The organism is Ruegeria sp. AM4, from assembly GCF_056540665.1.
Window position 1 is genome coordinate 344,234 of sequence record NZ_JBQFXD010000002.1, and the last position, 56,621, is coordinate 400,854.

Below are 56,621 nucleotides of genomic sequence, written 5' to 3' on the forward strand. Positions count from 1 at the left end.
GGATCCCGTTCGAGATCGAGGATTTACCGTTGCCCGGCGGTCCATACATCAGGATCGACCGTCCTGCGCTGACCGCAGGGCCAAGGTGGTCCAGCAAACTGTCAGGCAGGACCAGATGGCCCATGGCGCCGGTCAACTGCTCGCGAGTGACCTGAATGTTGCGGATCGACTGGCGTTTGACCTGCTCGCGATAGACATCAAGCGGCACCGGCATCGCGCCGAAATATTCCGACTGGCTGAGCGCATCCAGCGCGCGGGCCTTTCCGGCGTCGGTCAGCTGGTAGCCCATTTCATTGCCCGAGTTGGCGTTCAGCGTGCCCGTCGCCTCAAGCAACTTTTGCTCGCGCGCGATATCAATCAATTCCTGCGTCACCGAACCCGGGAGACATACCGCTTCGGCGACTTCGCTTACGGTATCCGCGTTCTTGCGGAAGATCGTCTTGAGCAGAATGTCCCGCATCATCACCAGCGGGAGCCTCATTTCAGCCAGGCCTTTGGGGGCAGGGGGGGCCATCACGGAACTGTTTTGCATATTCATGAGCGTTGCTCGTCTATCCACTTGTCACGCCAAACGCCCGAAACCGGGCCACTTGCGGAAAATCTGGCCCGGCTTTGTGGCAGTACCAAGGCACGGGCGTGGCGGAGCGATGATTGTTTACGAGCCGTAAATAATACCGAGGATCAAATACATGCAAAGACACCCGGCAAGTGTAAGCCCCATCGGGAATTTTTTGCCGCGATCCCAGCTTTTCCAATGGGGCGCGATCTGACGCAGCGCAGTGTGTTTGGCCAGACGATGCGCCGCAACCGAGCCCAGCGTCGAGGCCATCAAGATCATCATCAGAACCATGAAGTCCCCGGCCCAGATAAAGGCCGAGGCTGCGGCGCAGAACTTGGCATCGCCTGCCCCCATGGCACCTGCAGCGTTCATGACGATGCCGACAAACAAAACCACGGGAATATGCAGCAATTGCCAGGCATAGGTCGGCAGGGAAAATGACAGCGGCCCCAGGCTGCCGGGCACCCATGGTCCCGACCAGGGCGGCAAGGCGATGAGGCCGACCAGAACAAACACGAACACAAGGGCTTTGACCGCATAGTTCTTGATCCGCATTTCACGCATATCGGTGAATGCGACGTAGAAACAGATCGGCAGCACGAATGGCAAAAACCACGCGGCCGCCGACGCTGGGATGGTCATGGGTCAGGCTTCCTCAAGCGCTCGCAGGGATCGGACCGCCTCGTCAAAATGCTGCGGATGGGTTGCGATGGCTTCGCGGAACAGGTTCTTGGCCGTGTTCAGGTCACCCTGTTTGACCGCAGAAATCCCCATCGTATTGAGCAGACGGGCGCGTTCAATCTGGGTCATCGGGATGACCGGCATACCATAATTGCCTTGCGCGCTGCGGGCCAGAACCAGGTTGTTCTTGGCGGTAAACAGGGACTTGTCCTGACGGATTGCCTCGGTGAACAGGCGTTCGGCCTCGGTATATTGACCGCGAGCCATCTTTGAATAACCCCAGTTGTTCATGACGCCTGCGGGTCGGGTGGTCAGGCCAACGGCGGTCTCATAGAAATGATCCGCGCGTTTCCAGTCTTTTCTGGAATCCGCAACCAGAGCTTCAAGACGGTAGCGCTTGAAGGTCTCATAGGTAGGTGGAATTTTGTCCAGCGTTGCCTTGGCTTTGCTCCATTCGCCCGCGCGCACCAGCGCATCGGCGTATTCGACCTTATCTGCATTGTTGGCGCCGCTCATTTCCGTCACGCGTTTCCACGCTGCCGAAGCCTCGGTGTTGCGGTTGGCGCGGGTCAGGCTGATGGCCAGCCCCCGGGTAAGGTCGATGCGATCAGGGTGTTTCTGGACTGCACCGTGGAAATAGGTCACCGCCTCATTCGGATCGGCAGCGGTCAAAAGCACTTCGTTCAGGTTGGTTTCGTCGATGACGTTGACTTCCTGAAAGGTGCGCTCGACCTTTTCTTCCTCGGTTTCTTTCGCACAAGCGGACAGGACTACCCCGCACGCGATGACAGTCGGAATCAAGAAGGGTTGGCGCATTTTTGCGTCCTTTACTGCTCTTAACCTCTGTTACTGGGTTTTGCGCAGTACGTATTCTCCGTCGCCGCGCCGTTCCAGCTCAAATTCTTGTTCTTGTGGGGTATTATTAACAGGATTTTCCATTTTTGCGAGAGCTAACCGCAGATTGTCCCGGATTGCGTCACTTTCGCCATTGTCCAGCGCATAGGCACGCTGAAACACCTGCGCAGCCTCGGAATACTGGCGGGTTTCGACCAGAAACACGCCCAGATTGTTCCAGGCCACAGGCCAATCGGGGTCTTCGTCGACCGCCCGGCGCAACAAGGGCTCAGCCTGTCCGATACGTTGCAGGCCAAGATTGGCTGTTCCAAGCGATGTCAGGATTTGCGGGGTCATGCCCTGTTCCAGCGCCGCACGGGTAAACGCCTCGAGCGCCAGTTCGTACTCACCCGCGCTCATCAACCGGTTGCCGACAGTCACTTGATCGACGTTGGGGCCGTCCAGATCCACGCCCGGCGCGAACGGATCCTCCGGCAGTGTCGGTTCCGAGCAAGAAGCCACCAAGGCAAGAACCGCGGTGGCTTTGAGGATTTTGCGCAGGGCGCGACCTGCTGATTTCATGCGTTTATCCGCCAACTCCCGGACCGGCTCCGTTGCCGAAATCCATGATACCTTTGGCCGATGGGCCGACCAGGATCAATAGAAGCGGGGGAACCGTCAGCATCATTGTCGCAAGTGTCATTTTGGTTGGCAACTTGTTTGCGGCCTCTTCGGCGCGCATAACGCGTTTGTCACGCATCTCGCCAGCGTAAACCCGCAGAGCCTCGGCAATGGATGTGCCGAAAGTCGCTGACTGGATCATCACGGTTACAAATGCGCTGACATCCTGCACACCGCAGCGCGTTGCAAAGTCGCGCAGAACCGAGTCCTTTTCCTTACCGGCCTTCATCTCGTAGGCGACGACCTCGAACTCGGTGGCGATATCGGGGTAAGAGGCTTTCATCTCTGACGCCACACGCACAATCGCCTGATCCAGAGATTGCCCGGCCTCGACGCAAACCAGCATCAGGTCAAGCGTGTCGGGGAAACCGGCGGTAATCGCCTCCTGCCGTTCCGCGACGCGGCGGGTGATCCAGTATTTCGGAATGAAATACCCGATGAACCCGGGCACCAGCAGACGAATTCCAATCTGGGTTGCGTCAAATTCCTGATCACCGGCAAATACCGTCAGAAGCAAGACACCGATCAGCAGACCAATAATGCCAAGCGCGAACTGGGAAAAATGAAAGAACCGCACCGCGTCCTTGGACTGGTACCCGGCCTGCCGCAGTTTGAGCTGGACGGCGGTGTATTCTTCTTTGTCCTTGGGTTCCAGGAACGTCGCAAATTTTTCAAGCTGCTCGTTCTGGCCGGATTGCCGCAGGCGTTCCTTTTTCTCTTTCTTGCCCTTCTTGGGTGATGAGTTCGAGCGCTGCAATTTTTTCAGCGGATCTTCCGGCTGGTTCAGCATCAGCGGGACGGTGACAAGGATCATGAACAATCCCAACACACCCACGACGATCAGGGGGCCGAATTCGCCGAGATGCTCGGTCAAGAATGCGTTGATAGACGAGAGGAATTCCATGGCAGCGCCCTCAGACCTTGATGTTTGTCAGGATTTTCATGACGATGATGTTCAATGTCAGCATGATCCCCACGAAGAAACAGGCCGGAATGAAGTAAGGTTCATTCATGACTTCGTCATAATAATTCGGGTCTTTGACCAGAATGAAAACTAGGCAGGCCAGGGGGAAGCCGGACAGGAACTTGCCGGACCATTGTGCCTCGGCGGTGATGGCTTTGACGCGGCGGAACAACCGGAAGCGGGCCCGGATCACCTTGGCCAGACCGGCCAAAATCTCGGCCAGGTTACCACCTGATTGTTGCTGGATCGAAACGGCAACGGCAAGAAAGCGCAAATCCTGCATGTCCAGACGCTCGGCCAGATCTTTGAGCGCCTCACCCACGTCGCGGCCATAGGCAACTTCGTCCGAAATCACGCCGAATTCCGTCGCCAGCGGGTCTTCGACCTCGGAGGCGACAATCTGAACAGACGAGACAAAGGGGTTACCGACCCGCAGCGACCGGACCATAAGCTCAACCGCGTCAGGCAGTTGTTCTTCGATCAGGCCCATGCGTTTCTTGGCTTTGTTGTTGACCCAGGCATAAACGGCTCCGATGCCGATGGCACCGGACAGGGCCGCGCGCAGCACGGTATCGGTCGCCGTTGCCATGCTTAGCGCCATAAACGCCAGGCCAGAAACCAGAACCATGACCATGATCAGCTGTTTCGGACTGAAAGCGATCGCCGCCTTTTGCGCCTTGTCGGCCAGCAGTGAATAGAGCGGAATGCTCTGGGTTTTCATGTGCTGCTGCATTTCCTTGCGCAGCTGTTCGAGAACCTCCTCGCGACCGACGCCCTTGTCGATCATGTCCAACCGGCGGTTGACGCGGCTGTTCAGGCTGATCGACTTTCCGAAAGCGACCAGATAGATACCTTCGACCAGAAACAGAACCGCAACGAAGATAACGACGTAGATTAGCGCCTCGACAGGCAGTGTCATAGCAAAAGTCTCCTACATCGCCGTTGGGTCGTAGATCGAAGAGGGCAGATCAAAGCCCCACAGACGGAATCGTTCGGAGAAGTGGCTCCGGACGCCGGTGGCAGTGAAGTGACCGATGATCTTGTTGTCGGGGGTCAGGCCAACGCGCTGGAACTTAAAGATTTCCTGCATCGAGATGACGTCACCTTCCATGCCCGTGATCTCGGTGATCGAGGTCATGCGGCGCGAACCGTCCTGAAGACGGCTGGCCTGTACGATCAGGTTCACAGCTGATGAAATCTGGCTGCGGACCGCCTTGATCGGCATCTCGATCCCGGCCATCGCAATCATGTTTTCCAGACGGGAAATACCATCCCGGGCCGAGTTGGCGTGGATTGTGGTCATCGATCCGTCGTGGCCGGTGTTCATGGCCTGGAGCATGTCGATCACCTCGGCGCCACGCGTTTCGCCGACTATGATGCGGTCGGGACGCATACGCAGAGCGTTTTTCAGACAGTCACGCGGGCTGACCTCGCCCTTGCCTTCGACGTTGGGCGGGCGGCTTTCCATCCGGCCCACATGGGTCTGTTGCAGCTGGAGTTCCGCCGTGTCCTCGATCGTCAGGATGCGCTCGGCATCGTCAATAAAGCTGGACAGAGCGTTGAGCGTGGTCGTCTTACCGGAACCCGTACCACCTGAAACGATGATATTCAGGCGGGTCGACACAGCGGCTTGCAAATAGGCGGCCATTTCTTCGGTGAAGGCACCGAAATTGACCAGATCGTCAATGCCCAGCTTGTCCTTCTTGAACTTACGAATCGAGACCAGCGAACCATCCACCGCAATCGGCGGCACCATCGCGTTGAAACGCGACCCGTCGGCCAGACGGGCGTCAACATAAGGGTTGGATTCGTCGACACGACGGCCCACAGCGGACACGATCTTGTCGATGATCCGCATCAGGTGCTTTTCGTCCTTGAACGTAATGTCGCTGAGTTCCAGCTTACCGGCGCGTTCCACGAAAATCTGTTGCGGACCGTTCACCAGAATATCGTTGACGGTGTCGTCCTGCAGCAGGGTCTCAAGCGGACCCAGGCCGGTGACTTCGTCATAAAGCTCTTTGTTGAGCTGGGTGCGGTCTTCCCGGTTCAGGACGATGCTGCGCGATTCCAGAATCTCGCTGGAAATGGCGCTGATTTCGGTCCGCAAATCGGATTCAGCAGCATTTTCTAGGGCCGCGAGGTTCAGGTTTTCAAGCAATTCGCGGTGGAGTTCCTGCTTGATTTCGCCCAAACGCTCTTTGCGTTTGCGTTCGCGGTCGTTACCGACAACTTCGGCAGCCTTTTTCTGCACCGGTTTGCGCGCCACAGCTGTGGTCGAGGCGGCCGGCTCTGGCGTCGCGGTCGGGGCTGCCGCAGGCGCTTCGGACTTGACCGGCTGAGCAGGTTCTTTTTTGTATCGTGAAAACACGGCAGCTCTCCCTCGTTTTACGCGGCCTCAGCGTTGCTGCTGCCAAGGCTGTGCAGCGACTGTGCCAATTTTGCGATTTCCCGACGCAGCGGGTTCTTGGCCGCCGAATTTGCCAGAGGCAAACCGTGATCGCCGCTTTGCATGACCTGTTTGCCGCCATCGGGCAGATGCAGATCGATCGAAATGCCAAGGCTCTCGCCCATGCGCTTGACGCGGCTTTTACCATTCAGATCGGTGAATTTCGGGGCGCGGTTCATGGCGAAACGGAGCTTGTTGAAGGGCAGTTCCTCGGCCTGCAATGCCCGCTTCAGGCGCAACGCGTTCTGAGCCGAGCGCATGTCCAATTCGATCAGCGCAAAATAGACGTGGGCAGCCTGAAGGACGGTTTCAGACCAATGCACCAGAGTTTTGGGCATGTCGACGACCACATAGTCGAAATGGTTGCGCGCTGTATTGATGACTTTTTGGATGTCGTCTGGCGTGATGATGTCCAGTGGGACCATATCTGACGGGGCGGTCAGAACCTGCAATTTTTCTTCATAGGTTTGCAGCGCCTGGCCAAAGGATTCTTCGTCCATCGAGGCGGTGTCTGACAACATCTCGAACACCGCTTCGTGCCGCGGCAAGTCCAGATAGGTCGATACGGTGCCGTACTGCATGTCCAGATCAATCAGGCAAACCGACGGGGCGTCCTTGTCCGACACTGTCGCCAGCTCCCACGCAAGGTTTACGGCCAGGGTTGTCGAGCCCACGCCGCCCGCAAGCCCGTGAACGACAAACAGGGCGCCTTCTTTTGATTCGCCCTGCGTCATTGCAACGTTCGCCTGCGGAGCCGCCACCGGGTCGGGCTTGTTCATGCGGTCGATTGCTTCCTGCAACTCGTTTTCCGGAAGCGGGTAGGGGACAAACTCGTCAGCCCCTTTACGCAACAGCTGGTGCAGAGAGGCCGGAGTCACATCTTCGGCAATCAGGACGACCTTGATGCCCTTTTCTTTGGCCTGGGTGATGATCTCACCCATCAGGGTCAGGTTGTCTTCGTCTTCGCCATCCAGCGCAAGTGCAACAAATTGCAGCGATTCCGCCTCGGGTTGGCTGAAGAATGCAAGCGCTTCGGCAAATCCCAAATCCCCCCAACGCTCACCCAAAGCGGTTTCCATGTCTTCGATCAGAAGGTCGAAATTCTGGACATCCCGGCTGATGGTGCAGGCCAGGATGGCGGTGTTTTCGTCTTGCGGCGTTGCGCTCGTCATTAACTCAATCCTCGTCGAGAGGGCTGAACAAACCGTACGAACGTGAAAGGAGCTGTTCTGATTTGCTGTCGCCCTGTGCGGTCAATTCTGGCCGCAGGTCACCCAATTGTTCGCAACGTCGCTTGGAAGTTGGGCAAGAATTGGGCGCAAAAGAACCAATTGTAGGGAAACGGGCGACGATGCCGCCCGATTTCGGTTTATTGTTCCGACTTATTCGTCGCCGCTGCTGGCGTCTTCGCGCTGGATATAGCTTTCGCGGGTCGCGCTTTCGACATACTCGCGATAGATCACCTCGGCGTACTTTCCGTCCAGGATATTGCGGTGGTTGTCCACAAATCCGGATACTTCAGTCACAGTGCGTCGATTGCGGCGATCCCTTTGCTGTGTCGCGACCAGAGGCTTGGTTTTGCCAAAGGAAACAACAGCTTCAAGCCGCGAGCGCGAGATGCCCTGCCGCGTCAGGAATGCAACGGCTGCGTTGGCGCGGCGCAATCCCAGAGCGTTGTTGTAGGCCTGCGAGCCGACAGCATCTGTGTGCCCGAAGACGCGGAACCGCGCTTCGGGGAACTGCTTGATCCAGGCGGCTTGCTGCAGCAGGATCCGCTGTGCCGATGCATCCAGCTGCGAGCTGTCAAAGGCAAAGTTGATCTGAGTCGGTACTTCGGCAGCGAATCGTTGCGCCAGGATCTGTCCGTAGCTCAGTTCACCGTTCATGACCTGCACGTTGTTCAGCGTCGCGTTGCCAAATGCGCCCTGGTCGATTTCGTAACCGGCCTCGCGTGTACATCCCACGACAGCGACCGAAAGACCCAGTGTTATAAACAACTTATACATTGGTTCCATCCTCTCCATCAATCCAGGACATAGCCGTAAGAACCGCCAAAGTCCTGTTTGGCCACTTCCGAGGCTGCGCCGCTGCCAGCCCGCTCAGTACGGGCCACATTGCCGTTGACGAACAGGTCAAATTCGCTGGGTGGTTTGACACGGTCCGTCGGCAAAGCCAGGGCTTCGCCGCGTGTCGGCGTCACAAGATGCACCGTCACGATGATGACAAGCTCGCTTTGCTGGCGCTGATACTGAGCGCTTCTGAACAGAGCGCCAAGGACCGGCACGTCGCCCAACCACGGCACCTGGTTGTTGAGATCTGCAAAGTCGTCCTGAATCAGACCGGCGATCGCAAAGCTCTCACCGTCGCGCAATTCGACAGACGTCTTGGTGTCGCGAACGATAAAGCTGGGAACCGCGTCGCCCTGAATTGTAAAGCTCTGCGATTGGTCGATGCTCGAAACCGATGCGGCCATCTCAAGGTTGATCAGGTCGCCGTCGACAACGCGCGGTGTAAACAGGAGATGAACGCCGAAGCTGCGGTATTCAATGGCAATCACACCTTCGTCCTGCGGAACCGGGATCGGTACCTGACCACCGGCCAGAAACTCAGCTTCCTGACCGGACAGGGCCGACAGGTTCGGTTCGGCCAGACTACGTGCTAAGCCTTTGGATTCCAAGGCTTCAATCAGCAGTCGAACCTGGGTTGAGCCCGCGCCAAAGCCAAACAAAATCGCGCCGGTATTGGTTTGTGCCAGCGGGATGTTGTTTGCGATTGCGTTGTTCAGCGCGCCCTGGTTGTTCAGAGAGCCGAAACCGGCAGTGACGTCACCGCCGCCAAAGCCCAATGACGCCGACAGGTTCTTGGCAACCGTCCGGTTCATCTCGGCGAACCGGACTTTCAGCATGACCTGTTGGACGCCACCAACACTCATCAGATTGGAAACCCGCTCGGGCGCATAGCGTTCGGCCAGTTCCAGAGCGCGTGCAAGACGAGCGCTGCTGGATACGGTGCCGGACAGGACAATGCCGTCATTTGCGGTGCGCACCTCGATCTGCTCGTTTGGCAGGATCTGGCGCAGCCTCTCTTTGAATTCTGAAACATCCGGTGCAACCCGCACCCGGACGTTTGTGATCAGATTGCCGGCACCGTCGAACATCGTCAGGGTCGTCAAACCCGGCGCGCGACCCAGGATATAGATCGTCCTGTCCGAAAGCGTTGAGATGTCCGCGATACCCGCGTTGGCGATACTGATATCTGCGAACGGTTGTTCGCTTTCCACCACAATCGCGCGGTTTATAGGCACATCCAGCGTTTCCGCCGTGCCCTTCTTAACCACGCGTAAATTTTCAGCCCAAGCGGCATCGCCGATTGGACCTACAACAAGCGTCAAACCCAGCAGGGTTGCGCTGATCCAGGAACGTATTGTCATGTGACCTGCCTCTCCGATCACCACTCGATTTTTTTGGGTCTTATGCCCTATGGTTCAGAACCCTGCGCCAATTCCGGATTTATTGCAATAATCAATGGTTTCCGGAATTTTCCTTATGTGGACAATGCGCAACATCAGAATCAAAAAGGTCGCGCATATAGCGCGACCCATAGCTGGTAACAGTCTGAATTTTCGTCAGTTTGTACAGGGTATTCTTGTTTCAACCTCTTCGCCGCCTCGGCGGGTCCGAATCGTGCAGACTTCTTCTGCTTGGACTTCCGGAGCGGGTGCCGTTTCCTGAATATTCAACAGTTTGCGCTGGTCCACCTCGACAACACTGGCCACTGTTGTCTCGTCTTGTGCACCAACCAGAGCCAGCGACAACCGACCAGTATTCTGACCCTGCGCAAGAATGGCGACCTGTTCACGGGTTGCCTTGACGGTGACAGTGCGCGCGATGGTCGTTCCCGTGACATCCGAGCCCGAGGTCTGGTCAACAGCGATAAGTTCGATATTTGTCTCGATCAGACGTGTGATCTCGCCCTGACCGCTACCAGTTCCGCGCAACGAGCCGGTCCAATACACGTCAATGACGTCTCCGGGCCGCAGAAAACCGGAAACACCGGACGCAACGTCAACGCTGATGGCAAAAGCGCGCATTCCCTGCCCAAGCTGCGATGTCAGTCCCGCCGGCTCACCGGGTTTGGTAAGCTTGACGGCCATCAAAGCCTCGTCCTTTTCCATCGCGCGCAACACGTAACGTTCGTTGTCACGGATGTCGGGGAAAAGTTCTTCCATCGCCAGGAAAGTTCCTTCGGGGATCGCATTTTCCGGCCACTGGACGACCTGAACGTCCTCGGCCGTCAGTTCTTCGCCGTATCTCAGGGCGCGGTTCGAGACCAAAACACTGACGGTTGGTACGAACTCCGCCCTGGCCTTGGCCAATGCCTCTTCGCGCAACTGGCGCTCCTGATCCAGCTTGGCCCGGTTTTCCGTGATGTATTCGCGCGCCAGGTAGACCGCTCCACCGGCCAGAGCGACCCCGATGATCAGCACAAGTCCAAAAACAGCTCGCATTCTTCCCTCATTCGGCTTTATTCAGATTCAAGACGGCACATAGCGCCGGTTCAGTATCCAGATTAAATTCGAATTGTGTCGAAAAAGGGGACAATGTCGGAACTTATTCTGGTGCGTTGGTCGGAAATCAAACTCTCAACTCTACTCGGGCAAACAGCGCTACCGAGGCGCGTGTTTGTCGGTCAGTCGAAGGTGATTTCTTGCACTTCGACGCCTGCCAGGGCCTGGCCGGTGGATTCGTCGATATTCTGAATCGGCTCTTGAAGATAGAAGTACATAAGGGCACCCAGCCCAACCACGCCTGCTGTCAAAACGACCCAGTCAACCGTGACCGCACCATCTTCGTCGCGCCAATAATCATGTAACCTGTTCAACATGGTACGCCACCAGATTCCAATTCCTGGATAAAACGAGGGCCATGCCTTCCTACAAAAGACATGGCCCCCATCAAATCTAACTTAAGCTAAAGCTTAGCTGCCGTTGCCCAGGTTGATCGAACCAACCGTTGCACCCTGCAGCGCGGTGTTCACGTCACCGGCCAGATCGCTGGCACCCTGACGAACCTGGTTGTAAGCAATTGCGGCCAGTGCAACAACGGCTGCGGTCAGAACGACCCAGTCTACAGTTACGGCGCCGTCTTCGTCTTTGCGGAAGTTCTTGAAGAACTTGATCATGTTACGTCCCTCCTAAAGGATCCAAAAGTAATCTAACCTCGGCGTCTTTCAGAGCTTTCTCTCTCAGTCCGCTCCCGATCGTCTCGGCATGGGAATATGTTTGCCTGTGGTGCGTGGCAGGAATTGGGCCAAACGCAGTTTTTTTTGCTCAAAGCTTAACTTTTTTTCCAGATATTTCGCAACCAACTGTATTTAAAGAGAAAATCATCTCATCTTTTTTTGTCGCCCGAGCAGGAGCGATGCAAATTTACGGCAAATGAGGCGAAATTGCCCCATTTCGCTTTGTTTTTCTGGTGTTGCAGGGGAATTCGGTGTTCAGAATAAACCAAAAGAAGAACTGAGGCAGGCAAAATGAATTTCCGGAATGCAGTGTCATGCGCCGGTGTTGCGGCGTTTCTGTTAACTTGTGTGGCACCCGTATCCGCGACCGAGCAGGTCCCGGAAGGTGCATTTAAGCGTATCAAGGCCCCGGCACCGGGGACACGCCCACGCGTCACCATCCAAATTACCCCCGAAGAGCACGCGAACGCGCCTTCGGCTCCCAGCACAGGTTCGACAATCGACGTGCCCGAGGTCATAGCGCGCGCGACGCCACCCGAGTCGGTACCATTGCGCATAGAAGGCGCGACCAAGCCTGTCGGATCCTACAAGGCGTTCTGGAACCGCGTCTCGCCAGAGATGTCGCAGGCAAGCTCGGGTCGTCTGCGGCAGGCCGTTCAGGCGGCATCGCAAGTCGGCGTTTCAGCACCGCGGTTGCAGACGCTACAGAACATCGCACGGCAACGCGGCGTGGACATATTGCGCTCGACCGTGGGGACGGATGTCTCGCCCGCCCTCGTTTTGGCGGTTATTTCGGTTGAATCGGCAGGACGTGAGGACGCGGTCAGTTCGGCGGGCGCGCAGGGTCTGATGCAATTGATGCCTGCAACAGCGGCGCGGTTCGGCGTTCAGGATAGCCTGAAGCCCGATCAGAACATCCGCGGCGGCGTGAAATATCTGGACTGGCTGATGGAAGAGTTTGGGAACGACCCGATTCTGGTTCTTGCCGGATATAATGCCGGGGAAGGGGCCGTCCGCAAACACAGTGGCGTACCGCCCTATGCGGAAACGCGCGATTATGTCCCAAAGGTGCTGGCTGCGTTTCAAGTCGCCAGCGCATTGTGCACCTCGCCACCCGTGTTCCTATCGGATGGCTGTGTCTTTCAGGGTCTGAACTAAGACGGGCCCACCCAGAGGCGAGCCCGTTTACCATCAGTTGACGAGTTGCGCCTCGGTGGCGGCGCGAATCTCGTCTTCAGTGACACCTTCGGCGAGCTCAACGATCTTAAGGCCGCCTTCGACAACATCCAAAACGCCAAGGTTGGTGATGATACGATTCACCACCTTTTTCCCGGTCAGAGGCAGGGTGCATTTTTTCAACAGCTTGGATTTGCCATGCTTGTTGGTATGATCCATCACTACGATCACCCGACCGACACCAGCCACAAGGTCCATCGCACCGCCCATGCCTTTGACCAGCACCCCGGGGATCATCCAGTTGGCCAGATCGCCTTCTTCATCGACTTCCATCGCACCAAGAACAGCTGCGGTAATCTTGCCGCCGCGGATCATCGCGAACGATGTTGCACTGTCGAAATACGACGTGCGGGACAGTTCGGTGATCGTCTGCTTGCCCGCGTTGATCAGGTCCGGGTCTTCTTCGCCTTCAAAAGGGAAAGGGCCCATGCCCAGCATGCCGTTTTCCGATTGCAGGGTGATGTCCTTGTCGCCCACATAGTTCGCCACCAGCGTCGGAATACCGATGCCGAGGTTCACATACATGCCGTCTTCCAGTTCCTGTGCCGCGCGCGCGGCCATTTGATTGCGGTCCCAGGGCATTATGCTTCCTCCTTCTTACGGGTGGTGCGCTGTTCAATGCGCTTTTCGTGGGTGCCCTGAATGATGCGGTGGACATAGATGCCTGGCAGGTGAATGGCGTCCGGATCCAGCGAGCCGCGTGGGACGATTTCCTCGACCTCGGCGATGCAGATCTTGCCGCAGGTCGCTGCGGGCACGTTGAAATTGCGAGCAGTCTTGCGGAAGATCAGGTTGCCGGTGTCATCGGCCTTCCAGGCCTTGACGATGGCAAGATCTGCAAAGATGCCTTCTTCCATGATGTAGGTTTCGCCGTTGAAGTCCTTGTGCTCCTTGTCTTCGGCGATCACGGTACCGACACCGGTTTTGGTATAGAAACCGGGAATGCCCGCACCACCGGCGCGCATGCGCTCGGCCAGCGTACCTTGCGGATTGAATTCCAGTTCAAGCTCACCCGAGAGGTATTGACGCATGAATTCCGCGTTCTCGCCGACATAGGAGCTGATCATCTTTTTGACCTGCTTGGTCTGCAACAGGATGCCGATACCGAAATCGTCGACGCCCGCATTGTTCGACGCGAAGGTCAGGTCCTTTGTGCCGGCGTTCTTGATAGCCTCAAGCAGCAATTCCGGTATACCGCACAGGCCAAACCCGCCCGCCGCGATCATCATGCCATCCTTCAGCACTCCGTCCAGTGCTTCGGTGGCATTGGCATAGATTTTCTTCATGGAAACTCCCCCAATGACATGGTGATGTGCAGGTTGTGCCGCCATGTCGTTGTGAAGTCAACAAAACCGAGGGGGTGGTGGTATTTCTACCTATCCCGCCGCCTTCTTGGTTGTCGCCTTTTTCTTGGGGGCAGCTTTCTTTTTGGTCCCTTTCTTGGCCGCGCGTTCGTTGACCAGTTCAATAGCCATTTCCTGCGTCACGTCCTCGGGCTTGATATCCTTGGGAATGGTGGCGTTGACCTTTTCCCATTTCACATATGGCCCATAGCGCCCGTCCAGAACCTGCATCACGCCGCCATCGGGGTGTTCGCCCAGTTCTTTCAACGGCTTGGCGGCGGCCCGTCGCCCGCGTCCCGGGTTGGCCCGCTTTTCAGCCAGCAGTTCGACCGCGCGGTTCATGCCGATCTCGAACACGTCGTTCGGGTCCTTGAGATTGGCATAAACCGGTTTTGCCTCATCCGGCAGTTGATGCATGATATATGGGCCAAACCGCCCGAAATTCGAACTGATCGAACCGCCTTCGGGGTGTTCACCAATCTGGCGGGGCAGGGACAGAAGCGTTAGCGCCTTGTCCAGGTCCATGTCATCCTTGCTCCAGCCGCGTGGCAGCGAAGCGCGCGGGGGTTTCTTGTTATCGGGCGTCGGTTCGCCGCGCTGAACATATGGGCCGAACCGTCCCGATTTCAGCCAGATCTCGTCACCAGCATCTTCGCCCAGCAGACGTTCCTCGCCCTCGGCCCCTTCACCTGCGATGGGCCGCGTATAGGTGCATTCGGGATAGTTGCCGCAACCTACAAAGCCGCCTGTGCGTGAGGTTTTCAGGTGCAGCTGACCGACACCGCATTTCGGACAGATGCGCGGGTCAGACCCATCCTCACGGGGCGGGTACAGCTGCGGGGCCAGCGCCTCGTCCAGCCTGTCCAGCACTTCCGAAATGCGCAGTTCCGACGTCTCACCAATCGCAGCCGAGAAATCGCGCCAGAATTTGCTCAGCAAATCTTTGTAGTCGCGGTCACCGGCGCTGACGTCATCCAGTTCTTCTTCCAGATTGGCGGTGAACTCGTAGCCCACATATTGCCGGAAGAAATTCAAAAGGAAGATCGTGACGATCCGGCCCTTTTCCTCGGGGATCAGTCGATTCTTGTCCTTGCGCACATATTCGCGGTCCTGGATCGTGGTCACGATCGACGCATAGGTCGATGGGCGCCCAATCCCCAGCTCTTCCATTCGTTTGACCAGAGTCGCCTCGGTATAGCGCGGCGGCGGTTGCGTGTGGTGTTGCAGGGCCAGAACGGCCTCGTTCTCGGATAGAATCGCCGCCTTGTCCGACTCGCTGGTCGCTTTGGCGAACTGGTCGCGCAATGAGGTCTTTGCGAAACGCGCTGGATCGCCCTGCATGATCTGCGGCAAACGTTTGTCATCGTCATCGACAACATCGTCGCGACCCTCTTCATAGACGCGCATGAACCCGTCGAACAGTACCACCTGGCCGGTGGCGCGAAGTCCGACCTGACCGTCATCGCTGCCGATCTCAACCGTGGTGCGTTCCAGCCGAGCGGCGGCCATCTGGCAGGCGATCGTACGTTTCCAGATCAGATCATAGAGTTTGCGCTGATCCTCGTCGGTAACCTTCAGCGCCTTGGCATCGCGCGCCATATCCGTCGGGCGAATGCACTCGTGGGCTTCCTGCGCGTTCTTGGCCTTGTTCTTATACATGCGCGGGCTGTCCGGCACGTATTCCGCGCCATAGCGATCCGTGATCGCGTCGCGCGCGGCGGCCACGGCCTCGGGTGCCATGTCAATGCCATCGGTTCGCATATAGGTAATGTATCCGGCCTCATAGAGACGCTGCGCCACTTGCATCGCGTGCCGTGCGCCCATTCCGAACTTGCGGCTGGCTTCCTGTTGCAGGGTCGAGGTCATGAATGGGGCAGAGGGGTTGCGCGCAGCAGGCTTGGCCTCAACTGAGGTCACGCTTAGGGCGCGGCTGGTGATCGCCTGAACCGCCAGTTCTGCCTGCGTGGCGTTTGCAAGATCGTGCTTGTCCAGCTTCTTGCCGGCCAGAGTGACCAGTCGTGCCTCGTACGTTTGTCCACGTGGCGTTTCAAACAGGGCGCGGACCGACCAGTATTCGACCGGCTTGAATGCCTCGATCTCCATCTCGCGTTCGACGATCAGACGCAGGCAGACGGATTGCACGCGGCCTGCGGACTTTGCGCCCGGCAGCTTGCGCCACAATACAGGAGACAGGTTGAAGCCCACCAGATAGTCAAGCGCGCGGCGGGCCAGATAGGCCTCAACCAAGGGCATATCGACTTCACGCGGGTTCTGCATTGCCTCGGTCACGGCATCTTTGGTGATCGCGTTGAAGGTCACGCGGCTGACCGGTGTGTCCTTTTTGATCGAGCGGCGCTTGGTCAGCGCCTCTTGAAGGTGCCAACTGATCGCCTCGCCCTCGCGATCGGGGTCGGTGGCCAGGATCAGCGCGTTGTCATCTTTCAGCGCGTCGGCGATGGCTTTGACATGCTTTCGGCTGTCGTTTCCAACCTCCCATGTCATTGCGAATTCATGGTCGGGATCGACCGATCCGTCCTTGGGGGGCAAGTCGCGAACATGCCCATACGAGGCCAAAACCGTGTAGTCGGGGCCGAGATATTTGTTGATTGTTTTTGCTTTGGCCGGAGATTCTACAACAACTACAGGCATTTAGGGGGAAACCTCGCTCGACGGATTTGGCGCCTCTTATGGTGTTGCAAAATGTGTGGGGCAAGGTGGAATTGTCAATGCGTTCCTTCAAATGTCCCAAAACCGATTTGAATTCAGTGCTGTAGAGGTGCCTGGTGTACGCTCGGACAACCGTGAACGGCAGCGATCTTGTCAACTCGCCAACGACAACAGGCCACCCGGCTGACGTTGGATTCGCCCCTCCAGCTCGAGATCCACCAATGCGGGGCCAAGCTGACCCGCCGAGGCTGCAATATCACGCAGCAATTGATCTTCGGCGATGGGCGAAGGGCCAAGACGATCCAGAATTTGCGCGTGCAGATCTTGAACCGGTACGTGTTCCGGCATGACCTCGGAAGTTGCGGGTCTCAAGGGCAACTGGTCCTGCGACGGCAGCGCCTCAAGGATATCCGATGCCGAACGGACGAGGATCGCGCCATCCCGGATCAACAGGTTGCAGCCCGCCGCCCGCGCGTCAAAGGGATGGCCGGGGACGGCCAGAACTTCGCGGCCCTGATCCAGGGCGTCGCGCGCCGTGATCAGGCTGCCGGACTTGGCGGCGGCTTCGACCACGACGACTGCGCGCGCAAGGCCCGAGATAATGCGGTTGCGACGCGGAAAGTGCCGGGCCTGTGGTGTCACACCCATCGGCTGTTCGGACACGCGCAGGCCTGCGGTTGCTATTTCACGCGCCAGATCCGTGTTGTCAGCCGGATAGATAACGTCGACGCCGCCTGCCATGACCGCGACCGTGCCTGTGTCCAAGGCCGCCAAATGCGCTGCGGTATCGATACCGCGCGCCAACCCCGAGACAATGACATGTCCCTTCTGCCCCAAATCGGTTGCGAGCCCTCGCGCCATGCGCGCGCCAAGCGACGAACAGTTCCGGGCACCGACCAGGGCAACTGCCGGAGATTGCAGCAGCGATACATCTCCAATGGCCCATAGCAGAGGCGGTGCGTCATTCAGATCATTCAGTGCTTGCGGGAAATCGGCGCCCCCAAGGCACAAAAGCCGCGCTTTGGCGGCTTTTGCGGCCTTGAGTTCCGCCTCGATCACGCCGGTGGGGCAGATTTCATACCCTTCTATTCCAGCGGCGCGCGCCATTTCCGGCAGCGCGGTCAGCGCATTCTGCGCCGAGCCATGTTCGCGCAGCAACCGACGAAACGTCGCCGGACCAACCTTGCGCGAGCGCAACAGACGAAGCCAGGAAAACCGGTCCTCTTCCGTGGTGGGTGGGAGTGGGGGGTGAATGGAAGAAAGCTGCTCTTCGGTCATCCGATGCTCCGCCTGATTGCAGAACTGGTTTACGGGCACCGGGGTTAACAGGCTGTGAATCGTAGAAAATTAGGTGAGAATTTTTACCGCTCAATTTGCGTAACAGAATTTAATAGCATGAAAACAAAAGAGAAAATTCGACAATGCCAAGTGCAAGTTTCATCCAATCCTTGTTGCGCCAAAGCCAATTCGCGGCGCAGCGTTAACGTTGCGCCACTGTCATTCATCCGATTCTGTCTCAGGCTGCGGATCCGCCCACAGTCAGCCCATCCATCAGAACAGTTGGCTGGCCGACACCGACGGGAACCCATTGCCCGTCTTTGCCGCAAGTGCCCATGCCGGGATCCAGCGCCATGTCATTGCCAAGCCCCCGAATGCGTTTCAGGGCCGAAGGCCCGTCACCGATCAGCGTCGCCCCTTTGACCGGAGCACCGATTTTGCCGTTTTCCACGCGATAGGCTTCGGTGCAGGAGAATACGAATTTGCCATTGGTAATGTCGACCTGCCCGCCACCGAATCCGACCGCCCAGATGCCATCCTTGATGTCTGCCACCAGTGAGGCCGGATCGGCATCCCCGCCCAGCATGATCGTGTTGGTCATACGGGGCATGGGTTTGTGGGCATAGCTTTGCCGTCGACCGTTGCCGGTGGGCGCGACACCCATAAGGCGTGCGTTCTGGCGGTCCTGCATATAGCCCGTCAGAACCCCATCCTCGATCAGCACGGTACGTGAACTGGGCGTACCTTCGTCATCGATGGTAATCGAACCGCGCCGATCCGCGATTGTGCCATCGTCCACCACGGTCACGCCTTTCGAGGCGATCTGCTGCCCCATCAACCCGGCAAAGGCCGAGCTGCCTTTGCGGTTGAAGTCACCTTCCAACCCATGGCCGATCGCTTCGTGCAGCAGAATGCCGGGCCAGCCGGGACCTAGCGCCACCTCCATCACGCCAGCCGGGGCAGGTACCGCGCCCAGATTGACCAGCGCGATGCGCAACGCCTCGCGCGCCTTGGCCTGCCAGTCGGTTGGGTCGATCAGACCGTTCAAACCGACGCGACCGCCACCCCCGGCAGAGCCACTTTCCCGTCGACCATTCTGTTCGACGATGACCGAGACGTTCAGGCGGGTCATGGGCCGTACATCACGGACCAGAATGCCGTCGGGGCGCAAAATCTCGATCTCTTGCACAGCGGCAGCGATGGTTGCGCTGACCTGCACGACACGAGGATCCAGGTCCCGGGAAAAGGCGTCGATCTCGCGCAGGGTCTCGATCTTAACCGGGAAGCCTGCGGTTTCGATCGGGTCTTCGTCCGTGTAAAGCCGCGTATTGGTGGCGCGCGGCGGGTCGGCCAATGTGCCCCCGCCTTCGCCCACAGCCAAACGGGCGGTTTCCGCCGCGCGTTTCAGCGCCGGGATCGACACGTCCGTCGAATGGGCGTAACCGGCAACGTCGCCCTGCACGGCGCGCAGGCCAAATCCTTCGGACGCGTCATAGGATGCGGTGCGCAGGCGCCCGTCATCAAAGACCAGAGATTCGGATTTGCGTCGTTCTACATAAAGCTCCCCATCCTCGGCACCGGCGGTTGCAGATTGCAGAACCGCAAGCGCCTCATCCTGCGGAAGAGCGCTTTCAAACGGGCGAAACGGGTCGTTCGACATCAGTTGGGACCTTTCGGGTTTGATCCAGATCAAAAATAGCGTCTGTTTGACGCAAGCATTTTGCTTTATCTACCCGACGGAATATGGTTTTTAACGCGGCCAAAGACAACGGGAGAGGTGCGACCGATTCACACCTTTTCGCCAGAGACGCAAAGATCAAACGATCAGGACAGAAAATGAAGAATGCTTTGATGCTTTCGGGGCTTGCAACTGCCCTCTCCAGCCTTCCCGCCATGGCTCAGGAGCTTGAGATTATTGGCAAGCCGGTTGCCGGCGGTGTTGGTTTCCAGCCTGCGACCACCAGCCTTGCCGAAGGGATTCAGCGTCTGGACAACATGATTCTGGTGATCATCACCGTGATCTGCCTGTTTGTCGCCGGTCTGCTGATCTACTGCATCGTGCGCTACAATCAGCGCGCCAATCCGACCCCTGCGCGATTCTCGCACTATACCCCGGTCGAGATTGCATGGACCTTGGGTCCGATCCTGATTCTGGTTTTCATCGGGGCATTCTCGCTTCCGGTTCTGTTCAAGCAGCAAGAGATTCCGGAAGGGGATGTCGTGATCAAGGTCGTGGGTAACCAGTGGTACTGGACCTACGAGTATGTTGACCACGACTTCGCGTTTGACAGCTATCTGCTGGGCCATCCCGCCACGCTCGACGAAGGCGCACGCCCCGCGGATGCCGACGTCACTCCGTTTGTTCTGGACGACGCGATGCGGGCCAAGCTGACCGATGCCGGTTACAGCGAAGACGAATGGCTGCTGGCCACAGATACCGCTGTGGTCGTGCCGGTTGGCAAAATCATCGTGATGCAGGTGACCGCATCGGACGTGATCCATGCGTGGACGATCCCGTCCTTTGGCGTAAAACAGGATGGCGTACCCGGTCGTCTGGCCGAGCTTTGGTTCCAGGCTGACAAGGAAGGCATCTATTTCGGTCAGTGTTCGGAACTGTGCGGCAAGGACCACGCCTATATGCCGATCACCGTCAAGGTTGTGAGCGAAGAGGCTTACGAGCAATGGCTGCAAGGCGCTCTGGAGGAATATGCGGGTGCCCCCGCAACTTACGAGGTTGCCTCGAACTAAGCCCTTTGCGGCCTGGTTAACACATGCAGGCTGCGCGGTGATCGCGCAGCTTTCGCCCTAGAAGGACCGGACATGAGCGACGCAAGCATCAATGCCAGCACCGTCTCTGCGCAGCACCGCGCGGACGAGGCCAGCTTTGGCGATTATTTCGCCTTGCTCAAGCCGCGCGTTATGTCGCTGGTCGTGTTTACCGCTTTGGTCGGTCTGCTGGCGGCTCCGGTCCCGGTGCATCCTTTTGTCGGCTTCTGCGCCATCCTGTTCATCGCCATCGGCGGCGGCGCGTCGGGTGCGCTGAACATGTGGTGGGATGCGGATATCGACAAGGTAATGAAGCGCACCAAGGGCCGCCCGATTCCATCCGGCAAGGTTGAAGAGGGCGAGGCGCTTGCACTAGGTCTGGCCCTGTCCGGCCTGTCCGTGATCATGCTTGGCCTTGCGACCAACTGGTTTGCAGGCGCGTTTCTGGCCTTCACCATCTTTTTCTATGTCGTGATCTATACGATGTGGCTGAAACGGTCGACGCCGCAGAACATCGTGATCGGCGGCGCAGCAGGGGCATTTCCACCGGTGATCGGCTGGGTCGCGGCGACAGGATCGATGACGCTGGAGCCCTGGTTGATGTTCGCCCTGACCTTTATGTGGACGCCGCCGCATTTCTGGGCGCTGGCGCTGTTCATGCGCTCGGACTACGACGATGCGGGCGTGCCGATGCTGACGGTCACCCATGGCCGCCGCGCCACCCGCTGGCATATTCTGGTCTATACCGCTCTGCTGGCGCTGCTGGCAGTTGGAACCGCCTTTTCGGGTATCGGTGGGCCGGTCTATCTGGCGGTCGCAATTGTGATGAATGCGCTGTTCCTGCGGGGGGCGTGGAAGATCTCGCGCCGGACCGAGGACGACGCGGAAGCCGACAATTTCAAGATCGAGCGCGGGTTCTTCAAACTCTCGCTGCTGTACCTGTTCCTGCATTTCGGAGCGATCCTGGCCGAAGCCCTGTTAAAGCCCTATGGGCTGGGAGGCTGGTCATGAGCCTGCGCAAAAGCCACGAATTGCATCAGCGTCGGTTCAGTCGCAACCTTGGGGTCGGGCTGACACTGGCGGCGTTTATCGTGATCATTTTCGGCCTGACGGTCGTCAAGGTATCCGGAACGGATTTCGGAATGGCCAGCGAAGAGGTGCAGAACTGATGGCGATGTCGGGACCTCAGAAAACGGTGGCCCAAACCGTGGGTGTGGTTGTCCTTATGGGCAGCCTCGCTTGGGCAGCGGTGCCGTTTTATGACTGGTTCTGCCGTGTGACCGGGTTCGGCGGCACCACCGGTGTCAGCGCGACCGCACCTGACGATATTCTGGATCGCACCGTTACCGTCCGTTTTGACGCCTCGAAAGCCAAGGATATGGCCTGGGAGTTCAAGCCGGTCGAACGTGAGATGGAAGTGCGTATCGGCGAAACCGGACTGGCCTTTTACGAGGCACATAATCCGACGGATCGTCCGATCGCGGGGCAGGCGTCCTATAACGTCGCGCCGTATTCCGCCGGAGGGTATTTTCAGAAAATCGCCTGTTTCTGCTTTGAAGAGCAGGTGCTGCAACCCGGCGAAACAGTGCAGATGCCGGTGACCTTTTTTGTCGACCCCGAAATGGTCGAAGATCTGGAAGCCAAATACGTGCATACGATAACGCTGTCGTATACATTCTACGAAATTGACCTGCCCGAGGGCTATGCCGCCCTCGATCCGCAGGCAGATACAAACACGAACTAACGCCTTTAGGTGAGGGACTCTGATGGCACACGCAAAAGACCATGATTATCACATTCTGAACCCGTCGATCTGGCCACTGATCGGCGCGGTATCCGGCTTTGTGATGCTTTTCGGAGCCGTTCTTTGGATGCATGGGATCACCCCGTGGATCTTCTGGATGGGCCTGATCGGTGTTCTCTACACCATGTTCGCCTGGTGGTCCGAGGTTGTGGTTGAAAGCCGTCAGGGCGATCACACGCCGGTCGTGCGCATTGGTCTGCGCTATGGATTCATCCTGTTTGTGATGTCCGAGGTGATGTTCTTCTTTGCCTGGTTCTGGTCGTTCTTCAAGCATCGCATGTATCCGATGTACGACTATGCCGGCACCGAATACATCCAGCCGGATATCCACGCAGTCGACCCGTTCCACCTGCCGCTGATCAACACTCTGGTCCTGCTGCTGTCAGGCTGTGCCATCACTTGGGCGCACCACGCGCTGGTGCATGACAACGACCGCAAAGCCCTGATCAACGGTCTGGCCATCGGTATCGTTCTGGGCATCGCGTTTACTGCGTTACAGGGTTTCGAATATTATGAACTGCTGGCGCATGAAGGCTGGAAGTTTGGCGACGATCAGTTCTATTCGAACTTCTTCATGGCAACCGGTTTCCACGGTTTCCACGTGATCATCGGAACGATCTTCCTGTCGGTCTGTCTGATCCGGGCGCTGCGCGGAGATTTCACGCCTGAGAAGCACGTCGGTTTTGAAGCGGCGGCCTGGTACTGGCACTTCGTGGACGTTGTCTGGCTGTTCCTGTTCTTTGCCGTCTACATCTGGGGTCAAGCCCCGCTGATGTAGCGCAGCCAGGATAATCCAATTGCAAAAGCCGCCCCTTGGGGCGGCTTTTTCGCTATTCCGGGCGCAAAATTGCGCCCGATACAATTGGGCGGTTGCAAATCGCGCAACTCGCCCCTTAACAAGACGCCGGTTCCTGCAAGAAGGTTTTGCCCCGCCATGCGCCGTACTTTGTTCCTGCTGATATTCGGTGTCGCCGGTCTGGGCGTGCTGCTGTGGCTGGGCATTTGGCAGGTGCAGCGGCTGGCCTGGAAGCAGGAGATTCTGAACGAGATCGAAACCCGCATCTCGGCAGACCCCATCGACCTGCCGTCGCAGGTTTCGGTCGCTGCGGACAAGTACCTTCCCGTGACCGTTTCCGGTGAGATGGAGCCTGGGGAGATACACGTTCTGGTCTCGGTCAAACAGGTCGGGGCGGGGTACCGGATCATCCAGTCCTTCAGTACTGAAGGGCGGACCATTCTGGTGGACCGTGGGTTTGTTCCGACGACCGCCAAGGATGCAGAGCGCCTTAACGGTTCGATGCAAATCACGGGCAATCTGCACTGGCCGGATGAGATCGACAGCTATACGCCCGAGCCCGACATAGAAGCCAACATCTGGTTCGCGCGTGACATACCCAATCTGGCCGCCGCGTTGGGCGCTGACCCCGTGCTGCTGATCGCAAGGTCCGAGACGGATCCGAACGTGACGCCGCTGCCGGTGGACACGGCGGGCATCCCGAACGATCACCTGCAATACGCAGTCACATGGTTTGGTCTGGCTCTGGTCTGGGCCGCAATGACCGGCTATTTCCTGTGGCGCAGCCGCACCCCTTCTGAGAGAGAAGAGCAATGAAATACATCTCGACCCGTGGCCAAGCGCCCGAACTGACGTTTGAAGAAGCGATGCTGACCGGGCTGGCCCGCGACGGCGGCCTGTATCTGCCCGCCGAGATCCCGGTGATGAACCATGATGAGATCGCTGCGCTGGCTGGCCTGCCCTATGAAGAGATCGCGTTCCGTGTGATGTGGCCCTTTGTCAGTGGCTCATTTGCCGAGGACGAGTTCAAGGCCATCATTGCGCGCGCCTATGAAGGCTTTGGTCACGACGCACGGGCGCCGCTAAAGCAGTTGAACGAGAACCATTTCCTGCTGGAACTGTTCCACGGGCCGACGCTGGCTTTCAAAGACTTTGCCATGCAGTTGATTGGTCAATTGTTCCAGGTTGCCCTGAAACGGCGAGGGGACCGTGTGACCATCGTGGGCGCGACCAGCGGCGATACCGGCTCGGCCGCGATCGAGGCGTTCCGGGGGCTGGACGCGGTGGATGTATTTATCCTGTTCCCCCATGGCCGCGTGTCCGAAGTGCAGCGTCGCCAGATGACGACGCCTGCGGACAGCAATGTGCATGCTTTGGCCGTGGACGGGGATTTTGATGATTGTCAGGCCGCGCTGAAGGACATGTTCAACGATTTCGACTTCCGCGACGGGGTGAAGCTTGCCGGCGTGAACTCGATCAACTTTGCCCGTGTGCTGGCGCAGATCGTCTATTACTTCTCGGTGGCGGTCAGCCTTGGTGCGCCGCATCGCAAGGTCAGCTTCACCGTACCGACGGGCAATTTCGGCGACATCTTCGCGGGCTATCTGGCCAAGCGCATGGGGCTGCCGATTGACCGGCTGGTGGTTGCGACCAACCAGAACGACATTCTGCATCGGTGCCTGTCGGGTGAGGGGTATTTCAAGGGCGAGACCATCCCCTCGATCAGCCCGTCGATGGATATTCAGGTCAGTTCGAACTTTGAACGGGCGCTGTATTATGCCTATGGCGAGGACGGCAGCGCTGTGGCGCAGTTGATGGATGAGCTCAAGACCGGCGGCTTCAACGTCAGCCAGGGCGCGATGGAAGCGCTGCACGAAAGTTTTGACTCGGGGCGCGTGTCCGAGGACGAAACGCTTGCAACGATCAAACACACGCTGGCCCATAGCGCGGAACTGGTCTGCCCGCACACGGCTGTTGGGATCAAGGTCGCCGAAGAACACCGTTCCCCGGACGTCCCTATGATCACTTTGGCCACCGCGCATCCGGCGAAATTCCCGGCGGCGGTCGAGAAGGCGAGCGGCGAACATCCGCCTCTTCCATCCCGCATGTCTGATCTGTATGAACGTCCGGAACGGGTGACCCGCATCGCCAATGATCTGGGTGCCCTTGAGGATCATATCAGAAGGCACATCGCTGAGTGACTGTCAGACAAGACCAACTGAAGAACGGCTTTCGTATCGTCAGTGAACATATGCCGGGGCTGCAATCTGCGGCCATCGGCATCTGGGTGACCGCCGGAGGGCGGCATGAGCGGATCGAGCAGAACGGTATCGCGCATTTCCTTGAACATATGGCATTCAAGGGAACCGAACGGCGCTCGGCTTTGCAGATTGCCGAAGCGATCGAGGATGTGGGCGGCTATATCAACGCCTATACCTCGCGCGAGGTGACGGCCTATTACGCGCGTGTTCTGAAAGACGATGTGGCATTGGCCATGGATGTGATCGGTGACATCGTTCTGAACCCGGTTTTCGACCCGCGCGAGATCGAGGTCGAACGCGGCGTGATCCTGCAGGAGATCGGCCAGGCCTACGACACGCCGGACGATGTGATCTTTGACTGGCTGCAGGAGCAGAGCTATCACGATCAGCCGCTGGGCCGGACCATTCTGGGCCCCTCGGAACGGGTTAGCGCGTTCTCGCGCGAGGACCTGTCGGGCTTTGTGGCGGAACATTACGGCCCGGACCAGATGATCCTTTCCGCCGCCGGTGCAGTGGACCATGACGAACTGATGAAAATGGCCGAGCAGATGTTCGGGCATCTGAAATCCCGCAAGGGTCTGGTTCCCGATCCAGCGCGCTTTACCGGTGGCGAAGCGCGGCAGCAAAAGGATCTGGAGCAGGCTCATTTTGCCCTGGCGTTGGAAAGTCCAGGCTACCGCGACGATGCGATCTATACCGCGCAGATATACTCGACCGCTTTGGGCGGGGGTATGTCGTCGCGGCTGTTCCAGGAAGTCCGCGAGTCGCGTGGCCTTTGCTATACGATTTTCGCGCAGACCGGGGCTTATGCCGACACTGGCACAACCACGATCTACGCCGGAACCTCTGCGGATCAGGTGGGTGAGTTGGCAACGATCACTGTCGACGAGATGAAGCGCGCCGCCGAAGACATGAGCGCCGAAGAGGTCGCCCGTGCCCGCGCACAGATGAAGGCGGGCATGCTGATGGGGCTGGAAAGCCCTTCGAACCGGGCGGAACGTCTGGCGCGGCTGGTTCAGATCTGGGGTGCCGTGCCGTCGCTGGAAGACACGATTGCCAAGATTAATGCGGTCAGCACCGAGGATGTGCGCGGATTTGCCGAAGAGATGGCCGTCCGCGCCCGCGCGGCGCTGGCGCTCTACGGGCCAGTCTCTGGCGCACCAACGCTGGCCGAGTTGCAGGAGAGGCGCGCGGCGTGATGCTACTGGGCCGACGCAAGCTGAAACTCGAAACCGAGCGCCTGAGCCTGCGCCCACCGGTGCATTCCGATTTCAACACCTGGGCGGCGCTGCGTCGTGCGTCCAAGGATTATCTCACCCCGTGGGAGCCGATCTGGGCCAAGGATCACCTGAGCCGCAAGTCCTTCACCAACCGAGTCTATTGGGCGCAGCGCTCGGTGGCCAGCGGAACCGCGATTCCGCTGTTTCTGTTTCGGCGCTCGGATGACGCTCTGTTGGGGGCGATCACGCTGGACAACGTGCGCCGTGGTCCGGCGCAGGCTGGTACGCTGGGTTACTGGACCGGGCAGGCCTTTGCCCGGCAGGGGTATATGCGCGAAGCGATCGGCGCGATTGTGCATCACGCCTTCACCCGTCTCGACCTAAGCCGGATCGAGGCCGCGTGCCTGCCCGAAAACAAGCCTTCGCGCGGGCTGCTGGAAAGCTCGGGGTTCAAATACGAAGGTGTGGCGCAGTCCTATTTGCAGATCAACGGGCGGTGGCGGACGCATGTGCTGTATGCCAGCCTGCGCTCGGACCGGCGCGGCAAAACCGACGCGGGATAAAGGGCGCCTGCGATGCGATTTTGGGGCGCTGCCCCGGGTGCGGCAGGCCGTGCCTCCCCCGGGATATTCTTGGCCAGGTGAACAAGGGGCATGACTTGGGGCCGTCTTGCGCTACACTCATGCCATGCGCTGGGTTGTAGCGGTATTGTTGATGATGATCTCGGGTGGTGCCGCAGCGCAGGAGCGGCGGCCGAGCCATTGTATTGCCATCGCCGATGCAGCGCCCGGTATCGCGTATATCCACAAGGCAGCCTGGCAGGATCCGGTACCTGAGTTTTCTGTTCGGATCAGTTACGTCGCCCATGCGTCGTTTCTGATTCAGACGCAGGGCGGATTGAACGTAGTGACGGATTTCACCGGCTTTGTCGGGGGTGCCGATCTGATCCCGGATGTGGTTACCATGAACCACGCGCACAGCACCCATTGGACAGCGCATCCTGACCCGGCAATTCCGCATGTGCTGCCGGGTTGGGGCGAGTTCGGGCAAGGGATCGAACACCATTTGGATCTTGGCGAGATGTTGGTGCGCAACGTGTCGACGGACATCCGATCAGTCTATGGCGGGGTGGAAGAGCGGGGCAATTCCATCTTCGTGTTCGAGGTTGCGGGCCTGTGTGTCGGCCATCTGGGGCACTTGCATCATGTTCCGACGGATGAGCAGTTTGCGGCGCTCGGGCGGTTGGATGTGGTGATGGCGGCCGTGGACGGAGGGACAACCATGCCGTTACCCGAGATGATCTCGGTTTTGAAGCGCCTAAAAAGCTCGGTCATTATTCCGATGCACTGGTTTTCTGATTTTTCGCTGAATCGGTTTCTGGTCGATATCCGCGGAGAGTTTCCGGTCGTCCGGGACGGGGTGTCCGAGATTGTGGTCTCGTTGCGTACCTTGCCGGATCGGCCCACCGTTGTGGTGCTGGAACCCCAATACCTGATCGACCTGGAATAGGTCTTGCCGCAGTCGCCCACCTCGGGCACTTAGGGTGTATGACCCTGAACCCCGCAGACGATATTCTGGCCACTGCAATCCGCGAGCGATTGGGCGTGGATGTGCTACGCCCCCCAAGTCCGCGCCATCTGGAGGAACCGCGTCGCACGTTTTCCGGACAAGGCGGTCTGCTGGCCCTGCCGCGGAGCGTCGATGAGGTTGCCGTATTGGTGCAATTGGCATCTGATGCGCGTGTCGCTGTGGTGCCCTATGGCGGTGGCACCGGCCTGGTCGGTGGTCAGGTCATGCCGGATGGCCCCGCGCCGCTGTTGGTCTCGACAGAACGACTGACGGCGATCCGGGCAATCTATCCGACCGAGAATCTGTTGATCGCCGAAGCTGGTGCAGTTCTGGCCGATATTCAGACAGCGGCCGAAAACGCCGACCGGCTGTTCCCGCTGTCATTGGCTGCGCAGGGGTCTTGCAGTATCGGTGGCAATCTGGCGACCAATGCCGGAGGGGTGAATGTACTGCGCTATGGCAACGCGCGTGATCTGTGTCTGGGTCTTGAGGCGGTATTGCCCAATGGCAAGGTGTGGAACGGCCTTGGACGGTTGCGCAAGGACAATACCGGCTACGATCTGCGCAATTTGCTGATCGGTGCCGAAGGGACGCTTGGGATCATTACGGCGGCGACGCTGAAGCTGTTTCCAAGGCCGGCATCTGTTGGGACCGCGATGCTGCATGTAGCGTCGCCCGAGGCCGCAATCCGCTTGTTGTCTTTGGCGCGGAACCAGGTCGGCGACCAGGTCAGCACTTTTGAGCTGATCCATCGTCAGGGTTTGCAATTCCTGTCAGAGGTTTTGCCGGACATGCGTCAGCCATTTCAATCTCAACCCGAGTGGAGTGTGTTGATTGAGGTTGGCCTAACCGCCGCGCAAAACCCATCTGACATGCTGGAAGCTTTGTTTGCCGCAGCTGAGGCCGAAGAGCTTGTCAGTGATGGCGTCATCGCCCAGACCGAGGCGCAGCGCATCGAACTGTGGGCGTTGCGCGAAAACATCCCCGAGGCCAACCGGCTGATCGGGTCGATCTCGAGCCACGATATCTCGGTGCCGATATCCGAGATCCCCGACTTTGTCCGGAAGGGGCACGAGGTGATTTCAGCGTTGGGCGCGTTCCGTATCAATTGCTTTGGGCATCTTGGCGACGGGAACCTGCATTACAACGTCTTTCCGCCCGTTGGCCAAGATCGAGCGGCCTATGAAAACATGCGTTTGACCGTGAAGACAGCGGTTCACGACCTTGTCCACGCCTTTGGCGGCTCGGTCAGTGCGGAACACGGGGTAGGGCGACTGAAGGTGGACGATCTTGAACGCTATGGCGACCCGACCAAGTTGCAAGCGATGCGGGCAATAAAAACCGCGCTGGACCCAAAGGGGATTATGAACCCCGGGGCGGTTCTGCGGGTTTGACTGCGGCCCGGACAAGCCGGGCCGCGACAACCAAGGCGTCAGGAGCCTGGCAGAATAACCTTGTCGATGACGTGGATCACGCCGTTTTCGGCTTCGATGTCGGCCTGAATAACGTTGGCGTCGTTGACCATTACGCCGTTATCCAGATCAATTGTAATGTTACCGCCCTGAACGGTTGCTGCCGTCATATCGTCCGACAGGTCGCCGGACATCACTTTGCCCGAAACAACGTGGTATGTCAGAACCGCAACCAATTGATCCTTGTTTTCGGGCTTTAGCAGATCTTCCACCGTGCCTTCCGGCAGGGCGGCAAAGGCATCATCGGTTGGGGCAAAAACGGTGAACGGGCCCTCGCCCTTCAGGGTTTCAACCAATTCGGCGGCCTGCACAGCGGCCACCAGAGTGCTGAAACTGCCTGCGCCCACTGCAGTATCCACGATATCTTTAGCGTGGCCGTCCGCGAGGGCGGAAGTTGTCAACAGAACACTTGCTACGCTGGTCACAGCGAATTTGCGAAACATGGCATGAATTCCCTTTTGTGAAATGCCTCAACTGGCATCATCTTGGGTACGGCCCATGGTCGCAAAGGGATCACCGGAACGATTGTCCGAAAAGGTGTTGAAAAGCGGTCAAGGTGCGCTAAGCCGCGCACCTGCCAAATTTCCAGTCACGGTTTTGTGAAGCGCGAGGGTCTACAGCCCCTCGAACTCGCACAGAACGTGCACGTCCATGCCCATCTCTTCCAGAGCCTTCCGGCCACCAAGCTCGGGCAGGTCGATGATGAACGAGCAAGAGATGATTTCGCCACCCAACCGCTCGATCAGCTTTATACCGGCAGCGGCCGTGCCACCTGTGGCCAACAGATCGTCGACTACCAGAATTTTCTCACCCGGTTGAATTGCGTCGTCGTGGATTTCGACAATCGCCTCGCCGTATTCCAGCTTGTAATCTTGGCTTATTGTTGTGCCAGGCAGCTTGCCTTTTTTTCGGATCGGTACGAATCCGACGCTTAGCTGATGGGCTATGGCGCCGCCCAGAATAAAGCCGCGCGCCTCAAGGCCCACGACCTTGTCGATGCGCTCGCCTGCATAAGGGTGCAACATCTGGTCGATGGCCATGCGAAACCCGCGCGGATCAGCAAACAGCGTCGTCACATCGCGAAACATGATGCCTTCATGCGGGAAGTCGACGATGGTTCGAATGTAATCTTTGACCGTCTTGTTTCTGGACATGGGCCACCCCTTTGGCGTCAAAACACGCGGGCGTGTGTGGCCCATCGGGGGTGGTCATGCAAGGCAAGTTTGCGCCCGCGGTTATTTGTGCCGTGGTTTGACCGTATTTGGTAGACCGTAATAGCGATACAAAACCGGAGGCAGCCACGACAGGTGCGGTTTGCGCCAATTGCGTTGATCCCGCAAAAGAAATGCCTGAGCAGTATGAAGGTTCATTGCTTAATTCCTTTTTTTTTGTTAGGTGCCCGATAACGACAAATTCTATGCGATGTATATACAATGCATCTCGGAAAGAATCAAGATTCAAAGCGGGAACTGGGCGCGTGGCGAAGAAAGACAGTAAGGTTTCTACCAAGAAAAACAGTCAGTTGGTGTTGCGTCTGGACAAGGACGAACGGGATGCCTTTGTCGAGCTTTGCAAAGAGCTCGACACATCAGCGGCGCGTGAAATCCGGCGGTTCATTCGTGGGTTCATGAAAGAAAACGCCGAAAACTGAGTGTCAGGCTGGGCGGCGCAGAACTGCTGTTGCAACCCCCATACCGATCAGGGTCACACCTCCGAAACGGGTCAGGGCGGTGATCGTGCCCGGACGGCCGATCATTTGGCGCAGCTTATCTGCCAGCAAGGCATAGGCCAGGGCGTTCAGCCAGGCCAGTCCGACAAATGTCGCGATCAGAATGGCAAACTGTGGGCCCAGCGGATCGGCAGGGCGCAGAAACTGTGGCACGAAGGCGATGAAGAAGGCGATGGATTTTGGGTTCAGCGCAGTAACGGCTGCGGCGTGGCCAAAGACCCCCCTGGCGGTGACATTCCGACCTGTCTCAACCGCCTGCAACCCGTCGGAGGGGGCACTGCGCAGCAATTTGAGGCCAAGCCAGACCAGATAGGCCGCGCCGACCCATTTGAGGATGGAAAACAGCGTGGCCGAAGCCAGTACAAGTGCGCCAAGGCCCAGAAGGGACGCGCTCATCGCAATCAGATCCCCCACCGCAACACCTGTTGCCGAAGCTACTGCAACGCTGCGGCCTTTGGACAGGGCATAGCTCAGCACCAACAAAACAGTTGGGCCGGGGATCAGCAAAAGGGCCGTAGAAGCGGCCACAAAGGCCAGCCAAAGATCAATCGACATGGTTCACCTGCAAAATTTGACGCAGCAAGCCCGCTTACGAGTTCCGCGTCAACCCCTTTGACGGCTCGGTCACGATGCGCATCAACGCCTCAAGCGGACCGCGTTTGAATTTTCGGGACCAAACCAGCGTGTAGGCCGACGACAGGATGCAAAAGCCGACAGCACAGGTGAAAACCTGTGTGGTGGTCAGTCTGCCGTCCAGCAATCCGGCCTCGTCCAGAATGCCCATGCCGATCAGAATATGCGCCATATAAAGCGTCAGGCTTTGCCGCCCGGGGGCCGTCAATGCCGAGGCAATCGGAGTTCTTTCAATTACGGGCCAGAATTTAAGTAGCAATCCGATCACAACACAGGCCGATCCGGTTCCGGCCAAAATATAGAACGGGCCGGGTGGGATGGATTCGGTTCCCAAAAAGGCGGAAAGGTCCGGGTCGCTGGTCAGCATTTGCGGAAACAGCGCCAGCACAGCGGCGCCAAACCCCCACATGATCAATCGGTGCTGAATGCAGGTTGTATGCAACCCGCTCCGGCCGATTGCCATGCCGATCAGCAGAAAGGCTGCCCATGGGAACACAGGATGCCAACCGTTGAAGAACAGGTTGCGCAGAAAGCCTGGCACGGTCCAGAGGTCTTCGTAGATCAGCGCGTCCCAGTCCCAGCCCTGATCGTAATCAACGACCAGATGCGCGGCGATCGACAGCGCAACCAATGCGAAGGCGCCAAGCCACATCCCTCGGGGTGAGGCGGTCAGGAACATTGCGCCGACCACGAAATAGAGTGCGTAGAAGTGCAGGATATCGGCGTCAAATATCGTCATGTTGAGCAGGCCAAGCACGAACAGAAAGGCCGCACGGCGCAAAAGGACCGAGGCACAAAGGCGAGAAAGGCCGACGCCGATCCCGGCCAGAACAACAAAAAGGGATGCGGCGCGCCCCTCTAGCGCGTCGATCAGGACCGAGGCCCAATCCTGGCTTGGGGCGACCTCGGCGGCGATGCGGAAATTTACCAGAACCATGCCGCAAAACGCCAAAAACCGGGCTGCATCCAGGGCATCAAGACGAGTCATTCTGGCAGGTTTCCAATAGCTTGTGTTACAGTGTGCTATGGTCTTCAATGGGTTCGCGGCGGGGCGATTTCAACGCTGATCCGACAGATTACGCGTCAGTTTTGCAAGCGGGCAACAGGTTTAAGATTGGATTAAACCGTCAGGCCGTATCTTGATTCTGATACGGGCATGCCCACTCTCATTGCACACCCAGACGATCGGAGGGGACCGATGACGCAGACACCTGAGATGAACGCCGGCCCGATCCGGGACACCGTCCCGTCAAGGGCGGCAAGGATCAAGGGGGCCATTGTTCTTGCAGCATTGGTTCTGGCTGCGCTCTATGCAATTGCTGTCAGCTACATGTATGTCAATCAACGCTCACTTTTGTTCAAACCCGAAGGCGAATTGCCCCAGCCTGGCGCGGTCGGTCTGGCGGATGTCGAAGTCGTTTCCTTGCCAATGTCCGATGGCGTCGTCCTGACGGCGTGGTCTGCGCCGCCTGCGGTGGAAGATGCCCCGACGGTGCTGTTCTTTCATGGCCAGAGCGGCAATCTGGGCGATCGCGCGGATCGTATGCGCGAAATTCTGAACAGTGGCTACGGTCTACTCGCCCCCAGCTATCGTGGCTTTCCGGGCAGTGAGGGCGAGCCGTCCGAAATTGCGCTGATCTCGGACGGGATTCAGATGTTTGACCGGCTGCAAGGGCAGGGCGAGGATGTGGTCCTGCATGGGCAGAGCCTTGGCACCGCCGTCGCGGCGGCTGTTGCGGAACAGCGCCCGAATGCGCAGCTGCTGGTGCTTGAGGCCCCGTTTACCGCGACCGTCGATGTCGCAACCGAGCGTTATCCGTGGTTGCCGGTGTCCGCACTGATGAAAGATCAGTTCGCGACCCGCGATCTGATCGAACATATTTCGGTTCCGACCCTGATCTTTCACGGCACCAACGACGAAACGGTTCCGTTTCATCACGGTGAAGCCTTGTCGGAAATGGCCAGGGACAACACGCAACTGCATGTGGTCCCGGACGGAACCCATAATGACTTGTGGTCACACGGGTTGTGGGATGAAGTGCAGAAAAGCCTGACTCAGAACTGAGACAGGCATATTCAGAGAATTCGACCCGCCACCGCATCCAGCTTTGCCATCAGCGCCGGGTCGCGCTTTTCTGGGGCTGTCAGGATCGCATATTCCAGCGCCCGGTCGCAGCCATGCGGGCAGGGCGCGCGCTCGGTTCCTAACAGCGCGGGCAAGCCCTTGACCAATGCTCGACCCTTGTCGGCGTTGCCGGTCAGGGTGGCGATGATCGCGGTCACATCGACCTCGCCGTGGTCGGGATGCCAACTGTCATAATCCGTAACCATCGCGATCGAGGCATAACAAAGCTCGGCCTCGCGGGCGAGTTTCGCTTCGGGCATGTTGGTCATTCCGATCACATCGCACCCCCATTGCTCTCGATACATCTTCGACTCGGCAAGGGGCGAGAATTGCGGGCCTTCCATTGCCAGATAGGTGCCCCCGCGATGTATCGTTATGCCGGCGGCCTTGCCTGCTGTTTCGCAGGCGTCCGACAGACGCGGACAGGTCGGATGGGCGACACTGACATGCGCGACACAACCAGAACTGAAAAAGCTTTTTTCGCGCGCAAAAGTCCGGTCGATGAACTGGTCGACGATGACAAAGTCGCCCGGGGCCATGTGTTCGCGAAACGACCCACATGCCGAGACTGAAATCACATCCGTCACTTCCAACCGTTTCAAAGCGTCGATATTGGCGCGATAGGGCACATCGGTTGGCGAATGCACATGCCCGCGCCCATGGCGGGGCAGGAACGCCATCTCGACGCCGCCGAGAGACCCGGTCAGGATTTGATCCGAGGGGGTACCCCAGGGGGATTCCACACTGACCCATTCCGCGTTTTCCAGGCCATCGATGTCATAGATTCCCGATCCTCCGATAACGGCGATTTTGGTTTGGGTCACTTCGGCTCTCCGCGTGAAATTAATGTTCAAGGATTTGTGCTGGGGCGGGGGCAATTTGGCAAGTGGCTTCAACCATTTGTGTGTTTTGCGGTTTAGCTATGCATTTGTTGCATGACAGGGTCCCGATTTGTGCAGTACCTCTTGCACTGTTTGACCGCTAGAAGACCCCTTTCGCGCGAACATGATGACCCACAGGACCAATCCATGCCCCGAGCCTTGCTGGCAAGCTTTGCCAATCGCCTAGCCATACCCGATCTGCGTTGGATGCCTGACGAGGGGTTCACCCTGTCGCGCATCCGGATCGAGCTTTTGTCGGGCCTGACCGTGGCACTTGCGCTGGTGCCGGAGGCCGTGGCCTTTGCCTTTGTCGCCGGAGTGCACCCGCTGGTTGGTCTCTATGCCGCGTTTCTGGTGGGGTTGATCACCGCTCTGATCGGCGGTCGCCCGGGTATGATTTCCGGTGCAACCGGCGCTTTGGCCGTTGTGATGGTGGCTTTGGTTGCGCAGCATGGGGTCGAATACCTGTTCGCAACCGTTGTTTTGATGGGGATTTTGCAGGTGATCGCCGGGGCCATGCATTGGGGCCGCTTTATCCGCCTTGTCCCGCATCCGGTGATGTTGGGCTTTGTGAACGGCCTGGCCATCGTGATCTTTCTGGCGCAGTTGGGGCAGTTCAAAGTCCCCGGAACAATGGAGAATACAGGTCACGGCATGAGCGGCGGTGAATGGCTATCGGGTATGCAACTTTACACCATGCTGGGTCTGGTGGCTCTGACGATGGCGGTGATCTGGGTGATGCCGCGCGTTACCCGCATCATTCCTGCTCCGCTGGCCGGGATTGTCGTGGTTGCAGCTCTGGTGATCGGTCTGGGCTTGGATGTGCCGCGCGTTGGCGATCTGGCGTCGATCGAGGGCGGTTTGCCGTCCTTCCACATCCCGATGGTGCCGCTGACGTGGGAAACCTTCAACATCATCCTGCCCTACGCAGTCATTCTCGCCGCCATCGGCCTGATTGAATCCCTGCTGACCCTGAACCTTGTTGGCGAAATCACCGGCAAGCGTGGCGGAGCCTCGCAAGAATGCATCGCGCAGGGTGCGGCCAATGTCGTGACCGGGTTTTTCGGCGGCATGGGCGGCTGTGCGATGATCGGCCAGTCGATGATCAACGTGAAATCGGGCGGTCGGACGCGTGTTGCGGGCATCGCCGCGGCCCTGTTCCTGCTGGTCTTTATCTTGTTCGCCGCCCCGTTGATCGAGCAAATTCCGCTGGCTGCGCTGGTGGGCGTAATGTTCATGGTGGTGATCGGTACGTTTGCCTGGAACTCGTTCAACATCATGCGAAAGGTGCCCGCGATGGATGCCTTCGTCATTGTGCTGGTTACCGTGGTGACCGTGATGGAGGATCTTGCGGTTGCAGTCGTGGTCGGCGTGATCGTCTCGGCGCTGGCCTATGCCTGGAACAACGCCAAGCGCATCCACGCGGAAACGCGCGAGTCGATCACCGAAGAGGGGGCGAAGGTCTACGAGATCAAAGGCCCGCTGTTTTTTGGATCGTCCGAGGGTTTTGTCGAACTGTTCGACGTACCCAACGACCCCGAGATTGTGATCGTCGATTTCGCCGACAGCCGCGTTGTGGACCAGTCGGCCCTGCAGGCGATCGAGAATGTCGCTGCAAAGTATGAGGCCGCCGGTAAGCGCGTGATGCTGCGGCACCTGAGCCGGGATTGCCACAAGTTGCTGAACAAGGCCGGGCACCTGATGGTCGACAGTGACGATGACCCCGACTATGGACTGGTGGTCGACTATTCAGTGCGTACCGGAATTCTGGGTGGGCATTGATATTTTTTGCGAGGCGCTGCCTCGCGCTCCGAGATATTTTTTTAAACAGAAGAAGCAAGGATCTCCTGCTTCATCTGACTAATAATATTCCGGGGGAGGTACGGCTTGCCGCAACGGGGGCGTGCCTCCAATGCTCAGTCGTCGGGTCTGCTGAGAGAGAACAACTCGGAGACAACCGCGTAATCGCGATATCCCAACCGCGCCAGGGGTTGGAATGAGGTGACATCGAATTTGCCGTCGCGGATGTGATCGTCGTGCAGATGTACGCCAGTGACCTCGCCGAAGACCACTCGGTTCGCTTCCCCCGGCAGGTTCACGATCTGAGTTAGTTTGCATTCCAGCGCAGCCGGTATGTCATTGATCCGCGCGCAACCGATCGTCTCGCATTCGACAGGGGTCAACCCCGCATGATCGAATTCATCGACATGCTTGTCCAACCCGGCAGAGCTGGCGTTCATCGCGTCCCGATGGGAATGGCTAACGATATTCACACAGAACACCCCGGTTGCCTCGATATTGGCCAGGCTATCCTTGGTCCCGTCCTGATCGTGCTTTGACCCGGTCGATGCAAACATCACTTGCGGTGGGGTGTAAGCGACCCCATTGAAAAAGGAGTAGGGGGCCAGGTTGTTGATCCCGTCCGCGTCGCGGGATGAAATCCAGCCGATGGGGCGTGGGGTGATGATGGCGTTGAACGGGTTGTGCGGCAGGCCGTGGCCGTCGTCGGGGCGATAGAACATCTCGGACTCCAAGCATTTGCTCAAGGCGTATCGAAGTGATAGGGCGAATTCCAGCAGGGAAATGAGGGCTGGGGTGCAGCAGTTCGAGATCAGGCCGGAGGGGCTGGAGGATTGGTGGGAGGTCGAGGCCCTCTATGACCTGTGTTTCGCACCAGGGCGCGAAGCGCTGTCTTCGTATCGGTTGCGCGACGATGTCGATCCGGTTGCCGGGCTCTCACTGGTTGCGCGCGATGGTCAGGGTATTCTGGCGGGGGCCATCCGGTTTTGGCCGGTCCATGTTGCCAACAACGATGCGCTGTTGTTGGGGCCGGTTGCAGTCCATCCGACACATCAGGGCGAGGGATTGGGCCGGTTCCTGATTGATCAGGGTGTCGGCGCCGGACGCGAATTGGGGTGGGATCGCGTGATGCTGGTGGGTGATGCGCCATATTACGCGCGATTTGGCTTTATGCCTCTGGTTGGGGTCGAGATGCCGCCTCCAACCAACCCCGAGCGCGTTCTGGGACTGGATCTGACCCCCGGAGCCTGGGCGAACATTGCGGGACCGGTTACGCGCTGGACGCGCTGACCCATTGAAAATCGTCGGCAAAATGCCAATGTCTTTCCGGCAGGAGGGCATATATGCAGGACGTGGTTCTGATTGAAAAGGTCGACGCCGACGTCGAATTGGATCGGTTGGCGCAGCATTACAAATCGGCAGGTGGTACCGGAGTGAAACTGTTGAACCGCTTGGGTGGTTCGGCCGAATCCCTGTTGGAGCAACTGCCGGAACCTGTCCGAAATGGGCTGACCGAGGCCACCGAGCAGGCGCTATGGATGGCCATGTACGCCGCTCAGGGTTCGCGCAGGGCGGTGCCGGATCAAAGCCCTTGGGTCAATACCGCTGTGACCACCGCGATGGGTGCGGCTGGCGGGCTGGGCGGTGTTACCACGTCTTTGGTGGAACTGCCGGCGACTACGGCGATGTTGCTGCGCGCCATTCAAGGTGCATCTGCGCGCGAAGGGTTTGATCCTGCGGCGCAGAACGTCATGTTCGATTCGATTCGCGTGCTGTCTGCGGCGGGTCCGATGTCCGAGGATGATGGTGCGGATCTGGGCTTCTTTTCCGTGCGTCTCACGTTGACGGGACCGACGATGCAAAGGCTGATCGCAGCGGTTGCGCCGCGCTTGTCGGTTGTGCTGGGTCAGAAACTGGCAGCCCAATCCGTGCCGGTTCTGGGGGCGCTTGCGGGGGGTGGCACGAACTATGTCTACGCCCGGTACTACCAGCAGATCGCGCGGGTACATTTTGGCTTGCGTAGGCTGGCGATTGACGCCGATATCCATCATTCCGAACTCGTTGAACGCCTGACCCATCGCATGCGGAATTGAAAAGCGCAGAGCCGTTCACCCGCAGGTGCCTTTACATATTTGGTGTCTGATGCTGTACTGAACACAAGATAGGGCAGTAAGACCGTTTGAGAGGTGGCGGCGAAGCGATGGGTTCAGAGCTGACGATCAAGCCACACCGACCTGCGCATGTACAACCGGTTTTGGCCCAATCAGCTGCTTTGTGCTATCGTATCGAAAAAGGCAAACTACGGGTTCTGCTGATTACAACACGTGGTTCCCGTCGCTGGATCATACCGAAAGGGTGGCTCAGCAAAGATTTGTCCCCGGACTGCTCGGCCATCCGCGAAGCGTGGGAGGAAGCGGGTGCAATCGGGCATGGCGCAAAGGTGCCGCTTGGGCGTTTCTCGTATTTAAAGAACCGTTCGGGGAAAGGGCCTGCGCTAGTACTTGTCGACGTTTTCCCGCTGTTCGTGCAGCGGCTTGCATTGAAATACCCGGAATCCGGCGAAAGGAAACGGAGGTGGTTTTCGCCGAAAAAAGCATCGCAACGGGTCGCATTTCCAGAACTGGCGGCGCTGTTGCGGGGGTTCGACCCCAAACTTAATTGAACGACCACCGGAAAGACTTGAATTTGCCCGGTTGCCCGGTATCTATTCGCCAACCGGCAATTTGGATGGAATATGATTCAATACGCACTGAAATGCCGTCACGGCCACAGTTTCGACAGTTGGTTCCAGTCGGCCGAGGCATATGACAAGCTTGCCGCGGCAGGGCTGGTTGTCTGTGCCGTGTGCGGGTGCTCGGATGTGGAAAAGGCCGTAATGACGCCCCGTGTTCGTCCGGCGCGGCAAGGCAAGCCTGCGAAGAGCAGCGCCGAGAGTGATCGGATCGATGTCGCCGCGATGAACCCTGAAATTGAAAAGGTTCTGAACGAGTTGCGTCGTAAGGTCGAGGAAAACTCGGACTATGTCGGCAAAGCCTTCGCCAGCGAGGCCCGCAAGATGCATCTGGGCGATGCGCCCGAGCGTCCGATCTATGGCGAGGCAAAGCCGGAAGAGGCCCAGTCCCTGATCGAAGACGGTGTACCGGTGGCGCCCTTGCCATTTGTACCCAGCAGAAAGACAAACTGACCCATGCATGTTGTTGTTACCGGTGCCAATCGCGGGATCGGCAAAGCGCTGTCCGAACTCTACCAGGGACATGGGCATTCGGTCAGCGGCACGACCCGGGATGGCAGCGCCGGGCTGACATTGGACGTCACGGACCCCGAGCACCACGCGGCGATGGCTGCCGATCTGGATGGTGCCCCGGTTGATCTGCTGATCTGCAATGCAGGGGTTTATCTGGACAAGGGTCAGGACATCAATGGCTATCCGGCCGAGATGTGGGCGCAGAGTTTTGCAACCAACGTTACAGGTGTGTTCCTGACCGTGCAGGCATTGCTGCCCAACCTTCGGAAAGCAAACGGAAAGATTGCAATATTGTCGTCCCAGATGGCATCGCATTCCTGTGCCCCGGGCGGCAGCTATATCTATCGGGCATCAAAGGCTGCGGCGCTGAACCTAGGGCGCAATCTGGCGACGGATCTGCGCGCGGACGGCGTCGCCGTAGGGATTTATCACCCGGGTTGGGTGCAGACCGATATGGGTGGCAGCGCCGCCGAGATCACTGTGGATCAGGCGGCAAACGGCCTTATTGCGCGGTTCGACGCCCTGTCACTTGAAACCACGGGATGTTTTGAGACCTGGGATGGCCAAGCTCACCCCTACTGAGCGTTCAGAGCCGCTTTGGGTATTTCGAACACTTCCGAGGGTTCGATAAAGATGACCATTATGTCACCGGGGGTTTCGTATGACAGTTTCGAGGTCGAACTGCTGGAATCCGGAACACCGTCGGTGAAATAGATGTTGCGCACATCTCCGGTCGGCAGTTGTACAGCAAGTGTTGCCGTGCCGTCGTCGCGGCGGCGCAACTCGGCATGACAGCTTTGCAACGGCGCCCCCGCAGTGGCCGCGCAGGGCACGGTGCCCAAAGCGTTCTTACCGTCGGTGCCCGCTTGGGTTGCGACCTGGGCCAGGGCCGGGGACGAAATCAGGCTAAGAGCCAAAGCAAAACGCAGCATGGAAATCCTCTTGAATTAAGTGGTTACCGATACGCATACACATGCCGATCAGCTTGTAAAGTCGCGCATCCGGCGGGCCTGCCCACTTGCCCTTGCGGTTCCCCTCGCATATGAGGCACGCAACCTGACTTTCAAGGCGCGGAGACACCTGCCCCCATGCCAGTACTTGTAATGAAATTCGGCGGCACTTCGGTCGCCAATCTTGACCGTATCCGCCGCGCCGCGAAACGCGTGGGTGTCGAAGTGGCCAAGGGATACGACGTGATCGTCATCGTTTCGGCCATGTCGGGCAAGACCAATGAATTGGTGGGCTGGGTCGACGAAACTTCCCCTCTATACGATGCGCGTGAATATGACGCCGTAGTCTCGTCGGGCGAGAACGTGACCGCCGGGCTGATGGCTTTGACGCTTCAGGAAATGGATGTCCCCGCGCGCAGCTGGCAGGGTTGGCAGGTGCCGCTGTTGACCAACAGCGCCCACAGTCAGGCCCGAATTGAGGATATTCCGACCGATAACATTGGCCAAAAGTTCGCCGAAGGCATGAAAGTTGCCGTTGTGGCTGGCTTTCAGGGGCTTAGCCCCGAGGGCCGGATCACCACGCTTGGCCGTGGGGGGTCAGATACGACTGCTGTGGCCTTTGCCGCCGCATTTGGTGCCGAGCGGTGCGATATCTACACGGATGTGGATGGTGTCTATACTACCGACCCGCGTGTTTGCGACAAGGCGCGCAAGCTGGACAAGATTGCGTTCGAGGAGATGCTGGAACTCGCCTCACTGGGGGCCAAGGTCCTGCAAACCCGCTCGGTCGAGCTGGCGATGCGGTTTAAAGTGAAACTGCGCGTTCTCTCAAGTTTTGAAGAACAATCCGACGAGGCCGGTACGCTGGTCTGCGACGAGGAGGATATCATGGAATCCAATGTTGTGGCCGGTGTGGCCTATTCCCGCGACGAAGCAAAAATGACCGCCGTTTCGGTGGCGGACCGCCCGGGCATCGCTTCGATCATCTTCACCGCGCTCAGCGAGGCGGGTGTGAATGTGGACATGATCGTGCAGAACATCTCGGATGAAGGGCGCACGGATATGACCTTCTCGTGCCCGACCGAACAGGTTGCCCGCGCCGAGCAGGCGCTGATGGGAATCAAAGATCGGGGCGAGTTGAACTTTGCCGAACTGGTCGCCGACAACGACGTCTGCAAGGTCTCGGTTGTCGGTATCGGCATGCGCTCGCAGTCCGGTGTCGCGGCCAAAATGTTCAAGGTACTCTCGGATGAGGGGATCAACATTAAGGTCATTACAACCTCTGAGATTAAAATTTCCGTCCTCATCGACAGGAAATACATGGAACTTGCTGTTCAGGCACTGCATGATGCCTTTGAACTGGACAAGGCGGCCTGAGCATTCAGCCAAGTGGCCCGTCTGAAACCGTAACGTGGGTGGGCCATGGCGGACGGCACCGAAACTGAATCCCGCAAGCTGCTGGGGCGGCTGCGCGAAGAGATGGCGAGCGAGGCCGCCGGTCAGGAACGTCTTGACCGGATCACGCATCTGATTGCGGATAGCATGCGCAGCGAGGTGTGTTCGGTCTATCTGTTCCGAGACGAAGACACGCTTGAGCTCTGCGCGACCGAAGGTCTGTCGCCCGAAGCGGTCCACAAGACGCGTATGCGTCTGGGCGAAGGGCTTGTCGGCCGCGTCGCCCAAAGTGGCAAAGTCGTGAACACGGCAGATGCGCCCTCGGCCAAAGGGTTCCGCTATATGCCGGAGACCGGGGAAGAGCGTTTTTCGTCGTTTCTGGGCGTTCCAGTGCAACGACTGGGCGAAAAGCTGGGCGTTCTGGTCGTTCAATCGCGCGAAGCGCGCGAGTTTTCTGCAGATGAAATATATGCGCTGGAAGTGGTTGCCATGGTTTTGGCCGAAATGGCCGAGTTGGGTGCCTTTGTCGGTGAAGGTGCGGCGCTGTCTCCATTGCACCAGCAGTCGGTTTTGCTGCGCGGAGGGCCGGCACAGGAAGGGTCTGCCGAAGGCCATGTCTGGCTGCACGAACCTCGCGTCGTGGTTACGAACCCGATCGCAGAAGACCCCCACCGCGAACGCGAACGCCTGACCGAAGCGGTCGAGGAATTGCGCGTCGGCGTCGACAAGATGCTTGAGATTTCGCAGGGCGGTGACAAAGAGCAGCTTCAGGTTCTTGAAGCCTATCGGATGTTCGCCAACTCCAAAGGCTGGATGCGCCGGATGGAAGAGGACATTGCTCTTGGCCTCAGCGCCGAGGCTGCGGTGGAGAAAGAGCAATCGCAGGCCCGGGCGCGGATGAGTCAGGTCTCGGACCCGTACCTGCGCGAGCGTCTGGCCGATCTGGACGACCTCAGTAATCGCCTGCTGCGGATTCTGACCGGGCAGGGCGGCAATGGTGCTGCTGATCTGCCACCCGACCCGATTCTGATCGCACGTAACATCGGACCCGGAGATTTGCTGGAATACGGACGTGCGCTCAAGGGAATTGTCCTTGAGGAAGGCTCGGTCGGTAGCCACGCTACAATCGTTGCCCGCGCGCTGGCGATTCCGTTGGTCGTCCATGTGGGCCGGATCACGACCGAAGCGCTTAACGGCGATCACATCCTGGTCGACGGTGACCAGGGCGTCGTGCATCTGCGGCCCGAAGATACCGTCGTGAGCGCATTCCGTGACAAGATCGCCATGCAGGCCAAGGCGCAGGAACGGTATGCGTCGATCCGCGAAACGCCAACGGTGACGCAGGATGGGGCGCGACTCAATCTTGTGATGAATGCCGGGTTGATGGCCGACTTGCCGTCACTCGAAAACTCGGGAGCCGAGGGTGTCGGGCTGTTTCGCACCGAGTTGCAGTTTCTGATCCGCAATCAGATGCCCAAGCGGCAGGAACTTGTTTCGCAATATCAGCGTGTTCTGGATGCCGCAGGCGAAAAGCGCGTGGTGTTTCGTACGCTGGATATCGGGTCGGACAAGGTGCTGCCCTATATGAAGCATGTTGCTGAGCCAAACCCGGCGTTGGGGTGGCGCGCGATCCGTGTTGGTCTGGACAAGCGCGGCGTCATGAGGATGCAGCTGCAGGCGTTGATCCGCGCCGCCAACGGTCGTCCGCTGACCGTCATGTTCCCCTTTGTCGCGCAGGCAGACGAATTCCGCGAAGCCCGATGGGAGGTCAACAAGACCATCGATCGGGAAAAGCGACTGGGCCATGTTTTGCCCGAAGCGCTTGAGATCGGCGCAATGCTGGAGACGCCTTCACTGGCTTTTGCTCCGCAGAAGTTCTTTGACGAGGTCGATTTCATTTCAATCGGCGGCAACGATCTGAAGCAGTTCTTCTTTGCCGCCGACCGCGAGAACGAACTGGTGCGTCGCCGTTATGACACTCTGAACGTCAGCTTCCTCAGCTTTATTGAACGTATCGTCGAACGGTGCGGCATTTCCGATACCCCGGTGAGTTTCTGTGGCGAAGATGCAGGCCGTCCGGTCGAAGCGCTGTGCCTTGCGGCCATGGGTATTCGGACATTGTCGATGCGCCCGGCCTCGATCGGACCGGTCAAAAGTCTGCTGCTGCGGTCCAATCTTCAGGACGTGCGCAAAATCATCGCCGACGCCCGGCACAGGGGCGAGCAATCGGTGCGTCCAGCGGTAATGGACTGGCTACGCAATCAGAACTGAGTCCGAATATCGCTTGAAATGTGATTATCAGCTTGATTTTTGCGCTCTGCCTTTTTATTCAGACGGCAAATGTTAGCGATAACAGTTCTCGCTGATCGATCAGACCCACCCAGCCATGAAGGCGCTTGGGTGCAATGCCAGGTCAGGCCGACGGCGAAGAACTTGGGAAGGAGCCAACGATGGTTTCACGCGTAATACCAGTCGATCCATTTGATCTTGTGTTGTTCGGCGCAACCGGTGATCTGGCGCAGCGCAAAATTCTGCCTGGGCTGTACCACCGGTTTGAAGTGGGCCAGATGCCGGATGATGCACGTATCATTGGAACCGCAAGGTCGGACATGGACAGCGACGCCTTTCGCGCGCAGGTGCGCAGCTCGATGCAGGAGTTTGCGCCGAATTTTGACAAGGACACGCTCGATCGGTTTCTGGATCGGGTAGATTATGTGCCGGTGGACGCGCTTGGCGATGCCGGGTGGGCGGGGCTGACAAAAGCGTTGCGGCCCGATGTCGTGCGGGCCTTTTATCTGTCCGTTGGTCCGGGCCTGTTTTCCGGCATTGCGCAGCGCCTTTATGACGCTGGCCTTGCCACGCCCGAAAGCCGCATTGTGGTGGAAAAACCCTTTGGTCACGATCTGGCGTCGGCCGAGGCCCTGAACGAAGGATTGCGCGCCTGCTTTCAGGAGCATCAGATTTATCGCATCGATCACTATCTGGGTAAGGAAACCGTGCAGAACCTGATGGCGCTGCGCTTTGCCAATTCGCTGTTCGAGCCGCTCTGGAACGCCACCCATATCGACCATGTGCAGATCACGGTTGCCGAAACCGTCGGTGTCGAAGGGCGCGGGGCCTATTACGATCAGTCCGGAGCCATGCGGGACATGATCCAGAACCATCTGGTGCAGTTGCTGTGTCTGACGGCGATGGAGCCTCCGTCCAAGTTCTCGCCCAACGCGGTGCGCGACGAAAAGGTCAAGGTGATCGAAGCGCTGGAGCCGGTCGACCAGGGCGATATCGCCCGCGGTCAGTACCGGGCAGAGAAAGGCGAAGGCGGGTATGTGGATCACGTTGGCAATCCCGGCAGCCGCACCGAAAGTTTCATTGCCCTCAAGGCGCATATCGGCAACTGGCGTTGGGCTGGTGTGCCGTTCTATCTGCGTACAGGCAAGCGCCTGCGGGCGCGCGAGTCTGAGATTGCGGTCTTCTTCCGCGATCCGCCGCATACGATCTTTCCCAACGTTGGCCCGTTGCATGGCAACGTGTTGGTGATCCGTCTGCAACCAGACGAAGGCATCACCCTGCGCACCACGATCAAAGAGCCCGGTCAGGGCGGCTTTCGGTTGTCCGATGTCGCGCTCGACATGAGCTTTGCCGATGCGTTGGGTGACGATTCACAATCCCCGGATGCCTATGAACGCCTGATCATGGATGTGATCCGGGGCGACCAGACACTGTTTATGCGCGGCGACGAGGCCGAGGCCGCCTGGGCTTGGGTCGATCCCATCATTCACGGCTGGGAAGAGCGCGGCGATCGCCCGGCTCGCTATGATCAGGGCAGCTCGGGTCCCGAAGAAGCGCTGATGCTGATGCATCGGGACGGACGCCGCTGGCGTCAGATTGGGGGATAAGATGGTACACAACGTCATCACTGATGTCACTCAACGCATCATCGACCGCAGTGCCGATCTGCGTGGGCCGCATCTGGAGCGGATGGAACACGCTCGATCCAAGGGCCCGGCGCGCGCGCATCTGTCTTGTAGCGGTCAGGCCCATGCCTATGCGGGGGCAGGGCAGGACCAGCAGTCGATGGCGACCGGCACCGCTGGAAATCTGGGTATCGTCACCGCCTATAACGATATGCTCTCGGCTCACCAACCGTTCGAACGCTACCCGGGCCTGATCCGCGATGCGATCCGTGCTGCAGGTGGCACCGCGCAGGTCGCCGGTGGTGTGCCTGCCATGTGCGATGGCGTCACGCAGGGCGAGGCGGGGATGGAACTGTCGCTGTTCTCGCGCGACGTGATTGCCCTGGCGACGGGCGTGGCGCTCAGCCACAACACCTACGATGCGGCGGTGTTCCTTGGCGTCTGCGACAAGATCGTGCCCGGCCTGATCATCGGCGCACAGGCCTTTGGTCATCTGCCTGCCGTCTTTCTGCCCGCCGGTCCCATGACCAGCGGCCTGCCAAACGACGAAAAGGCCAAAGTCCGCCAGAAATTCGCTGCCGGAGAAGTGGGTCGCGAGGAACTGATGGCCGCCGAAATGGCCGCCTATCACGGCCCGGGCACCTGCACCTTCTACGGCACTGCCAATACCAACCAGATGCTGATGGAATTCATGGGCCTGCACTTGCCGGGCTCGAGCTTCGTCAATCCCAATACGCCCCTGCGCGACGCGCTAACCGAAGAGGGTGCGCGGCGGGCCTTGTCGCTTAGCGCGCTGGGCAACAACTATACGCCTGTGTACCAGGTTCTGGACGAGCGCGCTTTTGTAAACGGTATTGTTGGTCTGATGGCGACTGGGGGCTCAACGAACCTGCTGATCCACCTGATCGCGATGGCCCGCGCCGGTGGCATCGTGCTGGACTGGGAAGATTTCTCTGACATTTCTGGCGTTGTGCCTCTGGTTGCGCGGGTCTATCCCAATGGCTTGGCCGACGTGAACCATTTCCACGCGGCGGGTGGTCTGGGCTATTGCATCGGAACGCTGCTCGAGGACGGGTTGCTGCACCCTGACACACTGACCGTCGCAGGGCAGGGGCTGCACAACTACACTAAGGAACCCAAACTGATCGAGGGCGAACTGGTCTGGGAAGAGGGCGCAGGCCGCAGCCTGAACGAAAAGATCGTCCGCCCGGCCAAGGACCCGTTTCAGCCCACCGGAGGTCTATCACGCCTGACCGGCAATCTCGGCACCGGTGTCATGAAAGTCTCGGCGGTTGCGCCCGAGCACCAGGTGGTCGAAGCGCCAGTCCGCGTGTTTCACGATCAGGACGACGTGAAAGCTGCCTTCAAGGCCGGTGAGTTCACCGATGACGTCATTGTCGTCGTTCGCTTTCAAGGGCCAAAAGCCAACGGGATGCCTGAACTGCATTCCCTGACGCCAATCCTGTCGATCCTGCAGGGCCGCGGCCAGAAAGTGGCGCTGGTTACCGATGGCCGCATGTCTGGCGCGTCCGGCAAGGTGCCCGCCGCCATCCATGTCTGCCCCGAGGCGCTTGACGGCGGCTCCATCGCCTACCTGCAGGACGGCGATCTGCTGCGCGTTGATGCCGTAAAGGGTGAGCTTGAAATTCTGACGCCCGGCGTTCTTGGTCGGACCCCGGCCACTGCCGATCTCACGGCTAACCAACATGGCGTCGGTCGCGATCTCTTTGGCGCGTTCCGCCAGAATGTCGGCTCAGCCGACACTGGCGCCACCATTTTCGGAGTTTAATCCCATGTCCAAAACCCAACGCACCCGCGAGATCTGCGCATTGGCTCCGATCGTGCCGGTACTGGTCGTCGATGACGCAGCCCACGCCCGCCCTTTGGCCGAAGCGCTGGTTGCCGGGGGGCTTCCCGCGCTCGAAGTTACCTTGCGCACCCCAGCGGCGCTGGACGCGATCCGTGCCATGGCCGAGGTGCCCGGCGGTGTTGTCGGCGCAGGCACGCTGATCACGCCCGAGGACGTCCGCGCCGCCAAAGACGCAGGTGCGCAATTCGGCGTCTCGCCCGGTGCCACCGACGCCCTGATTGCGGCCTGTGAAGCCGAAGGCCTGCCCCTGCTGCCCGGCGCGGCCACCGCGAGCGAGGCGATGGCGCTGCTGGAAAAGGGCTATGACATGCTGAAATTCTTCCCCGCCGAAGCTTCGGGTGGCGCGCCTGCATTGAAAGCAATCGGCGCACCCTTGCCACAGATCAGCTTTTGCCCAACGGGCGGTGTTTCGCCGTCAAATGCACGTGACTACCTGTCGCTGTCCAACGTGGTCTGCGCGGGCGGCAGTTGGGTCGCGCCCAAAACGCTGGTGCAAAACGGCAATTGGGCCGGGATCGAGGCTCTCGCGCGTGAGGCTGCGCTCCTGAAGGATTGACGCCCGGAACCCTCTCGCTAGGGTGGGCGTCAATTCAAACAGGTTAACCTCATGACAAACCAAATCTCTCTCGCGCAGGGGCGCGAGTATCTGGCCATTCCCGGTCCTTCGGTCATGCCCGATGCGGTGCTGCAAGCCATGCATCGCCCGTCGCCCAATATCTATGACGGCGCGCTGATCGAGATGATGCCCACCTTGCTGCAAGACCTGCGCCGTGTCGCCCGCACCGACCACAATGTCGCGATCTACATCGCCAACGGCCACGGCACGTGGGAGGCCGCGTTGTCTAACGTGATCGCACCGGGCGAAACCATACTGGCTCCGGCCTCGGGCGCATTCACCCACGGATGGGCGGAAATGGCCCAAGGGATCGGCGCAAAGGCGGAGGTCATCGATTTCGGAACATCTTCGCCCTGGGATATCGACCGCATCGCCGCGGTTCTGCGCGCCGACAAAAACCACAAGATCAAGGCGGTGCTTGCCGTCCATGTCGACACATCGTCTTCGATCCGCAATGACATCCCGGCATTGCGGGGCCTGCTGGACGATCTGGGTCACCCCGCGCTGCTGATGGCAGATTGCATCGCGTCGCTGGGCTGCGATCGATTCGAGATGGATGCATGGGGTGTCGATGTCACCGTGACCGCCTGCCAGAAAGGGTTAATGACGCCCGCAGGCATGGGCTTTGTGTTCTTTAACGAAAAGGCACAGACCAAGCGCGCCACGATGCCCCGCGTTTCACGCTATTGGGACTGGGAGCCGCGCGCCGATCCCGAGCTGTTTTATCAATATTTCAATGGCACTGCGCCCACGCATCACTTGTATGGATTGCGCGCCGCACTCGACTTGATCCATGCAGAAGGGATCGAGAATGTCTGGACCCGCCATCAACGTCTGGCGCAAGCGGTTTGGGTGGCCTGCGAGTCCTGGGCCGAGGGCGGTGCCTTGCACCTCAATGTTGCCGCGTCCGAACATCGCAGCCATGCTGTCACTGCGCTGCGTCTGACCGAAGGGCGGGGTACGGCTCTGCGCAACATCACCGAACACAAACTTGGCCTGACCCTCGGCATCGGCCTGGGGATGGAGGACTGGGATGGTTGTTTCCGCCTCGGTCACATGGGCCACGTCAACGCCCATATGGTGATGGGAATGCTGGGCGGTATCGAAACAGCTATGGCGTCGCTGGGGATCCCTCGAGGCAAAGGCGCGCTCGAGGCTGCCGCTGCGGTGCTTGCCGCCTGACCACCCACGAGGCCACGACGCCAAACAGCCCCCTTTTTGGCGGCCCAATCCGGGTGCCGACAGTCAGACTTTTTGCTTGGCGATGGCGAGCGCCTCAGGCAGTGCAGACGCAAAAGCAGCCAGGTCTTGCGCGCGGCCGCAACTGACCCGGATGCAGCGGTTTTGCGGTGCGGCAAAGGGCATCCGCACGAACACGCCCTGTTCGACAAGTTGGTCGAGGACAGACTTGGCAAAGGCGCCATCCTGCCCGCAATCCATCGCCACAAAATTGGTGGCCGACGGCAGAGGTTCCAAGCCATTATCTCGCGCGATCGTAGCAAGCTGTTCGCGCGCCTGGGCTATATTGCGCTGAACCTTCTCCAACCAATTGGAATCCTGCAGCGCGGCCAACGCGCCAGCCTGCGCTGCTCGGTTCATGCCGAAATGGTTGCGCACTTTGTTGAAGGCCGTGATCAGCCCTGGTTCAGCGATGGCATATCCGACCCGCGCGCCCGCCATGCCGTAGACCTTGGAAAACGTCCGCATGCGGATCACCCGGGGATCATCCGCCGAGATTGGTGCCGCCGTGCCCTCGGGCGCGCATTCGACATAGGCCTCGTCCAGAACCAAAAGACACCCGGAGGGCAAGGTCTCAAGCGCTGCAACGATTTCGGCGCCCGAATGCCAACTGCCCATCGGATTGTCCGGGTTCGCCAGATAAACCAGTTTTGCCCCGACCTCGGCGGCTTTGGCAAACAGCGCCTTGGGATCCTCATGATCGCCGCGATAAGGCACCTTGTGCAAGACGCCACCAAATCCCACCACGTGGTAATTGAACGTTGGGTATGCGCCATCAGAGGTCACAACCGCATCACCCGGCGAGATGAGCAGCCTCACCAGATACCCCAGTAACCCATCGATCCCTTCGCCGACGACGATGTTGTCGGGGCGGACACCGTGATGATCTGCCAGCGCATGCCTCAGATCGTGATTTTCCGGATCGCCATACATCCAGATATCACCTGCCGCTTTCCGCATCGCTTCAACCGCGCGCGGGGAGGGTCCAAAAACGCTCTCATTCGCGCCCAGTCGCGCCACAAACGGCGCGCCGCGCTGACGTTCCTGAGTTTCAGGGCCGACAAAGGGCACTGTCGCGGGCAAGGATTGGGCAAGCGGGGTGTATCTTGGACTGGTCATTGGCGCAGATAAGCGCAAGCCCGGCATCCGGGCAAGCCTTGCGCTGCTGCCCGGCCGCTTGAGACGCGGCGCTAATGCGTTGGCGCGTCCTGTGTCGCATGCCCTGACGTCGCGGTGGAATTTCCTGCGCCTTTCAGGGCATGGTCAAAGCAACAGAAAGAGGGAGGCCAAGATGGCGCGCGTGTCTGTCGAATACCGGGATCACATCGCTCATGTCACGCTGACGCGTGGCGACAAGATGAACGCGCTGGACGATGCGATGATCAAGGCGATCCTGTCAGCCGGGCAAGAGGTCGCCGCCTCGGATGCCCGCGCTGTGGTTTTGTCGGGCGAGGGCAAGAGCTTTTGCGCAGGGCTCGACATGGCCAGTTTTGCCAGCATGGCCCATACCGACCCGACCGAATGGCTGATGACCCGCAGCCATGAGGATGCCAACGAGATGCAGGAGCTTGCGCTGATCTGGCGGCGCATTCCGGTTCCGGTGATCTGCGCCCTTCAGGGTGTCGCCTATGGTGGCGGGCTGCAAATCGCGCTGGGTGCGGATATTCGTATTGCCCATCCCGAAACGCGGTTGGCGGTGATGGAAATGAAATGGGGCATCATCCCGGATATGGGTGGCATGGTCCTGCTGCCGCGTCTTGTGCGTTCCGACGTTTTGCGCCTGTTGACCTATACTGCGCGCCCCATAGGGGCCCAGCAAGCTAGCGAATGGGGTTTGGTGACCAAGCTTTCCGATGACCCACTGACCGAGGCGCTGGCGCTGGCCGAAGATATTGCAGGGAAAAGCCCATCGGCGATCCGCGCCGCAAAACGCCTGATCGAAGTCGCCGAAGCCAAGCCCCGCGCCGATATTCTGCGTGAGGAATCTGCCGAGCAAGTCGAACTGATCGGAAAACCGGATCAGATGGAGGTTGTGATGGCGCAGATGCAGGGTCGGAAACCCGAGTTCAAATAGTCACCGCATAAAGGCGCGTCGGGCGTCGCGGGCCATGTTGTAGCGCATTTCCAAATCTGCGATTTTCGCCATCGCTGCCTTGCGCGCCTGTGGTTCGGTCAGGGATGCATAGGCTGCCCTGGCAGCGTCCAGTTCTTTGCGGATTGCGAACTCTTCGGGTAAGACACCAGCCTGCGCCATGATCCTGTGACCGGCCGCGATCGCCGGGTCGGTCTGCGCCTCGGACGACCGATCGGGCAGGGGCTGGCCCTCTCCGGCAAGCCCCTCCATTTGACCTTCGGTCTGGGCCTTTTTGATCTGGCGTTCCACCAGTTTTGCAAACGATCCGAACATAGCCCTACTATAGTCACTTGTCGTGCAGGGGAAAAGCGATCAGCGCATTCGGTTGGTCACCAAATAGACGATGCCTCCTGCCATCAGCCCCCAGACGGCTGCGCCCAACCCGAACACCGTAATGCCTGAGGCGGTGATGGCAAAGGTCAGCACGGCGGCTTCGCGTTCGGCTGAGACTTCAAGCGCCGCCGCAATTGAGTTGGCCATGACACCGATCAACGCGACACCAGCCAGTGTTCCCATCAATCGTGGATCGGCATGCGCCGCAAAGCTGGTGATCGCAACCGCAAAAACGCCGAATATGGAGTAGAAAACGCCCCCCATGATCGCGGACCAATATCGTTGCGTCGGGTCCGGATGGCTGTCCTCATTCGAGCACATCGCCGCTGTTATGGCCGCCAGACATGTTGCCGGAGCACCAAAGGGCGCGGACAGGATGCTGGCCCCGCCGACCGCGGGAAACAGCTTGGCCGGATTGGGCGCGAACCCAAAGCTGCGCATCACCGCAATACCAGGGATGTTTTGCGTTGCCATCGTGACGACGAACAGCGGCAGCCCAATGCCGATGGCCGAGGCAAGCGAAAAGCTGGGCATCGTCCAGACCGGGGCCGCCACCAATTGCTCGGGGCCAATCGCGCCGTCGCCGGCAGTCAGAACAACCACGATGGCCGCCGCGACAACCGCTGCCGGAACCGCCATCAGCCGATTGATCCGTCCGGCAACAAACCACGTCAGGATGACCGGCAGCGCCTGCAACGGTATCACTGCGGCTGCCTTGAACGGCAAGATGCACAGCGGCAACAATACGCCGCCCAGCATCGCCTGAGCCAGCGTGGTGGGAATAGCGTCCGCCAAACGCCCCAACGGACGCCAGGCCCCTGCCAGAACCGTCAATGCACCTGCAAACAAGAAAGCGCCGATTGCGCCCGAAAACCCTTCGGCCGGGGTGACCGAAACGGCAAGCAACGCAGCACCTGGCGTCGACCAGGCAACGCTGATCGGCATCTTGTACCAAAAGCTGAGAAGGATTGCCGCCAATCCCATGGCGATTGCCGCGCTCATCAGGCCCGATGCGGCCTGCTGTGGTGATGCGCCCATCGCATTGAGCCCTTGCAGAAGGATCGGGAACGAGCTGAAGAAACCAACGACGGCGACGACAAGGCCGGTCGAGATTGTCTGCATCGGTGGATATAGCTGCTGCATGCTGTCCTCAGGCCGATCTTTGGCTTGTGCTAACAAGTGCCGGGCGACGCGAACAAGAGGAAAGCGCTGAGGGCAAAGAAAAACCCCTCCGTCACACAGAGCGGAGGGGTTTGGATTTGAGTATTTGTGAAAAGATGAAGATCAGGCGATTTCGGCCAGACGGGCGAGCGCTTCGTTCAGTTTCGCCTCTTCTTCCTCGCGAGCGGCGAGGTTGGCTTTGGCTTCTTCGACCACCTCTTCCGGGGCCGAGGCCACGAATTTGGGGTTGTTCAGGCGGCCACGCAACCCACCGAGTTCCTTGGCCAGCTTGCCCTTGGCTTTCTCCAGCCGCTCTTTTTCTGCGCCGATGTCGATGATATCCGCCAGCGGAAGGCCAAAGGATGCGCCGGGGACAGCAATCGAGATGGTGCCTTTGGGCAGCGCTTCCGCTTTGGTCAGGCTGTCGATCCGCGCGAGGCGTTTGATCAGCGCCTCGTTGCGGTCCCAGGCGGCCTGGCCGTTCGTGTCGATCTCAGTCACCAGCATTGGGACATAGAGACCAGCCGGGACCCGCATCTGCGCGCGGGCCGAGCGGGTGTTTTCGATAACCGAGATCACCCAGTTCATCTCACGATCCGCATCTGCATCGACCAAATCGTCGGCGGCGTAGGTCGGCCAGTCAGCGTGGACGACCATTTTAGCGCGATTGCCCGTCAGGCCCCACAGTTCTTCGGTGATGAAAGGCATGATCGGGTGCAGCAGGACCATGCACTGATCCAGAACCCAGCGCATCGTGGCGCGGGTTTCGGCCTGTGCCTCAGTATCGTCGCCCTGCAGCAGGGGTTTTGACAGTTCGACATACCAGTCGCAAACCTTGCCCCAAACAAAGGCGTAAAGCCCGTTGGCCGCGTCGTTGAAGCGATAGCTTTCCAGCGCCGCGTCGACCTCTTCCCGCACCCGCGCGGTTTCGCCGATGATCCAGCGGTTCACAGCGGCATTGGGTTTCAGGTCCGCGACGTCGAGTTGAGGGACGGCGTCCGTGAAAACTTCGTTCATTTCGGCAAAGCGGACGGCGTTCCACAGCTTGGTGCCGAAGTTCCGGTAACCGGTGATGCGCTCGCGCGACAGTTTCAGCACGCCGCCAATCGCTGCCATCGAGGCGTTGGTAAAGCGCAGCGCGTCGGCGCCGAATTCGTCCACGATCTCCAGCGGGTCGATGACGTTGCCGGTGGTCTTGGACATCTTCTTGCCCTTCTCGTCGCGAACGAGCTGGTGCAGGTAGACGGTGTGGAACGGGATTTCATTCACCACAGCCAATTGCATCATCATCATCCGGGCGACCCAGAAGAACAGAATGTCGAAGCCAGTGATCAGAACGTCCGTAGGGAAGTAACGCTCCAGCTCCTCAGTCTGCTCGGGCCAGCCCAGCGTGCCGATGGGCCAGAGGCCGGAAGAGAACCAAGTGTCGAGGACATCGGGGTCGCGCCACACCGGATAAACCAGTTTGGTTGGGTCCTGTTCAATCGCGTACTGTGCAAGGCTTTCGGCAAATTGATGGATCGCTTCGTGTTTGTCGGCAACCTCAACGACGGTCGCGTGGCTCAGTGGGCTGGGAATGTTGGCGTTGTCGTCCAGGAATTTCTCGGTAACGGCCTCCAGGCTGGATGCGCATTCCATGACATTGCCACGATGCAGCATGCCGCCCGCGTTCAGCAAGCGACCCAATTCGACCAGATCAAGGTCGCCATCATTTTTGTCATTGATGAAGTCATCGGCAGAGAGGTCGAGACCATACCAAACCGGAATCTGATGCCCCCACCACAGCTGGCGCGAGATGCACCAGGGCTCGATATTTTCCAGCCAGTGGTAATAGGTTTTTTCGCCCGACTCGGGGATGATCTTGACCGTGCCGTCCTTGACCGCATCCAGCGCGGGGCCGACGACCTTTTCGGCGTCGACGAACCACTGGTCGGTGAACATCGGCTCGATGACCACTTTTGAGCGGTCGCCGAAGGGCTGCATGATCGGTTTGCTCTCGACCAGAGGAACCAATTTGTCGGCCCCTTCGTGGTCCGGCTTCAATGCGGTCGAACCCAAACGCGGATCATCCGCGCGGGTCATCACGGCCAGACCGTCAGCAGTGATCTCCTCGACCACCTTCGCGCGCGCCTCGAACCGGTCGAGTCCGCGCAGGTGGTCGGGGATCAGGTTGATCGCGTCGATCTCATTCTCGGTGAACGACTTTCCTCGCGCATATTCCTGCGCCTTCTCGGCCTCCTCGGCATAGGGCGCGCCATCGGCCCGCATCGCGCCGCGCGTGTCCATCAGGCGGTACATCGGGATGCCGCCGCGCTTAGCCACCATGTTGTCGTTGAAGTCATGCGCGCCGGTGATCTTCACCGCGCCCGATCCGAAATCGGGGTCGGGGTAGTCATCGGTGATGATCGGAATCTGACGCCGATGCTCTTTCGGGCCAACCGGGATTTCACAGAGTTTCCCGACAATTGGCGCATAACGCTCATCCGATGGATGAACCGCTACCGCGCCGTCGCCCAACATGGTCTCGGGCCGCGTTGTGGCGATTGAAATGTAATCCCGCTCTTCGCGGAAGATCACATTGCCGTCTTCATCTTTTTTCAAATACTCATATGTCTCACCGCCAGCCAATGGGTACTTGAAGTGCCACATGTGGCCCGCGACCTCGATATTCTCGACTTCCAAATCCGAGATCGCGGTTTCGAAATGCGGGTCCCAGTTGACCAGGCGCTTGCCGCGATAGATCAGACCCTTTTCGTACATGTCGACGAAAACCTTGATG

General features: G+C 59.0%; 56 protein-coding genes (2 of these 56 running past the window's edge). 27 read left to right on the top strand and 29 right to left on the bottom strand.

Annotation, left to right across the window (positions count from 1 at the left end; translation table 11 throughout):
* The 13 genes from ACR0JA_RS07125 to ACR0JA_RS07185 form a co-directional block, all read right to left on the bottom strand.
* Positions 1–538 carry the 5' end (the start) of an ATPase gene (locus ACR0JA_RS07125; RefSeq protein ID WP_480572032.1) on the bottom strand. 770 nt of this gene lie to the left of the window's left edge, so 538 of the gene's 1,308 nt are visible here — the first part of the coding sequence; the start codon lies at positions 536–538; the stop codon falls past the left edge of the window.
* A gap of 117 nt (positions 539–655) precedes the next feature.
* Positions 656–1,201: a prepilin peptidase gene (locus tag ACR0JA_RS07130; protein ID WP_480572035.1), complete on the bottom strand. Its 546-nt coding sequence runs from the start codon at positions 1,199–1,201 to the stop codon at positions 656–658.
* A 3-nt stretch (positions 1,202–1,204) separates the two neighbouring features.
* Positions 1,205–2,056: a tetratricopeptide repeat protein gene (locus tag ACR0JA_RS07135; protein ID WP_480572038.1), complete on the bottom strand. Its 852-nt coding sequence runs from the start codon at positions 2,054–2,056 to the stop codon at positions 1,205–1,207.
* A 30-nt stretch (positions 2,057–2,086) separates the two neighbouring features.
* Positions 2,087–2,656 (bottom strand): tetratricopeptide repeat protein, encoded by a 570-nt coding sequence (locus ACR0JA_RS07140; RefSeq protein ID WP_480572041.1) that lies wholly within the window; start codon positions 2,654–2,656, stop codon positions 2,087–2,089.
* Positions 2,657–2,660: 4 nt separating this feature from the next.
* Entirely contained in the window at positions 2,661–3,659 is a 999-nt protein-coding gene (locus ACR0JA_RS07145; RefSeq protein WP_480572044.1) for a type II secretion system F family protein, read from the bottom strand.
* 10 nt (positions 3,660–3,669) lie between these two features.
* Positions 3,670–4,638 carry a type II secretion system F family protein gene (locus ACR0JA_RS07150; RefSeq protein WP_480572047.1) on the bottom strand — a complete coding sequence of 323 codons (969 nt, stop codon included), beginning with the start codon at positions 4,636–4,638 and terminating at the stop codon, positions 3,670–3,672.
* Between the two features lie 12 nt (positions 4,639–4,650).
* Positions 4,651–6,087, bottom strand: coding sequence for a TadA family conjugal transfer-associated ATPase (locus ACR0JA_RS07155; RefSeq protein ID WP_480572050.1), 1,437 nt, complete (start codon positions 6,085–6,087; stop codon positions 4,651–4,653).
* Between the two features lie 17 nt (positions 6,088–6,104).
* Entirely contained in the window at positions 6,105–7,337 is a 1,233-nt protein-coding gene (locus ACR0JA_RS07160) for a CpaE/TadZ family protein (RefSeq protein WP_480572053.1), read from the bottom strand.
* Between the two features lie 210 nt (positions 7,338–7,547).
* A complete protein-coding gene (locus ACR0JA_RS07165; protein ID WP_480572056.1) occupies positions 7,548–8,171 on the bottom strand; it encodes an OmpA family protein in 624 nt (207 codons plus the stop codon).
* Between the two features lie 17 nt (positions 8,172–8,188).
* Complete coding sequence (locus tag ACR0JA_RS07170) at positions 8,189–9,595, bottom strand: type II and III secretion system protein family protein (protein WP_480572059.1); 1,407 nt, start codon at positions 9,593–9,595, stop codon at positions 8,189–8,191.
* 195 nt (positions 9,596–9,790) lie between these two features.
* A complete protein-coding gene (gene cpaB, locus ACR0JA_RS07175; protein WP_480572062.1) occupies positions 9,791–10,672 on the bottom strand; it encodes a Flp pilus assembly protein CpaB in 882 nt (293 codons plus the stop codon).
* Between the two features lie 182 nt (positions 10,673–10,854).
* Complete coding sequence (locus tag ACR0JA_RS07180; RefSeq protein WP_480572065.1) at positions 10,855–11,049, bottom strand: Flp family type IVb pilin; 195 nt, start codon at positions 11,047–11,049, stop codon at positions 10,855–10,857.
* A gap of 93 nt (positions 11,050–11,142) precedes the next feature.
* A complete protein-coding gene (locus ACR0JA_RS07185) occupies positions 11,143–11,346 on the bottom strand; it encodes a hypothetical protein (protein WP_480572068.1) in 204 nt (67 codons plus the stop codon).
* 351 nt (positions 11,347–11,697) lie between these two features.
* Between ACR0JA_RS07185 and ACR0JA_RS07190 the strand changes: the two genes are divergently transcribed.
* Complete coding sequence (locus ACR0JA_RS07190) at positions 11,698–12,564, top strand: lytic transglycosylase domain-containing protein (RefSeq protein WP_480572071.1); 867 nt, start codon at positions 11,698–11,700, stop codon at positions 12,562–12,564.
* A 33-nt stretch (positions 12,565–12,597) separates the two neighbouring features.
* Here ACR0JA_RS07190 and ACR0JA_RS07195 read toward each other — a convergent pair whose 3' ends face one another.
* From ACR0JA_RS07195 to tldD, 5 genes are all read right to left on the bottom strand, one after another.
* Positions 12,598–13,224: a CoA transferase subunit B gene (locus tag ACR0JA_RS07195; RefSeq protein ID WP_480572074.1), complete on the bottom strand. Its 627-nt coding sequence runs from the start codon at positions 13,222–13,224 to the stop codon at positions 12,598–12,600.
* Positions 13,224–13,928: a CoA transferase subunit A gene (locus ACR0JA_RS07200; RefSeq protein ID WP_480572077.1), complete on the bottom strand. Its 705-nt coding sequence runs from the start codon at positions 13,926–13,928 to the stop codon at positions 13,224–13,226. Before ACR0JA_RS07200 ends, ACR0JA_RS07195 begins: the two co-directional genes overlap by 1 nt.
* A 90-nt stretch (positions 13,929–14,018) precedes the next feature.
* A complete protein-coding gene (topA, locus tag ACR0JA_RS07205) occupies positions 14,019–16,634 on the bottom strand; it encodes a type I DNA topoisomerase (protein WP_480572080.1) in 2,616 nt (871 codons plus the stop codon).
* A 171-nt stretch (positions 16,635–16,805) separates the two neighbouring features.
* Positions 16,806–17,930 carry a DNA-processing protein DprA gene (gene dprA, locus ACR0JA_RS07210; RefSeq protein ID WP_480572083.1) on the bottom strand — a complete coding sequence of 375 codons (1,125 nt, stop codon included), beginning with the start codon at positions 17,928–17,930 and terminating at the stop codon, positions 16,806–16,808.
* A 238-nt stretch (positions 17,931–18,168) separates the two neighbouring features.
* Positions 18,169–19,590, bottom strand: a complete 1,422-nt coding sequence (gene tldD, locus ACR0JA_RS07215; protein ID WP_480572086.1) for a metalloprotease TldD — start codon at positions 19,588–19,590, stop codon at positions 18,169–18,171.
* Between the two features lie 176 nt (positions 19,591–19,766).
* Here tldD and coxB point away from each other — a divergent pair, with 176 nt between their 5' ends.
* The 11 genes from coxB to ACR0JA_RS07270 all read left to right on the top strand — a co-directional run bounded on the left by coxB (position 19,767) and on the right by ACR0JA_RS07270 (position 29,740).
* On the top strand, positions 19,767–20,678 hold the full coding sequence (gene coxB / locus ACR0JA_RS07220) for a cytochrome c oxidase subunit II (protein ID WP_480572089.1): 912 nt from the start codon (positions 19,767–19,769) through the stop codon (positions 20,676–20,678).
* Positions 20,679–20,750: 72 nt separating this feature from the next.
* A complete protein-coding gene (cyoE, locus tag ACR0JA_RS07225; protein WP_480572092.1) occupies positions 20,751–21,707 on the top strand; it encodes a heme o synthase in 957 nt (318 codons plus the stop codon).
* Entirely contained in the window at positions 21,704–21,865 is a 162-nt protein-coding gene (locus ACR0JA_RS07230) for a hypothetical protein (protein ID WP_480572095.1), read from the top strand. The genes cyoE and ACR0JA_RS07230 overlap by 4 nt, the downstream gene beginning before the upstream one ends.
* A complete protein-coding gene (locus ACR0JA_RS07235) occupies positions 21,865–22,440 on the top strand; it encodes a cytochrome c oxidase assembly protein (protein WP_480572098.1) in 576 nt (191 codons plus the stop codon). The genes ACR0JA_RS07230 and ACR0JA_RS07235 overlap by 1 nt, the downstream gene beginning before the upstream one ends.
* A gap of 22 nt (positions 22,441–22,462) precedes the next feature.
* Positions 22,463–23,278 carry a cytochrome c oxidase subunit 3 gene (locus ACR0JA_RS07240; RefSeq protein WP_480572101.1) on the top strand — a complete coding sequence of 272 codons (816 nt, stop codon included), beginning with the start codon at positions 22,463–22,465 and terminating at the stop codon, positions 23,276–23,278.
* 156 nt (positions 23,279–23,434) lie between these two features.
* On the top strand, positions 23,435–24,112 hold the full coding sequence (locus ACR0JA_RS07245; protein WP_480572104.1) for an SURF1 family protein: 678 nt from the start codon (positions 23,435–23,437) through the stop codon (positions 24,110–24,112).
* Positions 24,109–25,497 carry a threonine synthase gene (gene thrC / locus ACR0JA_RS07250; protein ID WP_480572106.1) on the top strand — a complete coding sequence of 463 codons (1,389 nt, stop codon included), beginning with the start codon at positions 24,109–24,111 and terminating at the stop codon, positions 25,495–25,497. Before ACR0JA_RS07245 ends, thrC begins: the two co-directional genes overlap by 4 nt.
* Complete coding sequence (locus tag ACR0JA_RS07255; protein WP_480572109.1) at positions 25,494–26,756, top strand: M16 family metallopeptidase; 1,263 nt, start codon at positions 25,494–25,496, stop codon at positions 26,754–26,756. Before thrC ends, ACR0JA_RS07255 begins: the two co-directional genes overlap by 4 nt.
* Complete coding sequence (locus ACR0JA_RS07260) at positions 26,756–27,340, top strand: GNAT family N-acetyltransferase (RefSeq protein ID WP_480572402.1); 585 nt, start codon at positions 26,756–26,758, stop codon at positions 27,338–27,340. The genes ACR0JA_RS07255 and ACR0JA_RS07260 overlap by 1 nt, the downstream gene beginning before the upstream one ends.
* Positions 27,341–27,494: 154 nt before the next feature.
* The gene (locus tag ACR0JA_RS07265; protein ID WP_480572405.1) at positions 27,495–28,286 is read left to right on the top strand and encodes an MBL fold metallo-hydrolase; all 792 of its coding nucleotides are present in this window, start codon (positions 27,495–27,497) and stop codon (positions 28,284–28,286) included.
* A gap of 38 nt (positions 28,287–28,324) precedes the next feature.
* Positions 28,325–29,740 (top strand): FAD-binding oxidoreductase, encoded by a 1,416-nt coding sequence (locus tag ACR0JA_RS07270; RefSeq protein WP_480572112.1) that lies wholly within the window; start codon positions 28,325–28,327, stop codon positions 29,738–29,740.
* 38 nt (positions 29,741–29,778) lie between these two features.
* On the opposite strand, the gene ACR0JA_RS07275 is transcribed toward ACR0JA_RS07270, so the two are convergent.
* On the bottom strand, positions 29,779–30,261 hold the full coding sequence (locus ACR0JA_RS07275) for a fasciclin domain-containing protein (RefSeq protein ID WP_480572115.1): 483 nt from the start codon (positions 30,259–30,261) through the stop codon (positions 29,779–29,781).
* 171 nt (positions 30,262–30,432) lie between these two features.
* The gene (locus ACR0JA_RS07280) at positions 30,433–30,972 is read right to left on the bottom strand and encodes an adenine phosphoribosyltransferase (protein ID WP_480572118.1); all 540 of its coding nucleotides are present in this window, start codon (positions 30,970–30,972) and stop codon (positions 30,433–30,435) included.
* 323 nt (positions 30,973–31,295) lie between these two features.
* On the opposite strand from ACR0JA_RS07280, the gene ACR0JA_RS07285 reads away from it, so the two are divergent.
* Positions 31,296–31,469, top strand: coding sequence for a hypothetical protein (locus ACR0JA_RS07285; RefSeq protein ID WP_480572121.1), 174 nt, complete (start codon positions 31,296–31,298; stop codon positions 31,467–31,469).
* A 3-nt stretch (positions 31,470–31,472) separates the two neighbouring features.
* Here the strand turns inward: ACR0JA_RS07285 and ACR0JA_RS07290 are convergent, their stop codons facing one another.
* Both ACR0JA_RS07290 and ACR0JA_RS07295 read right to left on the bottom strand, forming a co-directional pair.
* Positions 31,473–32,102: a LysE family translocator gene (locus ACR0JA_RS07290; RefSeq protein ID WP_480572124.1), complete on the bottom strand. Its 630-nt coding sequence runs from the start codon at positions 32,100–32,102 to the stop codon at positions 31,473–31,475.
* A gap of 34 nt (positions 32,103–32,136) precedes the next feature.
* Complete coding sequence (locus ACR0JA_RS07295) at positions 32,137–33,168, bottom strand: DUF418 domain-containing protein (RefSeq protein ID WP_480572127.1); 1,032 nt, start codon at positions 33,166–33,168, stop codon at positions 32,137–32,139.
* A 210-nt stretch (positions 33,169–33,378) separates the two neighbouring features.
* Between ACR0JA_RS07295 and ACR0JA_RS07300 the strand changes: the two genes are divergently transcribed.
* Positions 33,379–34,245, top strand: coding sequence for an alpha/beta hydrolase (locus ACR0JA_RS07300; protein WP_480572130.1), 867 nt, complete (start codon positions 33,379–33,381; stop codon positions 34,243–34,245).
* An 11-nt stretch (positions 34,246–34,256) separates the two neighbouring features.
* On the opposite strand, the gene ACR0JA_RS07305 is transcribed toward ACR0JA_RS07300, so the two are convergent.
* Positions 34,257–35,129: an S-methyl-5'-thioadenosine phosphorylase gene (locus ACR0JA_RS07305; protein WP_480572133.1), complete on the bottom strand. Its 873-nt coding sequence runs from the start codon at positions 35,127–35,129 to the stop codon at positions 34,257–34,259.
* Positions 35,130–35,333: 204 nt separating this feature from the next.
* On the opposite strand from ACR0JA_RS07305, the gene ACR0JA_RS07310 reads away from it, so the two are divergent.
* Positions 35,334–36,968, top strand: a complete 1,635-nt coding sequence (locus ACR0JA_RS07310; RefSeq protein WP_480572136.1) for a SulP family inorganic anion transporter — start codon at positions 35,334–35,336, stop codon at positions 36,966–36,968.
* 134 nt (positions 36,969–37,102) lie between these two features.
* Here the strand turns inward: ACR0JA_RS07310 and ACR0JA_RS07315 are convergent, their stop codons facing one another.
* Positions 37,103–37,708 carry a flavin reductase family protein gene (locus ACR0JA_RS07315; protein ID WP_480572139.1) on the bottom strand — a complete coding sequence of 202 codons (606 nt, stop codon included), beginning with the start codon at positions 37,706–37,708 and terminating at the stop codon, positions 37,103–37,105.
* Positions 37,709–37,769: 61 nt separating this feature from the next.
* On the opposite strand from ACR0JA_RS07315, the gene ACR0JA_RS07320 reads away from it, so the two are divergent.
* The 5 genes from ACR0JA_RS07320 (at position 37,770) to ACR0JA_RS07340 (ending at position 40,812) form a co-directional block, all read left to right on the top strand.
* Entirely contained in the window at positions 37,770–38,276 is a 507-nt protein-coding gene (locus tag ACR0JA_RS07320) for a GNAT family N-acetyltransferase (RefSeq protein WP_480572141.1), read from the top strand.
* Positions 38,277–38,329: 53 nt separating this feature from the next.
* Positions 38,330–39,079: an EcsC family protein gene (locus ACR0JA_RS07325; RefSeq protein WP_480572144.1), complete on the top strand. Its 750-nt coding sequence runs from the start codon at positions 38,330–38,332 to the stop codon at positions 39,077–39,079.
* 107 nt (positions 39,080–39,186) lie between these two features.
* Complete coding sequence (locus tag ACR0JA_RS07330; RefSeq protein WP_480572147.1) at positions 39,187–39,648, top strand: NUDIX hydrolase; 462 nt, start codon at positions 39,187–39,189, stop codon at positions 39,646–39,648.
* Positions 39,649–39,720: 72 nt separating this feature from the next.
* Positions 39,721–40,170, top strand: a complete 450-nt coding sequence (locus tag ACR0JA_RS07335; protein ID WP_480572150.1) for a DUF1178 family protein — start codon at positions 39,721–39,723, stop codon at positions 40,168–40,170.
* 3 nt (positions 40,171–40,173) lie between these two features.
* Positions 40,174–40,812 (top strand): SDR family NAD(P)-dependent oxidoreductase, encoded by a 639-nt coding sequence (locus ACR0JA_RS07340; RefSeq protein WP_480572152.1) that lies wholly within the window; start codon positions 40,174–40,176, stop codon positions 40,810–40,812.
* Here the strand turns inward: ACR0JA_RS07340 and ACR0JA_RS07345 are convergent.
* Positions 40,806–41,162 carry a hypothetical protein gene (locus tag ACR0JA_RS07345; protein WP_480572155.1) on the bottom strand — a complete coding sequence of 119 codons (357 nt, stop codon included), beginning with the start codon at positions 41,160–41,162 and terminating at the stop codon, positions 40,806–40,808. The two genes, ACR0JA_RS07340 and ACR0JA_RS07345, sit on opposite strands and share 7 nt — an antisense overlap.
* A 156-nt stretch (positions 41,163–41,318) precedes the next feature.
* Here ACR0JA_RS07345 and ACR0JA_RS07350 point away from each other — a divergent pair, with 156 nt between their 5' ends.
* The 6 genes from ACR0JA_RS07350 to ACR0JA_RS07375 all read left to right on the top strand — a co-directional run bounded on the left by ACR0JA_RS07350 (position 41,319) and on the right by ACR0JA_RS07375 (position 50,157).
* Positions 41,319–42,557 carry an aspartate kinase gene (locus ACR0JA_RS07350; protein WP_480572158.1) on the top strand — a complete coding sequence of 413 codons (1,239 nt, stop codon included), beginning with the start codon at positions 41,319–41,321 and terminating at the stop codon, positions 42,555–42,557.
* Positions 42,558–42,602: 45 nt separating this feature from the next.
* Entirely contained in the window at positions 42,603–44,846 is a 2,244-nt protein-coding gene (gene ptsP / locus ACR0JA_RS07355; protein ID WP_480572161.1) for a phosphoenolpyruvate--protein phosphotransferase, read from the top strand.
* 179 nt (positions 44,847–45,025) lie between these two features.
* The gene (gene zwf / locus ACR0JA_RS07360) at positions 45,026–46,471 is read left to right on the top strand and encodes a glucose-6-phosphate dehydrogenase (protein WP_480572164.1); all 1,446 of its coding nucleotides are present in this window, start codon (positions 45,026–45,028) and stop codon (positions 46,469–46,471) included.
* A gap of 1 nt (position 46,472) precedes the next feature.
* Positions 46,473–48,278, top strand: coding sequence for a phosphogluconate dehydratase (edd, locus tag ACR0JA_RS07365; RefSeq protein ID WP_480572168.1), 1,806 nt, complete (start codon positions 46,473–46,475; stop codon positions 48,276–48,278).
* A gap of 4 nt (positions 48,279–48,282) precedes the next feature.
* The gene (locus ACR0JA_RS07370; RefSeq protein WP_480572171.1) at positions 48,283–48,915 is read left to right on the top strand and encodes a bifunctional 4-hydroxy-2-oxoglutarate aldolase/2-dehydro-3-deoxy-phosphogluconate aldolase; all 633 of its coding nucleotides are present in this window, start codon (positions 48,283–48,285) and stop codon (positions 48,913–48,915) included.
* Between the two features lie 51 nt (positions 48,916–48,966).
* Positions 48,967–50,157, top strand: coding sequence for a pyridoxal-phosphate-dependent aminotransferase family protein (locus ACR0JA_RS07375; RefSeq protein WP_480572174.1), 1,191 nt, complete (start codon positions 48,967–48,969; stop codon positions 50,155–50,157).
* Between the two features lie 63 nt (positions 50,158–50,220).
* On the opposite strand, the gene ACR0JA_RS07380 is transcribed toward ACR0JA_RS07375, so the two are convergent.
* Positions 50,221–51,333, bottom strand: a complete 1,113-nt coding sequence (locus ACR0JA_RS07380) for a pyridoxal phosphate-dependent aminotransferase (RefSeq protein ID WP_480572177.1) — start codon at positions 51,331–51,333, stop codon at positions 50,221–50,223.
* Positions 51,334–51,505: 172 nt separating this feature from the next.
* Here ACR0JA_RS07380 and ACR0JA_RS07385 point away from each other — a divergent pair, with 172 nt between their 5' ends.
* Positions 51,506–52,288 (top strand): crotonase/enoyl-CoA hydratase family protein, encoded by a 783-nt coding sequence (locus ACR0JA_RS07385; RefSeq protein ID WP_480572180.1) that lies wholly within the window; start codon positions 51,506–51,508, stop codon positions 52,286–52,288.
* Here the strand turns inward: ACR0JA_RS07385 and ACR0JA_RS07390 are convergent, their stop codons facing one another.
* The 3 genes from ACR0JA_RS07390 to ACR0JA_RS07400 all read right to left on the bottom strand — a co-directional run.
* Complete coding sequence (locus ACR0JA_RS07390; RefSeq protein WP_480572183.1) at positions 52,289–52,621, bottom strand: DnaJ family domain-containing protein; 333 nt, start codon at positions 52,619–52,621, stop codon at positions 52,289–52,291.
* A gap of 39 nt (positions 52,622–52,660) precedes the next feature.
* The gene (locus ACR0JA_RS07395; RefSeq protein WP_480572186.1) at positions 52,661–53,824 is read right to left on the bottom strand and encodes a benzoate/H(+) symporter BenE family transporter; all 1,164 of its coding nucleotides are present in this window, start codon (positions 53,822–53,824) and stop codon (positions 52,661–52,663) included.
* Positions 53,825–53,965: 141 nt separating this feature from the next.
* Positions 53,966–56,621, bottom strand: partial view of a valine--tRNA ligase gene (locus ACR0JA_RS07400; protein ID WP_480572189.1) — the 3' portion only. 506 nt of this gene lie beyond the right edge of the window; 2,656 of the gene's 3,162 nt are visible here — the last part of the coding sequence; its start codon lies beyond the right edge, outside the window; it ends in the stop codon at positions 53,966–53,968.

Coding starts and splice junctions, on each gene's coding strand:
- ACR0JA_RS07130 (WP_480572035.1), bottom strand. CDS start 1,201: ATGACCATCCCAGCGTCGGCGGCCGCGTGGTTTTTGCCATTCGTGCTG.
- ACR0JA_RS07135 (WP_480572038.1), bottom strand. CDS start 2,056: ATGCGCCAACCCTTCTTGATTCCGACTGTCATCGCGTGCGGGGTAGTC.
- ACR0JA_RS07140 (WP_480572041.1), bottom strand. CDS start 2,656: ATGAAATCAGCAGGTCGCGCCCTGCGCAAAATCCTCAAAGCCACCGCG.
- ACR0JA_RS07145 (WP_480572044.1), bottom strand. CDS start 3,659: ATGGAATTCCTCTCGTCTATCAACGCATTCTTGACCGAGCATCTCGGC.
- ACR0JA_RS07150 (WP_480572047.1), bottom strand. CDS start 4,638: ATGACACTGCCTGTCGAGGCGCTAATCTACGTCGTTATCTTCGTTGCG.
- ACR0JA_RS07160 (WP_480572053.1), bottom strand. CDS start 7,337: ATGACGAGCGCAACGCCGCAAGACGAAAACACCGCCATCCTGGCCTGC.
- ACR0JA_RS07165 (WP_480572056.1), bottom strand. CDS start 8,171: ATGTATAAGTTGTTTATAACACTGGGTCTTTCGGTCGCTGTCGTGGGA.
- ACR0JA_RS07170 (WP_480572059.1), bottom strand. CDS start 9,595: ATGACAATACGTTCCTGGATCAGCGCAACCCTGCTGGGTTTGACGCTT.
- cpaB (WP_480572062.1), bottom strand. CDS start 10,672: ATGCGAGCTGTTTTTGGACTTGTGCTGATCATCGGGGTCGCTCTGGCC.
- ACR0JA_RS07180 (WP_480572065.1), bottom strand. CDS start 11,049: ATGTTGAACAGGTTACATGATTATTGGCGCGACGAAGATGGTGCGGTC.
- ACR0JA_RS07185 (WP_480572068.1), bottom strand. CDS start 11,346: ATGATCAAGTTCTTCAAGAACTTCCGCAAAGACGAAGACGGCGCCGTA.
- ACR0JA_RS07190 (WP_480572071.1), top strand. CDS start 11,698: ATGAATTTCCGGAATGCAGTGTCATGCGCCGGTGTTGCGGCGTTTCTG.
- ACR0JA_RS07195 (WP_480572074.1), bottom strand. CDS start 13,224: ATGCCCTGGGACCGCAATCAAATGGCCGCGCGCGCGGCACAGGAACTG.
- ACR0JA_RS07200 (WP_480572077.1), bottom strand. CDS start 13,928: ATGAAGAAAATCTATGCCAATGCCACCGAAGCACTGGACGGAGTGCTG.
- topA (WP_480572080.1), bottom strand. CDS start 16,634: ATGCCTGTAGTTGTTGTAGAATCTCCGGCCAAAGCAAAAACAATCAAC.
- dprA (WP_480572083.1), bottom strand. CDS start 17,930: ATGACCGAAGAGCAGCTTTCTTCCATTCACCCCCCACTCCCACCCACC.
- tldD (WP_480572086.1), bottom strand. CDS start 19,590: ATGTCGAACGACCCGTTTCGCCCGTTTGAAAGCGCTCTTCCGCAGGAT.
- coxB (WP_480572089.1), top strand. CDS start 19,767: ATGAAGAATGCTTTGATGCTTTCGGGGCTTGCAACTGCCCTCTCCAGC.
- cyoE (WP_480572092.1), top strand. CDS start 20,751: ATGAGCGACGCAAGCATCAATGCCAGCACCGTCTCTGCGCAGCACCGC.
- ACR0JA_RS07230 (WP_480572095.1), top strand. CDS start 21,704: ATGAGCCTGCGCAAAAGCCACGAATTGCATCAGCGTCGGTTCAGTCGC.
- ACR0JA_RS07235 (WP_480572098.1), top strand. CDS start 21,865: ATGGCGATGTCGGGACCTCAGAAAACGGTGGCCCAAACCGTGGGTGTG.
- ACR0JA_RS07240 (WP_480572101.1), top strand. CDS start 22,463: ATGGCACACGCAAAAGACCATGATTATCACATTCTGAACCCGTCGATC.
- ACR0JA_RS07245 (WP_480572104.1), top strand. CDS start 23,435: ATGCGCCGTACTTTGTTCCTGCTGATATTCGGTGTCGCCGGTCTGGGC.
- thrC (WP_480572106.1), top strand. CDS start 24,109: ATGAAATACATCTCGACCCGTGGCCAAGCGCCCGAACTGACGTTTGAA.
- ACR0JA_RS07260 (WP_480572402.1), top strand. CDS start 26,756: ATGCTACTGGGCCGACGCAAGCTGAAACTCGAAACCGAGCGCCTGAGC.
- ACR0JA_RS07265 (WP_480572405.1), top strand. CDS start 27,495: ATGATCTCGGGTGGTGCCGCAGCGCAGGAGCGGCGGCCGAGCCATTGT.
- ACR0JA_RS07270 (WP_480572112.1), top strand. CDS start 28,325: ATGACCCTGAACCCCGCAGACGATATTCTGGCCACTGCAATCCGCGAG.
- ACR0JA_RS07275 (WP_480572115.1), bottom strand. CDS start 30,261: ATGTTTCGCAAATTCGCTGTGACCAGCGTAGCAAGTGTTCTGTTGACA.
- ACR0JA_RS07280 (WP_480572118.1), bottom strand. CDS start 30,972: ATGTCCAGAAACAAGACGGTCAAAGATTACATTCGAACCATCGTCGAC.
- ACR0JA_RS07290 (WP_480572124.1), bottom strand. CDS start 32,102: ATGTCGATTGATCTTTGGCTGGCCTTTGTGGCCGCTTCTACGGCCCTT.
- ACR0JA_RS07295 (WP_480572127.1), bottom strand. CDS start 33,168: ATGACTCGTCTTGATGCCCTGGATGCAGCCCGGTTTTTGGCGTTTTGC.
- ACR0JA_RS07300 (WP_480572130.1), top strand. CDS start 33,379: ATGACGCAGACACCTGAGATGAACGCCGGCCCGATCCGGGACACCGTC.
- ACR0JA_RS07310 (WP_480572136.1), top strand. CDS start 35,334: ATGCCCCGAGCCTTGCTGGCAAGCTTTGCCAATCGCCTAGCCATACCC.
- ACR0JA_RS07315 (WP_480572139.1), bottom strand. CDS start 37,708: ATGTTCTATCGCCCCGACGACGGCCACGGCCTGCCGCACAACCCGTTC.
- ACR0JA_RS07320 (WP_480572141.1), top strand. CDS start 37,770: ATGAGGGCTGGGGTGCAGCAGTTCGAGATCAGGCCGGAGGGGCTGGAG.
- ACR0JA_RS07325 (WP_480572144.1), top strand. CDS start 38,330: ATGCAGGACGTGGTTCTGATTGAAAAGGTCGACGCCGACGTCGAATTG.
- ACR0JA_RS07330 (WP_480572147.1), top strand. CDS start 39,187: ATGGGTTCAGAGCTGACGATCAAGCCACACCGACCTGCGCATGTACAA.
- ACR0JA_RS07335 (WP_480572150.1), top strand. CDS start 39,721: ATGATTCAATACGCACTGAAATGCCGTCACGGCCACAGTTTCGACAGT.
- ACR0JA_RS07340 (WP_480572152.1), top strand. CDS start 40,174: ATGCATGTTGTTGTTACCGGTGCCAATCGCGGGATCGGCAAAGCGCTG.
- ACR0JA_RS07345 (WP_480572155.1), bottom strand. CDS start 41,162: ATGCTGCGTTTTGCTTTGGCTCTTAGCCTGATTTCGTCCCCGGCCCTG.
- ACR0JA_RS07350 (WP_480572158.1), top strand. CDS start 41,319: ATGCCAGTACTTGTAATGAAATTCGGCGGCACTTCGGTCGCCAATCTT.
- ptsP (WP_480572161.1), top strand. CDS start 42,603: ATGGCGGACGGCACCGAAACTGAATCCCGCAAGCTGCTGGGGCGGCTG.
- zwf (WP_480572164.1), top strand. CDS start 45,026: ATGGTTTCACGCGTAATACCAGTCGATCCATTTGATCTTGTGTTGTTC.
- edd (WP_480572168.1), top strand. CDS start 46,473: ATGGTACACAACGTCATCACTGATGTCACTCAACGCATCATCGACCGC.
- ACR0JA_RS07370 (WP_480572171.1), top strand. CDS start 48,283: ATGTCCAAAACCCAACGCACCCGCGAGATCTGCGCATTGGCTCCGATC.
- ACR0JA_RS07375 (WP_480572174.1), top strand. CDS start 48,967: ATGACAAACCAAATCTCTCTCGCGCAGGGGCGCGAGTATCTGGCCATT.
- ACR0JA_RS07380 (WP_480572177.1), bottom strand. CDS start 51,333: ATGACCAGTCCAAGATACACCCCGCTTGCCCAATCCTTGCCCGCGACA.
- ACR0JA_RS07385 (WP_480572180.1), top strand. CDS start 51,506: ATGGCGCGCGTGTCTGTCGAATACCGGGATCACATCGCTCATGTCACG.
- ACR0JA_RS07390 (WP_480572183.1), bottom strand. CDS start 52,621: ATGTTCGGATCGTTTGCAAAACTGGTGGAACGCCAGATCAAAAAGGCC.
- ACR0JA_RS07395 (WP_480572186.1), bottom strand. CDS start 53,824: ATGCAGCAGCTATATCCACCGATGCAGACAATCTCGACCGGCCTTGTC.